We start from the raw sequence: 54,902 nt of genomic DNA, 5'->3' as shown, positions 1-54,902 counted from the left end.
CTCTCCGGACGCAGCCGTCGCGAGCGCGCGGCCAAGCTCCCCGTGATCGCGGCGGGCTTCGTCCTGGGATCCCTGCTCGGAATCCTCACCGGCGATTCCCTCACCGCGAGTCTGCTCGCGATCGGCGCTGTCGCGATCGCGTTCTCCTTCCTGAGCCTCGCCTTCGATGTCGGACCTCCCGGAGCGATCTTCCCCGTCCTGACGACGGGGTCGATGGGGCAGCTCACGGCGCCCGCCTCGTCCGGTGGGGCCGCGATGGACCCCGGCGTCGTCCTGGCGACGATCGTCGTCGGGATCCTCGCGGGCTATGCCGCGGTCGTCGCTCCGCTGCTCGTCCCCGCGGTGCGGCGACGCGATGCCCTCGCCCCGGCGGATCATGGCTGGACGTTCACCTTCACGCCGGAGTCGGCGCGCATCCTCGCACGGCTCACGGTCGGGATCCTGCTCGCCCTGCTCGTCAGCGCCGCGCTCGGTCTGCACCACGCGGCCTGGGTGCTGCTCGCGGTGCTCGGCATCCTTCAGAAGGATGCCGACGTGCACCGCGGCACGATCAGGATGGCGCAGCGCGTGCTCGGCACCGCCCTGGGCGGCGCACTCGCGCTGCTCTTCCTCCTCTGGACACCGGAGAGACTCGCGCTGCTCACGATCGTCGGCGTGCTCGTGTTCGGCTTCGTGGCGCTGGTGCGACGCAATCTGCTCTTCGCGTTGATGCTGGTGACGCCCATGGCGCTCCTGCTCGTCACGGGTGGAGACCGTGACCGCCTGCTGGAATCGGTGCTCGCGCGCGTCGGCGACACGGCGATCGGAGCGGTGGTCGCCGTGCTCGTCCTCGGTGCTGTGCTCCTGAGCCGCCGCGCGGGTCGGCGCCTTCCCGCCTCCCCGACGCACACGAAGGGGGCGGTGTGACCTTTCGGTCGCACCGCCCCCTTCGTCCGGTGCTCAGCGCAGCGGGGTGATCCCCTGCGCCCCGCGCGGGAACGTCGCGAGGATCGCCGGGTCGATGTTGAGATGCGCCGAGACGAGCTGCGGCGGAACGTGCGAGAGCCAGTTCGCGAGCGAGATCTCCTCGTACCTGTCGGTGCGGAACACCTCGAGGAACTGCAGCACGTCGTCACCGGTGTTCTCGATGTAGTGACCGAAGTTCTTGCGCACGACGCCCACATCGCCCGCGCGGAAGTCGGTCGTGTTGGCGTGCGGCCCCGTGTTGAACACGGTCATACGGGCGGAACCGCGCAGGTAGTACTGCCATTCGTCGGCGTTCGGGTGCCAGTGCAGTTCACGCATCGAACCGGGCTCGACCGTCACGAGCGCCGCGGCGACCGTTGTCGAGTACTTGTAGTTGGTGGAGTCCGCGATCTGGATCGATCCACCCGAGTTCTCGTAGAGCGGCTTCGACCGCGAGAGGCGGAAGATCACCGGCTCCATGCCCCACTCGACGCCCGCGGCGGCCTGATCGACCTCGAGGGCCGGCGGCTCGTCACCGGGGAAGATCCAGAGGTTGTGCAGCGGGATGTCGGAGAACACCTCCTGCGCCACGCCGAAGTTCTTGGCGAGCACCTCGGGAGGCGTGTGCGCGAACCAGTCGGTGAGCAGCAGCGTGTTCGACTCGGACTGGTCGCCGTCGTCGAACGCGAGCACGAACTCCGCGCCGTCCGGGCCCAGTCCCTGCAGGGAGTGCGGGGTGCCGGCCGGGAAGAACCACAGGTCGCCCTCCTCCACGTCCTCGACGGCGGGAAGACCCGAACGGCTCAGCGTCGTGACGCGCGCCTTGCCCCGAGTCATCACGGCCCACTCCGCGGTCTGGTGCCAGTGCAGCTCGCGGATGCCGCCGGGCTCCAGGTACATGTTCACCCCGGCGATCTCGTCAGAGATGTGGAAGTCCTGCTTGGTGAGCTCCCGCGCCCACCCGCCTCGCTGCACGCGTCGCGGGGAGATGTTGAACGACGACCAGAAGAACGGCTGCGTGCTGATGTCGGTCGCCGGAGCGTGCATCTGATTGGGGAACTGCGACTCGATGACCTCGTTCTGCGGCCCGCCCATGGTGTTGCTCTGCGGACGGTCGGCGATGTTCACCTCGCCCTCCTGCGGCAGGTCGGGGTTCCCGAGTGTCGGGACCTCGTGCCCCAGCTCGGCGTTCTCGGACGTGTCCATGCGGTGCTCCTTCGTGATGGTTCCGGACGATACCGAGGAGTCTGCTCCTTCGTCCATCGCCGGTACACACCCCCGTGACGAATCGGTTCTCGACTCTCGTCGGACGAGGTCCATCCCGCGCGGCGCTTGCATGGGGGCATCCCTGGAGGTCTTCATGTCGTCATCGATCGTTCGCACGCCCCGCCCCTATCCCCTGCTCGAGAGCGCGCCCGCCGCTGCCGCGCTCGCCCTGGTCTCGGGCCTGCTCAATGCCTGGACGTTCGGGCAGATCGGCACCTTCGCGACCGTGCAGTCCGGCAATCTGCTCTCGATCGGCTACTTCATGGCCGACGGAGACCCGTCGAGGGTGCTTGCGGCTGCGGCATCCGTCCTGTCGTTCGCCCTCGGTTCGTTCCTCTGCACGCTCGTCGTGCTGTGGCGGGCGCGAACCGGGCGCGGGTACTCGGTCGAGGTGCTGCTCTGCGAGGTGATCGCGCTCGCCGCGCTCGCCCTCGCGAGCGTCACGGGGGCGGTGGGGCCGGAGTGGATCGCCGGCGCGATCAGCTTCCTCGCCGGCGTGCAGGGCAATGCCTTCCACCGCGAGACCGGCATGCTCTACGGCAACATCGCCGTCACCTCGGTGGTTCAGATGGCCGCGAGTCTTCTCGCTCGAGCCGCGGGGAGGACGATCGCCTCCGACGGCGAGCCCCACCTGCGTCCGGCGGCGGCCTACACCTCGGTGCTCGTGGCGTTCGCGGCCGGCGGCGGCATCGGATTCGCCCTCGATCGGGCGTGGTCCTGCGCGTCGATCATCGGTGCCGCAGCGGTCCTCGGCATCCTCCTCCTCGTCGCCCGCTCCGCGCACGGTGCGGTCGATCCCTCTCAGAACGCGCCGACCCCGTGACATCCCTCCTCGACACCTGTCTGGTCGAGTCCGGACGCGCGCCCTAACCGGCGGCGACCGGCGGAAGGGAGAGTGGAGCCATGACAGACACCCCTGAGACCGAATGCCGCGAACGGATCCTCACCGCCTGGACCACGGCACCCGACTTCACGCTGCGCGTCACCGCCGATCAGTCGCTGCGGCTCGGTGAGCTCCGCGGTGCGCCGGTGGTCCTCGCCTTCTACCCCGCCGACTGGAGTCCGGTGTGCGGGGACGAACTCTCCGTCATCAACGCCGCGCTGCCGATGCTCCACGAGCGCCGCGCGCAGGTCGTCGCCGTGTCGGTCGACAACGTGTGGTCGCACGAGGCGTTCTCCTCCGCGCACGGGCTGCACTTCCCGCTCCTCAGCGACTTCGAACCGAAGGGCGCGGTCTCCCGCCTCTACGGCGCCTACGACGACAGCACCGGGGAGAGCCGTCGAGCCCTCTTCGTGATCGACGCGGCGGGTGTGATCGCCTGGAGCTATCTCTCCCCCGTCGCCCTCAACCCCGGCGTCGACGGCGTGCTGGACGCGCTCGACGCTCTCACCCCCGATGAAAGGAGAGGATGATGTCCTCGCTCCGCATTCCCGTCTCGACCGACGACCACAGCACCGGACCGGACGACGCCTCCGTCGTGCTCGTCGAATACGGCGACTACCAGTGCCCCTACTGCGGCGAGGCGTACCCGGTCGTCAAGAAGCTCCTCGCCGAACTGGGCGACCGCGTGCGCTTCGTGTTCCGCAACTTCCCGCTCGCCGAGATGCATCCCGAAGCGGTCGATGCGGCATTCGTGGCGGAATTCGCCGCGTCGCACGGCGCCTTCTGGGAGGTGCACGACATGCTTTACGAGAACCAGTCCCGACTCGGATCGCCGCTCTACGCCGAGATCTGCGCGAAGCTCGCCCTCCCCGTCGCCGATCTGCGCGCGGCGGTACAGGAGCAGCGTTACCTGTCGCGCATCCGCACGGACGAGGAGGGCGGCATCCGCAGCGGCGTGAACGGCACGCCCACGTTCTTCCTGAACGGGGAGCGGCTCGACGGCGGCACGGCCGAGCTGCCGGACGCCCTGCGCACGGCGGTGCAGCGCGCATCGGTCCAGCGCGCGTCCTGAGCGTCGAGACACCATCTCCGCCTCGAGACGTCACGGCACACGTGATGTCTCGAGGCGTTCGTGGTGTCTCGACGCGCGCGGTGCACACCGCGCAGTGCGCTCAGCGCGCGATGCGTCGCATCCGCAGCGCCGCCACCACCGTGACGACCGCCACGAGCACGACGAAGACCAGCAGCACGACGAGTTGCGGCACCACCGTGAGGGCGGCGCCGATCGCCAGCACCGGGACGGCGAGTCCGCAGTAGGCGACCAGGAAGATCGCGGCGAGCGTCTCGCCCCGGCGACCCGGCTCGGCGATCTCGGATGCCGTGGCCAGGGCGCACTTGAACAGCGCCCCCACGCCCGCACCGGCGACGACGCCACCGACCAGGAACAGGACGAACGACGGCAGCACGGCGCCGAGCGCGATCGCCGCGAGACCGATCCCGCAGGCGAGTGCGGCGAAGAGCAGTTGCGAGCGCCGTGACACCCGGGCGAGGAGCACCTGGGCGGCGGCCGCGGAGCCGAAGACGAGGAAGACCGTGACACCGGCGACGAGATGACGGGTCTCGCCGAAGGTGCCGACGAGCAGTGTCGGGGCGAGCGAGGTGAACAGGCCGAAGAGGGCGAACCCGGCGAAGGCCGCGAACCCCGCCGCCACGAATGCTCCGCGCGACGACGCGGGGACCGCGATCCGCTGCGGCCGGTACTGCCGGTGCTGCGGCGCGACCGTCTCGGGCACGAGCGCCACGGCGATGGCCAGACAGATCAGCACGATCGCGAACACGGTGTGCGGCAGATGCAGCGGATCGGGGAGGTAGTCCGCGAACACCCCTCCGATGAGCGGTCCGAGCGCGAGTCCCCCGAGGTTGGCCCCGCCGGCCACCGACGCCGCGACGATCGCGTTCTCGTCGGGTCGGGCTCGAGCGCGCAGCTCGCCGAGGTGCGCGGTGGCGGTCGCCGTGAGGATGCCGATGCTCACGCCGTTCACCACGCGGGCGACGAGGAGACCGGCGACGTCGGTGAAGATCATGAAGAGCACGGCGGAGAGCGCCGAGACGAGGATGGCGATCACCAGCATCCGCCGGCGCCCCATCCAGTCGCTCACGTGACCGAGCAGGAACAGGCTCGCGACCACTCCGACCGCGTAGGCGGCGAAGACGACCGTGACCACCGATACGGGGAATCCGTCGAGCTGCTGGTACAGGGGATACAGCGGCGTCGGCACGGTCGAGTACGCCATCACCAGCAGGAAGGCGACGGCGACGACCCAGAACCCGGTCGTTCGGCCGGCAGGAGCTTCGATATCGGTCACAGCGCTCATTCTGTCAGCGCACGGCGTCGGCGGCGTCGACGATCAGCCGGGCGACATCGCCGGGGTGGGTGTGCAGCACGAGATGCGGACCGGGCAGTTCCACGAGCTCGCGCACGCCCGCCCGGTCGAGTCCGAAGCGCACCGCCTCGGGGTTGATGAGGCGGTCGGCGGTCGCCACGACGCCCCACGACGGTCGGTCGAGCCAGGCGGCGACCGTCGCGGGTTCCGCCAGCACCTCCGCGTCGAGCGGGCGCTGGGTGACGGCGAGCACGGCGGCCTCGTCTGCCGGGATGCCGAGGGCCGTGAGGAAGGGGAACTCCTCGATCCTCACCGAGATCTCCGCGGCATCCGCTTCTCCGGGCACGGGATAGGCCGCCTCGTCGAAGTACGGCATCGCCTCCGGGTCCGGGAAGCGGCGGTGCACGTCCTGCGCGCTCTCCCCCACCTCGAGCACGTACCCCTCGATGAAGACGAGGCCGCGGACGTTCGCCGCGTCGCCGGCGACACCCGCGACCGTGGCACCGTACGAGTGCCCGACGAGCAGCACCGGGCCATCGATCCGTTCGACGAAGGAGCGCACGTACGCGGCATCCGCAGCGAGGCTCCGGTTCGAGATCGCCGGCACCCGTACCTCGAGGCCCTCGCCGAGGAGCCGCATCGCGACCGGCGACCAGCTCGCCCCGTCCGAGAACGCTCCGTGCACCAGCACGACCGTGGGCTTGATGGCCATCTCACACTCCCTTGCGCCGGATCTCCGGCTCTCTTCCCCGACGCTACGGCAGAGGAGGCTCGGCCCTTTCCGACCGCTTGTCGTCAGTGCATTGGACGACTGTCGAGTGCGCCGTGCTCGACCTCGCGGAGGAACGCACCGACGACCGCGTTGAACGCCTCGGGGTTCTCGAGGAACGGGAAGTGCGAGGAGGCGATGTCGCGCGGGAAGACGTGCACGCGAGCGCCGGGGATGCGTTCCGCCAGCCACCGCTGCGACTCCGGGGGCACATGGCTGCCGTCGCATCCGATCACGAGGGTGGGGACGCGGATGCCGCGCACCACGTCGCGCCAATCCTGGGTGCCGTGATCGATGAGCAGGGGCACCGCGGCATGCGGCGGCGTGCGGGCGACCTCGCTCATGACGAAGGACCAGAGCTCCTCGTCCACCGGGCCGGAGAACATGCCGCGCACGAACGCCCGCACCGCGCTCTCGGCCTCCGGACCGGCGACGGCATCGGCCAGGGCCACGAGGCCGTCGACGGGCAGGATGCTCCCCGCCCGCACACGCTCCTCCTCGCTCATCCAGGACTGCGCGATGACCGCGGCGGGCTGGTCGACGACGACGAGGGAGCGCACGCGCGCGTCACCGAAGAGTTCGAGGTACGACCAGGCGACGGATGCACCCATCGACCACCCGAGCAGATCGACACGATCCACGGCGAGCGCCTCCAGCACATCCCGCAGGTCGGCGGCGAAGCGGGCGATGCGGTAGCCGTGGGTCGGCGCCTCCGAGCCTCCGTGCCCGCGCATGTCGAAGCTGATCACGCGGCGCGCGCCGAAGCCGGTGAGCTGGTGGCGGAACATCTCCTGCGATTGCGACCAGCCGTGCAGGAGCAGCAGGGGGACGCCGTCTCCCCCGGTGTCGTGGGCGCGGAGCACGACACCGTCGCTCGTGGTCACCTCGATGCGGCGAGCGCTCATCGGATGTGACCCGCGTTCTCCCAGTAGGCGGCGAGCTTGAGCCCGAGGTGCAGGGCGCTGCGCTGCATGCCGTCGTCGAGGGCGTCACGCACCACCTGGGGCATGTTCTCGAGCCGGTAGTACAGCGTCGTGCGGTGGATGTGGAGCACCTCGCACACCTGTCGCACGTGCCCGGCGTTGTCGAGGAGCGCCTCGACGGTCTGCCGGCGCAGCGGGTCGGCGTCGTGCACAAGGGCGAAAGCGGCGGGCGAGTACCAGGAGAGTCGGCGGGGGTCGGTGAGCACGTCGGAGATCAACAGCCAGGGACCGACGTCATCGGCGTGCAGGCTCCTGCCGAGTTCGGGGAGGAGCTCTGCGACGGTGGCGGTGGCGATGGCCCGCTCGGCGACGGGATGCAGATCGTTGTCGGCGTCGGAGAGCCCGGCCGCGCCGATGGCGCGCAGGAGCACCCCTGCGCGCTCTGCTTCGGCGACGACGGCGGCGTCGAGGCGCTCGGTCTCGCCGCGGCGGCCGAGGAACAGCAACGCAGCGCCGATCTCGCCGATCAGTACGAGCGCGGACCGAGTGGCACTCTCGACGGCGCGGCCGAGTGCGGCGCGCTGGACGACGCCCGTGTCGTGGCCGATCGCGACGGCCCGCACGAGGGTGTCGGCGTCGCGGGTGACGCCGTGCGCGCGCACCGCCATGCTCAGAGCATCGCGACGGGCGATGGGGTCGGCGGCCAGTAGCGAGCGCATCACTCCGTCCCGAGCCGTGAGTGCGGTGCTCTCGCTCTGGGCGGCGAGGACGGTGCGTACGACGTCGACGGCCGCGTCCAGGGCGCGGAACTGCTCCTCGCGCAGCGGAGGCAGCCCACCGGTGATGAGCCACAGGATTCCCAGGAGGGTGTCGTCCGACCAGATCGGGACCGCGAGGCGCTCATGGGCGCCGAACTCCGCGAGGTCCACGGTCCGCGGCCTCCGGGACTGCGTCAGGCGCAGGCTCTCGACGTACGCCCGTTCCCGCGGCGGGGTGACCCGACGCAGGAGTGCCCGTGCGCGGAGCTCGTCGATCTCGTCGCCCTGCGCGCTGGCGACGATGGGGCGGAATGCGGGGTCGTTGATGACGATCGAGCGGTCGAGTGTCTCGGCGAGCTCGTCGACCAGGTCCTGCAGGTTCATGCCCACCACGCGTCCGGGTACGGTGAGGAGGTCGCCTCCGGATGCCGCGGGGTGATGGTCATGCTGCTCCTCCCGGCCCGCGTCGTCGGGCCTCGCGCCCGACGCTACGGGAGCGAGGGCGAGCGCTGGGAGGCCCGCGTCGTCCCACCCGCCGCTCATGGTCATCGCGCCGCCTCCACCGCATCGGCGCCGATGCCGCCGGGCAGTTGATCGGCCAGTCGGGCGAACACGGCGGCGGTGACGGCGCCCGGCGGTGCCGAGAGCACCGTGAGCTGGTACCCGGGCATGCTGCGCACCGCGAAGTTCTGGGCGTCCACCGGGATCTCCCCCGCTCCCTCTACGAGGATGTGGAACGTCGCATCCTCGGGGCCCGACACGTCGTGCCGCGCCCAGATGCGCACGAAGTCGGGATCCGACGACAGCTCGGCCACGATCTCCCGCAACCGAGGAGAGTGCGGTACGGCGTCGCGTCTCAGCGTGGCGACGGCTGCGCGGCTCATCGCCTCCCACTCCACGAGCGTCTCCTTCATGCGGGGCACGAACAGATGACGCAGCTGATTTCCGCCTGCAGAGAGACCGCCGTGCCCGAATACGGTCGCGAGAGGGTTGGCGGCGACGATGTCGCGGTGCGGATCGGTGACGTACGCCGGCGTGTGCGTCCAGGCGGACAGCGCGCGCACGATGCGGTCGGCCGAGTCCCGGGGAACGTGAGCGGGGGTGTGCAGCCGTCCCGAGACGAGGCGGAAGGCGTAGGCGGTCGCCTCGTGGTCGAGCCGGAGCGCCCGGCAGAGAGACAGGAGCACCTGGTCGGAGGGGCGGGCCCCGCGGCCCTGCTCCAAGCGCAGGTAGTACTCCCTGCTGATCCCGGCCAGGGCGGCGACCTCGTCGCGACGGAGGCCCGCGACCCGCCGTCCGGGGGTGGGAACGATCCCCACGTCCTCGGGCTGGGTGACGGCGCGGCGGGCGCGGAGGTACTCTCCGAGAGAGGTCGATGCATCGTCCACAGGGCGGGCTCCGGTCGTCGAGGGGATGGGGCGTCTGCGACGCTACCCGCGTGCGAGGGAGCGCACATCACCCGCCCCGGGGGCGCACATCCCCTCCCCGCTGTCGCGTGGCCGTTCGTCATCTGTCGGATGCGCCGCACGCCGCGTTCCGCGAGACTGGCGCTGTCACAGTCCACATGGGAAGGATCGGCGCGTATGACGGATCAGGACCCCCGGGGTGCGGTGCAGGCGGTCGCATCGCCCCTCACGGCGAATGCCGTCTTCCTCGTCGTCGACGTCGCCCCCGGCGCAGCCGATCGGGTGCGCGACGTCCTCGCCGATCTCGCCGGATCGATCAAGTCCCTCGCCTTCCCCTACTCCGATTCCGCGCTCACCTGCACGGTCGGGATCGGGAGTGCGATCTGGGACGAGCTCACGGCGCTCCCCCGTCCGGCTCAGTTGCGCCCGTTCACCCCCGTGGTCGGCGCGCACCACACCGCCCCGTCGACCCCCGGAGACCTGCTCTTCCACATCCGGGCCGAGCGTGCCGACGTCTGCTTCGAGTTCGAACGCCGTCTGCTGGAGTCGCTCGGCGACGCCGTCCGCGTCGTCGACGAGACCGTGGGGTTCCGCTCCTTCGACCGGCGCGATCTCCTGGGATTCGTCGACGGGACGGCGAATCCGATCGGTGCCGAACTCGACGCAGCGGTGCTGGTCGGAGACGAGGACCCCGCGCACCGCGGTGGCTCGTACATCGTCACGCAGAAGTACCTTCACCCCCTCGCCGCCTGGCGTGCCCTCCCGACCGAGACGCAGGAGGCGATCATCGGGCGCACGAAGCTCGAGAACGTCGAGCTCGACGATGCACCGTCGGGTCAGCAGTCGCACAAGTCCCTGGCGACCATCGTCGACGAACAGGGCGTCGAGCACGACATCCAGCGCGACAACATGCCGTTCGGCCGCCCGGGCCATGATGAGTTCGGCACGTACTTCCTCGGATGCTCCCGCGATCTGAGCGTCATCCAGCGGATGCTCGAGCGCATGTTCCTCGGCGATCCGCCCGGACTGCACGACCGCCTCCTCGATTTCTCCACCGCCGTCACCGGCTCCGTGTTCTTCGCCCCGCGACCGGAGGTTCTCGCCGCTCTCGGGGACGGCTGACCGCCACTCGGAGAGCGACCCCGCGTCCGTTCGACGGCGTGATCAGCTTCGCCGTGCGCATCCGTCATAATCGGATCATGCACGATACATCCGATGGCGGAGCCGTCGGATCCGACCGCGCTCTCCTCGCCGGCTCCCCCGCGGCGCACGCGGCTCCTCTCCGCGGTCGCGACGACGCTCTGACGGACATCCTCGACGTGCTCACCTCCGTGCGCGACGGCGCCGGCGGTCCGGTTCTGGTGCGCGGCATGCCGGGCATCGGTAAGACGCGATTGCTCGCCGAAGTGCTCGCCCGCGCTTCGGTGTCCGACTGGCGCACGCTGGTCATCGCCCCGGACGTCGACGAATCGACCGTGCCTCTCGCGGCCCTCCTCGAGGCCTCGCTGCGCGGATCCTCCCCGCTGCTGACACCCGCCGATCTGCAGCCGGTGCTCTCCGGCGGCGAGCACCGGTACTGGGTCACCCGTCTGCTCCTCGACCGTCTCGAGCAGGCCGCGGCCGAGCATCCCCTCCTGATCGTCATCGACGACCTGCAGTGGCTCGACACCGCCTCCGTGACCACGCTCATCGCGCTCGTGCGCGGACTCGCCGACCAGCCCGTCGCGTGGCTCGTCGCCGCACGCGACGGCGTCCTCCCTTCCGCGCATGCTCGTGCGGCAGCGCACATCGCCGCGGAGGGTCTCGTCATCGAGCTCGCTCCGCTCGACTCCTCGGCATCGGCGGAGATCGCCGCCGACATCGCCGGTGGTACCCCCGGTCCTGTGCTGCGTGCGGCACTCGACCAGACGGCCAACGTTCCCCTCCTCGTCGTCGAACTCGTGCGCGGGCTCCGCGAGGAGCACCTCCTGGCCCGACACGCGGGGTCCGTCGACGCGGTGGATGCCGCCGTGCCGGCGAGGTTCGGTGCGGCCGCGCGCGAACGACTCTCCTCGATCTCACCGGCCGCCCGGCGATTCGCGCAGGTGGCGAGTCTGTTCGGACGCAGGTTCCGCCTGCGCGACGTGCTCCGCGTGCTGGACCTCTCGGCGGCGGCCGCCGCGCCATCGGTCGACGAGCTTCTCGCGGAGTCGATCCTCGTCGGGGACGGCGCGGCTCTCGCCTTCACCCACGACACCCTGCGGGAAGCGGCCGATGCGTCGATCGCGTCACCCATTCGCCCCGCGCTGCTCCGAGAGGTCGTGCGGGTGCGCCTGTCGTCGGGCGAGCCGGCATCGGCTGTCGCGCCCGCTCTGATCGAGGCGGCGGAGCCCGGCGACGAGGACTCTTTCGTCCTGGTCGCCGAGGCCGCTCGGGACATCTCGGCGACCGACTCCGCGTTCGCCGCCGATCTGGCGGCCGCGGCGATCCGCCTCGCGCTGCACGTCCCGCGACTGGTCGTTCGCGCCGCCGAACTCCTCCCGCTCGTGTGGACCGACGGCCGCCACGACGAGGCCCAGGCGGTCACGACCGCACTGGCGCCCTATCTCTCCGCCGATCTGCGCGCCCGCGCTCTGCTGGCCGTCGCCCGACGCCAGACCGAGTTCTCGTTCGATCGAGCGATCGCGACCTGCGACGAGGCACTCGGCATCCGCGGGATCGCACGCAGCACTCGGGCCGAACTCCTCGCCGTTCGCGCGCTCAACTGCGCGAACCGCGCCGACTTCGCCGGTCTGGAAGAGACGCTCGCCCTCGCGCGGGAGGTCGCCGATCCCGAGACCGATCATCTCGCCCTGGCGACCATCGACGCGACCGATTCGGTCTACCAGTTCAACAGCGGCCACCACGATCGGGCGGTGGAGCTCATCGACGCCGCACTCCGCCGCGCCGAGGAAGCCGGACTCGTCACATCGCGCTGGCTCCCCGAAGGCCTCTGGCCCGCATTCCTGCACAACTCGATGGGCGATCCCGAGCTTGCCCTGCAGCTGGCCGACCTCGGGCTGTCCGAGGCACGCGCAGCGGGCAGCGCGGTGGCCGAGGCGTTCTGGATGATGGTGCGCACCCGTGTGCTCTACGACGGCGGACGGATCGACGAGGCCCGTGTGCTGGCCGAGGCCGTACTCGCGCTGTCCGCCGAGCTGGGGCTGGGAGACTTCGCCAACGCCACGGCCGGGGGCGTGCTCTTCCGCATCTCTCTCCACACCGGTGACGCGCAGATCCGCGCGCAGGCCAAGCCGATCGTCGAGGCACTCGCCACGAGCACCGCCGTGACGAAGGCCGGCCGCTGGCTCCTCGCCGTCGAAGCCATCGACGAGGGGCGACTCGACGATGCGGTCTCCGCCAGCGATCTCGCCCGGGCAGGGCTCGACGCACCCGTGCCTCCCATGACGACCCCGTCGGACTTCTCCGACGACATCGTGCTCGCCGACCTCGCCGTGCGCACGAACGACGCCGAGACCATCGCCGCCGTGCTGAAGCGCACGAGTCGTCGCTGCGAGCTCAACCCCGGCAGCGTCTTCTCCCGCGCCGTGCACGATGCCGTGGTCGGACGCACGGGCGCAGACCCCGCCGCACTCGACGCCGCAGCATCCGCCCTGCGCGAACTGTCGCGTCCGCTGGTGCTGGCCCGCGTGCTGGAGCTGCGTCCCCTCGTGGGCGGCGACGAACAGCAGGCACGACGAGCGCTCGACGAAGCGCTGGAGATCTACGAATCCCTCGGAGCCGTGCGTGACGCGAGTCGAGTGCTACGCGCACTACGCACGCGGGGTGTCCGCCGCCGGCCGGCCCGGCGCGGCGCGCCCGAACTGCTCTCGACCCGCGAACGCCAGGTCATCGAGCGCGTGGCGCTCGGGGCCACGACCCAGCAGATCGCCGACGCGCTGTTCATGTCGCCGCACACCGTGGTCTCGCACATCCGACACCTCTACGCGAAGACCGGCGTCAACTCCCGCAGCGCACTGCGCCTCTGGTACGCGAGCGCCAGTGAGGAACGCGAGACCGCCTGACGCCGAGGTGCCCGCTCAGGCGTGCACCTGATGCCAGGTGCAGATCCGCGAGCCGTCGAGGCGGAAGCTCCCGAACCCCAGCACCTCGCACTTCTCGCCCTCCGGGAGGCGCAGGTGCAGCACCTGCTCGGTGAGCACGGTGTCTCCTGCCACCGCGACGGTGACGAGCGCCGTCGACCATTCCGCGAAGCGCGACCTGATCTCCTCGATCATCGCCAGCATCTCCCGGCGACCCGTCACGCCCCGGTTGTGCGAAGGACGGTAGACGACGTCCTCGGTGAGGAACGGCAGCAGTTCGCCCACGCCGCCCTCGTTCAGCACCGCGACGAAATCGCGGACGATGAGCTCTCGCTCCATCTGCTGGATCCCGTCCAGCGCCTCGCGGCGGATATCTTCCACGGCGATACCTCCCATCCGGTGCCCCTCACGCTAGGGGCACCGGATGGGCCGGGCATCCGACGTGCGTCGAGAGTCCGAAGGACGGATGCCGGATCGGTGCGTCGCCGGCGTCGGTCACCCGGCGACGGCGGAAGACCGGCGCGCCATGAGATCGTAGGCATCGCGCACGGCATCCGCCGTGGTCTCGACCTCTTCGTAGTAGTGGGTGAACCCGCGCTCGTCGCGGACGACGAGCGAGACGCGGACCGTCCCGGTGCGAGCGGCGGCGGACGGCAGGGGGACGACTCCAGTGGGGGACATGGAACTCCTTCGTGATCGTGCGGGCCGGAGGAGTCCACACCGTCCGGCCCCACTAGGAAGACGCCGCGAACGCCGGTTCATTACGCCGACACGCGAGAATTCCTCGGCGATGGCCCGCTGAGGTCGTCGCCCCTCCTCGTCAGCGCGCGACGCCCTGGAGCGAGCCCTGCACCTGCGCGCTGGGGTCGAAGACGATGCACTGGATCAGGCGGTCGTCGTAGTCCTCCCAGCCGCCCGTGCTCGGCGTGAGGGCGCTGTACTCGAACACCGAATCCGCGTAGGCGATGCCGACGAAGCTCTCGAACTGCGCGAGGCAGTTCTCCTCGGCAGCGGCCGAGATCGCTTCGTCGCCCGGGAACTCGCCCTCGGGCATCTCGTGCTCGTAGTAGACCTCGTTGTCATGCGGGTCGGCGCAGGGCACGACGGGCAGCTCGCTGACCTGTTCTGCGACCGTGTCGTTGAAGCAGTCGCCGAGTTCGAGTGTGAAGACGCTGAGGTCACCGCCCTCCGTGATCTCCGCGCTGTCGGCATCGCGAACCGCGTTGCCCCCTCCGACCAGGTCGGTGATGACCGAACAGCCAGACAGCACGGCCACTGCCGCCACTGCCGCGATCGCTGCGGTTCCAAGACGTGATGCACGCTTCATGTGCGTTCCTCTCCGGGGCGCGCTCGGGAACGCGCGTTCTCTCCCCGGACTATCAACGTGCCGGCCCGCGAAATCTGACGATGACGGCAGAACTACACGCCTGGGACGCCTTCGTCAACGGCCTCTCCAGCCGGGGTCGCACACTCATAGCGTGGGGCCCTCACCGACGAGAGGAGCATCCGATGTCCAATCCCCCACCGATCCCTCCGATCCCGTCGCTCGGAGACGAGTCGGACGATGATCGCGACGGAGTCCCCACGCTCGAGGTCGACGGCGCGGAAGAGGTCGATCCCGATATCGACGGCACGCAGGTCGACAGCGCCGAGGCCGATCGGATCGCCGCAGAGGGCGAGTGAACGAGACGTCCGACGGGCGGGCGCGAACAATCGCATCCGCCCGTTACGGGATGCCGACTCAGTTGGCCAGCAACGGCGGGAGATGAGGAATCTGCACCGGGCGGGTGGCCCGGCTCGATCCGTGCATGCGCTCGACGTCGGCGAGCACCTCGAAGGCGTTCGAATAACGCATCGCGAGCGGCAGGTCGCGGACCCACACCACCTCGACCTCGGTCTCGGCGTATTCGTAGACGCACGCGACGATGTGACGCGGGTCGTTCGCAGGGAAGCGCTGGTCGTTGATCACCCATTCGGTCGGGGTGATCCGACGCAGCACGTAGCGCGGTTCTGGATCCTCTGTCATGTCGGCCCTCCAAGACTCTTTCCCCTTAAGAAAGAGTGTGCGCGCCGGTATACCGCCGGGGAAGACCCTTGACAGAATCCATGCAGGATGCCGCGCCCGGCTCTCGCGGGCGCGGCAGGGGGTCACTCCCCTGCGACGGGCTCCGGGAGGTCGATCGGCACGACGGGGCAGTCCTTCCACAGGCGCTCGAGCCCGTAGTACACGCGCTCCTCCTGATGGAAGACGTGCACGATCAGGTCGCCGAAGTCCATGAGGACCCAGCGCGACTCGGCGCGACCCTCGCGGCGGACACGCTTGTGCCCCTCCGCGATGAGACGGTCCTCGATCTCGTCGGCGATCGCGGCGACGTTGCGCTCGCTGTTTCCCGTGACGAGCAGGAAGATGTCGACGAGCGGAAGCGGCTCCGAGACGTTGAGCGCGACGAGGTCTTCACCGCCCTTCGAGACGGCGGCTGCGGCAGCGATCTGCAGCATGGCTTCAGCGGTTTCAGGTGATTGCATCAGAACACATTCGTGGTGAAGGCGACGACGAGGACCACGCCCAGTGCGAGGGCGAGACCACCCGCAACGATCGCAAGGATGAGCATGAGTTTGTTGCCCTTTTCGGGGGCGGGCGGTCGGATGACCTCGCCGGCGGGCTTGATGGTGCTGACCGCCGAGCTGGCGGCGATCGGCGTGGGAGAAGAAGCAGGCGGCAGTTCGCCGTCGATGAGGACGGCATCGACGTCCTTGCCGTCGGCGACGCCGTGGGCGTGACCCTGGGAGCCGATGCCGCGCGGGAGTTCGTAGGAACCGGTGACGAGGATTTCGCCGGTCGATGCGACCGGTCCCGAGAGCGATCCCTCGCCCGGCGAGGGCGTGAAGATCAGCGCGCTGGGAGACGTGTGCTGAGAGCCGCTCGAATCGCCGACCGTGAGCAACTCGTCGAACGACGGTGCGAACGGCTTCTGCGTCTTGTCGATCACGGACGCCCCGAACGCCGGGTTCACGGTGGGGCGCTCATCGGGAGCGATGACCTCGTCATCGTCTCCGACGTCGGCGAGCACGTCATCGGTGTCCGAGAGGGCGGGTTCCTGGTCGAGGCCCAGAACGGCATCGACGTCGTCGACGTCCTCCTGCGGCTCCTCGGCTGCCGCGTCGAGAGGCATCTCACCCACGGATGCGCTCGCGCCGGCGGCGCTCACGGGCGTGATCGCGACCTCCGCGTCGTCTTCATCGATGTCGTCGTCGGTCGAGACGGCCGGTGCGGCCGGTGCCGAGAACTCCGGCACGGCGGAGACGATCGGCGTCCGATCGGCCGGGGGCTGCTCCTGCGGCGCCGGCTCCTGTGCCACCGGTGCCGGCGGCTCCACCGGAGCGAGCGGCGTGGCGTCTTCGGGTTCGACGACGGGAACGGATGCCGTGCGCACGCGCTCCTGGTCACGCGCCTGGCGGCGGGTGAGTGGGGCGGCCGCGGATGCGGGAGCGGCTGCTTCTTCGGCGACGGGAGCGGGCTTCGCCGCAACGGGCTTCTGCGGGGCAGGCTTCTCGACGGCGGGCTTCTGCGCGGCAGGCTTCTCGACGGCGGGCTTCTCGACGACGGCGTCGGACTCCCGCGTCTGCGCGGGCGCGGCAGCCGCCTCCTCGTCGGTGATGACGGGCGTCGATCCGGTCAGTCGGATCTCACGCAACTGCTTGCGTGTCAGCGGACCCTGGCCGTGCTGATCCGATGTAGTCATGACTTGCTCCGATACAGATGATGCTTCGCGATGTACTGGACGACCCCGTCGGGAACGAGATACCAGACCGGCTGGTCGTCCCGGACCCGCTCTCGGCAGGCGGTCGACGAGATCGACAGGGCCGGCACCTCCAGCTGGCTGACGTTGTCGCTCGGGAGGCCGTCCGTGCTCAGGACGTGTCCTGGCCGGGAGACCGCGACGAAGTGGGCCAACTCCCACAACTCATCATGGTCCCTCCAACTGAGAATTTGCGCCACGGCATCCGCTCCCGAGATGAAGAAGAGCTCCGCATCCGGTCGGTCCCGTTTCAGATCCCGCAGGGTGTCGATCGTGTACGTCGGCCCTTCGCGATCGACGTCGACGCGGCTGACGGTGAACTGCGGGTTCGATGCCGTCGCGATCACGGTCATCAGGTACCGGTGCTCGCTCGGGGTGACGTCCGACTTCTGCCAGGGGCGCCCGGTCGGGACGAAGACCACTTCGTCGAGATCGAAGGAGTGCGCGACCTCACTGGCGGCGACGAGGTGACCGTGGTGGATCGGGTCGAACGTTCCACCCATCACACCGATGCGCGGAGCGCGCGAGGTCACGGTCTTCATAGTTCCTTAGTGGCCGTGCCCTGCCCCGTGGCCGTCCTTGCCGTGCTTCGCAGCCCAGGCCTCGGCCTTGGCCGAGTGACGGTTGGCGACGTTGCGGTACGACAGCGTCACGAGACCGAGGAAGGCGAAGATGATCGCGGCGATCACACCGAAGATCACGGTCTCGAGGGCAACGTTGCCGTGGTGCTCGGTTTCCGCAGCGGCCATCGCGACCTGTGCGATGAGGTTCATCGTTTCTCCGTTTCGTGACCTGAGTCAGTGCAGCGCCATCCAGTCTATCCCTCAGCCGCGCGTCTGCCCCGACCCACGCGCCAGCCATTTCGTGCTCGTGAGCTCGGCGAGACCCATCGGGCCCCGCGCATGCAGCTTCTGCGTCGAGATACCCACCTCGGCGCCGAAGCCGAACTCGCCGCCGTCGGTGAAGCGGGTCGAGGTGTTGACCATGACGACCGCGGAATCGACCTCGGCGAGGAAACGCTCGGCGTTGCGGGTGTCGGTCGTGATGATCGACTCGGTGTGACCGGTGCTGTAGCGACGGATGTGCGCGAGGGCCTCGTCGAGGTCGTCGACCACCTTGATCGCGATGTCCAGGCTGAGGTATTCGGTCGCCCAGTCCTCCTCCGTGGCCGGGATGACGTTCGACACGAGCCCGGCGACCATCTCGTCGCCGTGGATCGCCACGCCCTCGCTCTGCAGCGCACTGGCCACGAGGGGCACGAGACGCGGCGCCGCCTGACGATGCACGAGAACGGTCTCGACCGCGTTGCAGACGCTCGGCCTCTGCACCTTCGCATTGACCACGATGTCGCGGGCCCAGTCGTCCGGCGCCGACTCGTCGAGAACGATGTGCACGTTCCCGGCCCCCGTCTCGATGACCGGAACGGTCGATTCCGTGACGACGGTCTCGATGAGCCCTGCGCTCCCGCGCGGAACGAGCACGTCGATGTAGCCGCGTCCGTGCATGAGCGCCGTGGCTCCGTCCCGACCGAAGTCGTCGACGGTCTGGATCGCCTCGGCGGTGACGCCCGATCGCACCAGCGCCTCCCGCATGACCTCGACGAGAACGGTGTTCGACTCACGCGCGGCGCTGCCGCCCCGGAGAACGGCCGCGTTTCCCGAACGCAGTGCGAGAGCGGCGATGTCGACCGTGACGTTCGGCCGCGCTTCGTAGATCGCGCCGACCACGCCGAAGGGCACTCGGATCTGCTCGAGGGCGACACCGTTCGGCATCCGATGCCCGCCCACCACGCGACCCACCGGGTCCGGGAGCGCGGCGACCTGGCGAACAGCGGCGGCGAGAGCCGCGACGCGCTTGTCGTCGAGGCGCAGACGGTCGATCAGCGAGTCGCCGATCCCGTTCTCGTTTCCGCGCGCGATGTCGAGCTCGTTGGCGGCGATGATGCGCTCGGCGTCGCGCTCGAGTCCGAGGGCGATCTCCTCGAGAACGCGCTCCTTGTCGCCACTGGTCAGAGCGGCCGTCGCGCGCGACGCCTCCTTCGCGCGCTCGAGGCGCACCTGCGGGGTCTGATCGGTCATCCGCCCAGTCTAGGGCGCACCGATCCCGCTCAGACGGCGGGCTCGAACCAGGTGCCGACCTCGGCGCCCGAGAGCGCCCGATCCACCAGATCGGCACTCGTCACCAGCACGCCGATCCCCGACGCGGCCGCGAGCCGGGCGGCGGAGACCTTGGTGGCCGCTCCCCCGGTGCCGACGCTGTTCACGACCGTCGCCCCGAACTCGAGTCCGCTCAGATCGGCATCCGCGGCGATCACGTCGATCGGCTCGGCACCGGGATCGGAGGGCGGGCGCGTGTAGAGCGACTCGATGTCGCTGAGCAGCACGAGAGCGTCGGCTTCGATCAGCTGAGCGACGAGGGCTCCCAGGCGGTCGTTGTCGCCGAAACGGATCTCCTGGGTCGCCACCGTGTCGTTCTCGTTGACGATCGGGAGCACGCGCAGCCCGAGAAGGCGCTCCATCGCGCGACGGGCGTTGCTGCGCGAGGTGGGGTTCTCGAGATCACCGGTCGTCAGCAGCACCTGGCCCGCGACGATGTCGAACGGACGCAGCGCCTCCTGGTACCGGTAGACGAGGATGTTCTGACCGACGGCCGCGGCCGCCTGCTGGGTCGCGAGATCGGTGGGGCGGGCGTCGAGACGCAGGAACGGGATGCCGGACGCGATCGCACCGGACGAGACGAGGACGACCTCGGTGCCCCGCCCGTGCGCGGCCGCGAGGGCCTCGACGAGAACGGGGATGCGCCAGGACGCCTCACCGCTGATCGACGACGATCCGACCTTGACGACGATGCGCGCAGCCGTGGCGAGGTCTGCACGCGAGCGTGCGGTCACTCGCCCTCTTCGCGATAGGCGGCGAGGCGCTGGGCCTCGACCTCCGCGCGCGCCGCGGCCTTGGCATCCATTCGCTCGTAGTAGTTCTCACGACGCTCCGACGTCGTGCGTCGGGCGTTCGGCGCGAGACGCGGGTCGGTCCCTCGCGGGGCCGTCATGAGTTCGGCGGCCGAGGTCATCGTCGGCTCCCAGTCGAAGACGATGCTGTCGCCCTCGCCGATGACGACGGTCGATCCCTGCACCGCGCCGAGGCGGAAGAGCTCGTCCTCGACGCCCAGCTTCTCGAGCCGGTCCGCGAGATAGCCGACGGCCTCCTCGTTCTGGAAGTCGGTCTGCTGCACCCACCGCACGGGCTTCTCGCCGATGATGCGGTAGACGTTGCCGTAGGTGCCGCCCTCGACCCGGATCGTGAACTCCTTCTTGGAGCCGCGCGGACGGATGACGACGCGCTCACGGGGCACCTCGACGGCGGCCTGCTCGGCGCGCACCTTCTCGACGAGCTCACCGAGAGCGAAGGTCAGCGGACGCAGACCCTCGTGCGAGACGGTGGAGATCTCGAAGACGCGGAATCCGCGCTCCTCGAGATCGGGGCGGACGAGCTCGGCGAGATCACGCGCCTCGGGCACGTCGATCTTGTTCAGGGCGACGAACTGCGGGCGCTCCAGCAGAGGGGTCTGCCCCTCGGGCACCTCGTAGGCGGCCAGTTCGGCGAGGATGACGTCGAGATCGGAGAGCGGGTCGCGCCCCGGCTCAAGCGTGGCGCAATCGAGCACGTGCAGCAGCGCGGAGCAGCGCTCGACGTGGCGCAGGAACTCCAGTCCGAGACCGCGCCCCTCGCTGGCGCCCTCGATCAACCCGGGCACATCGGCGACGGTGTAGCGCGCGTCGCCGGCCTGCACGACACCGAGATTCGGGTGCAGCGTCGTGAACGGGTAGTCGGCGATCTTCGGCCGTGCGGCCGAGATCGCGCCGATCAGGCTCGACTTGCCGGCCGAGGGGTATCCCACGAGCGCCACGTCGGCGACGGTCTTGAGCTCGAGGACGACATCGCCCTCGTACCCCGGCGTACCCAGCAGCGCGAAGCCCGGAGCCTTGCGCTTGGGCGACGAGAGAGCAGCGTTGCCCAGGCCGCCCAGGCCGCCCTTCGCCACCACGAAACGCTCGCCCGGGATGATCATGTCGATCAGCACGTCGCCGTCGGTGTTCTTCACGACGGTTCCGACGGGCACCGGGAGCTCGAGATCCTCCCCCATGAACCCGGCACGGTGATCGCCCATGCCGAACCCGCCGTTGGGCGACGAGCGGTGCGGAGAGTGGTGGTACGAGAGCAGCGTGCCGGTCTGCGGGTCGGCGACGAGCACGATGTCGCCGCCGTTTCCGCCGTTGCCGCCGTCCGGGCCACCGAGAGGCTTGAACTTCTCGCGGTGCACCGAGACACAGCCGTTGCCGCCCTTACCCGCGCGCAGGTGCAGCGTCACGGTATCGACGAACGTGACCATGTGTCGGTCTCCTCAGGTGGTAGCTGTTGCCCATCGGAATCGGTGGGCAGATACACGGACGGGGCGAGCCGAAGCCCGCCCCGAACCGGATGTCTGTTGCTGTGCGGCGATTACTCGCCTGCAGCGACGATGTTGACGACCTTGCGGCCGCCCTTCGCGCCGAACTGCACCGCACCGGCGGACAGCGCGAACAACGTGTCGTCGCCGCCACGGCCGACGTTCACGCCGGGGTGGAAGTGGGTGCCGCGCTGACGGACGATGATCTCGCCGGCGCTGACCTGCTGGCCGCCGAAGCGCTTGACGCCGAGGCGCTGAGCGTTGGAATCACGACCGTTACGGGTGGAGCTTGCGCCCTTTTTGTGTGCCATGTCCTGGTCTCCTCGGTCTTACTTGATGCCGGTGATCTTGACGCGCGTGAGCTCCTGACGGTGGCCCTGGCGCTTCTTGTAGCCGGTCTTGTTCTTGTACTTCTGGATGATGATCTTCGGGCCGCGGAGGTTGCCGATGACCTCGGCGGTGACCTTGACCTTGGCCAGCTTGTCGGCGTCGGTGGTCACCGTAGCGCCGTCGACGAGCAGCACAGCGGCAAGCTCGATCTTCTCGCCCTGGGCAGCCTGCACACGGTCGAGCTGAACGATCGTGCCGACCTCGACCTTCTCCTGCCGCCCACCGGCGCGCACTACTGCGTAAACCACTTCATACCTGTTTCGTTGGGGAGCTCGCGGCTCCGAGAATCTCACGGGAAGACTGTTGCTTGCATGCGCCGCGGGGCGACGGGTGCGAATGCAAGACTCTCCGCTTCGACCGACGAGGACGACGCGGCATACGCACCAAGGGACTACTTTACCGGATGCCGGAGCCACTCGCAAAGTGAGCCGAGGGGTGTGTCCGGTCATAGGCTTGCGGGATGACCGTTCTCGTCGACGACCCGCTCTGGCCCGCGCACGGACGCCTGTGGGCGCACCTCGTCAGCGACGAGAGCCTCGACGAGCTGCACGCGTTCGCGCTGAGCCACGATCTCCCCCCGCGCGCCTTCGATCTGGACCACTACGACGTGCCGGAGGAGAGCATCCCCCGGCTCGTCGCCGGCGGCGCCCAGCACGTCGGCGGCAAGGAGCTCGTCCGACGGCTGATCGCCTCAGGCCTCAGGATCCCCGCTCGCGACCGGCGCTGACGCCTCGCCGTTCACCGATACCGGGGTGCCGGTGAGCGCCGCGGTGCTGACACGACGGCGTCCACGACCCTGTCCCGGTGCCTTCGGCTCCGGGAGTGCGTCGAGCACCGAGTCGAGCAGCTGCTCGGCCTGGCTGCGCGGCGCGGGCTTGCGATCCGCCCCACGCTTCTTGCGGGGCTTCTTCGCGCGCTCCGGCGCCTCGACCGGCGCCTCGTCGACGACGACCGCGTCGCCGTCACCCTCGGCGGGAGCCTTCGTGGATGCCGCGATCTGCGCCAGGGCCGACTTCGCACCCTCGGGGATGCTGTGCGTCACGTTCGCAGCGGGCGGGGCGCTCTGACTCTGTCCGCCACCGTTGCCACCGCGCTGACGGCGGCCGCTCTGGTTGTTGCCGTTGCCCCCGTTGCCGTTCCCACCGTTTCCGTTGGAGCGGTGCTTGACGACGGGGTCGTGGTGCACGATCACACCGCGGCCGGCGCAGACCTCGCACGCCTCGCTGAAGGTCTCGAGGAGGCCGAGGCCGAGCTTCTTGCGGGTCATCTGCACGAGACCGAGCGAGGTGACCTCGGCGACCTGGTGCTTGGTGCGGTCGCGGCTGAGGCACTCGATGAGACGGCGCAGCACGAGGTCGCGGTTGGACTCGAGCACCATGTCGATGAAGTCGACCACGATGATGCCGCCGATGTCGCGCAGGCGCAGCTGGCGGACGATCTCCTCGGCGGCCTCGAGGTTGTTCTTGGTGACCGTCTCCTCGAGGTTGCCGCCGGAGCCGACGAACTTCCCGGTGTTGACGTCGACGACGGTCATGGCCTCGGTGCGGTCGATCACGAGCGAACCGCCCGACGGCAGCCAGACCTTGCGGTCGAGCGCCTTCTCGATCTGCTCCGTGATCCGGAACGCGTCGAAGGGGTCGGCGGCGTCTTCGTACGACTCGACGCGCTCGAGGAGGTCGGGGGCGACGCTCTCGAGGTAGGAGCGGATCGTGCGCTGCGACTCCTCGCCCTGGATGAGCATCTTCGTGAAGTCCTCGTTGAAGACGTCGCGGACGATCTTGACCAGAAGGTCGGGTTCGGCGTGCAGCAGCGCGGGAGCCTGCTGGCTCTCGACCTGCTTCTGGATGTGCTCCCACTGCGAGGTCAGACGCTGCACGTCGCGCGTGAGCTGGTCCTCCGTCGCACCCTCGGCGGCCGTGCGCACGATGACGCCGGACGACTCCGGCAGCACCTCCTTGAGGATGCGCTTGAGACGCGCGCGCTCGTTGTCGGGCAGCTTGCGGCTGATGCCGTTCATCGAACCGCCGGGGACGTACACGAGGTAGCGGCCGGGGAGCGAGATCTGGCTGGTCAGGCGCGCGCCCTTGTGGCCGACCGGGTCCTTGGTGACCTGCACGAGCACGCGGTCGCCCGGCTTGAGGGCGAGCTCGATACGACGGGGCTGGTTGCCGGTCTCGACGCCGTCCCAGTCGACCTCGCCGGAGTAGAGCACGGCGTTGCGGCCACGGCCGATGTCGACGAAGGCGGCCTCCATGCTCGGGAGCACGTTCTGCACACGACCGAGGTAGACGTTGCCGATGAGGGAGGCGTCCTGGTTGCGCGCGACGTAGTGCTCGACGAGGACCCCGTCCTCGAGGACGCCGATCTGCGTGCGGCCGTTCTTCGATCGGACGACCATCTTGCGGTCGACGGATTCGCGGCGGGCGAGGAACTCGGCCTCGGTGACGACCGGACGACGGCGACCGGCGTCGCGTCCGTCACGGCGGCGCTGCTTCTTGGCCTCGAGACGCGTGGAGCCCTTGATCGCCTTCGGCTCGGTGATGTACTCGACGACGCGCTGGCGCTGACGGGGAGCATCGCGCTGGTCGTCGCCCTCGGATCCGCCACGACGGCGGCGTCCGCGACGACCGCCGTCGGCATCGTCGAGCTCGCGCTCGGGAGCCGGGCCACGACCGGGGCGTGCCGGCAGCGGCACGATCTCGGGGGCGTAGAAGTGCAGCTGGGTGGAGACCTGCGACACGAACACCTCGGGGAGCAGACCCAGCGACACGGCGGTGACCGCGGCGTGCTCCTCGGGAGCGGCAGGTGCCTCGGGAGCGGCAGGCTCCTCGACCGAAGACTCCTCGGCGACGGGCTTCTCCTCAGCCGAGGGCTCCTCGACCGTGGACTCTTCCTCGGCCGCGGGCTCTTCCGCGGCCACGACGGTCTCCTCGACCTGCGCGACCTCTGCGGGAGCATCCGACTCGGCCGGGGCCTCGTCTTCCGGAGTCTCGCCCTCGGGAGTCGGGGACTCCGTCAGCTCCTCCGCGGCGTCAGCCGGGAAGTCGAGGGTAGGGGTGTTGTTGTCATTGTTCTCATCGGCCATCTCTGGCTTGCTCCCTGCGCGGATCACCGGAGTGTTCCGCGAAACTCATGCGGCACCCGCGGGTGCCGCGAACTCACTCGATCTGCGGCCGGCTCGTAGCTCTGGTCGCGTGGGGCATGGGCCCCGAAGTCTGCGTCGACACGTGTCACGGCTGGGCCGCTCATCGCGTCACAGGCCATTATCGCACCAAGTTCCGCAGAATGCGGCATCCGTGCACGTCCGGAGATTTTCTCCGGCCCCGTTCTCGCCCGATCCATAGCCGTCGCTGAGATAATCCTCAGATGAGCGAGCAGCGCACCCGCCCCGTCATCTTCGCCGTCTGGCTGATCATCGCGAGCGTGATCGGCTGGTTCGCCGCCTTCCAGCTCACGGTCGAGAAGTTCGTGCTCCTCGCCGACCCGGACGCCGCACTGTCGTGCGATCTGAGCGCCTTCATCCAGTGCGGCAAGAACCTCGAGTCCTGGCAGGGATCGGTGTTCGGCTTCCCGAACCCGATCCTCGGCCTCACCGGGTGGATGGCACCGCTCGTCGTCGGTGTCGCGATCCTCGCCGGCGCCCGCTTCCCGCGCTGGTTCTGGGCCCTCTTCGGCGTCGGCATCACCTTCGCCTTCGGCTTCGTCTGCTGGCTCATCTCGCAGAGCATCTACGACCTCATCGTCCTGTGCCCGTGGTGCATGGTCACGTGGGCCGTGACGATCCCGACGTTCTTCGCCACCATGCTGCATCTCACCCGCAACGGCACCTTCACCCGCCACGAAGGGGCGCAGCAGCGGGCCGACAAGCTCATGGCGTGGGTGCCGCTGGCCACGGTCATCGCCTACGCGATCATCGTGCTGATGGCGCAGACCAAGGGCATCGACTTCCTCGGCGAGATGGTGCGCATCATCACCGGCGGCTGACTCCGCGCAGGAGAAAGGCCCGTCCGCTTCCGCAGCGGACGGGCCTTTCTCATGGAGTGCGACTCAGTCGAACCAGATGCCGAGCTCGCGTGCGGCGCTCTCGGGGCTGTCCGAGCCGTGCACGAGGTTCTGCTGGACCTTGAGGCCCCAGTCTCGGCCGAAGTCGCCGCGGATCGTGCCGGGGGCTGCGGTCGTCGGGTCGGTCGTGCCGGCGAGGGAACGGAACCCCTCGATCACGCGGTTGCCGGCGAGGCGGATCGCGACCGACGGCCCGGACAGCATGAACTCGAGGAGCGGCTCGTAGAACGGCTTTCCCTCGTGCTCGGCGTAGTGCGCGGCGAGCAGGTCGCGGTCGGGCTCGACGAGGCGGATGTCGACGAGCGCGTAGCCCTTCGCCTCGATGCGGGCGAGGATCGCGCCGGTGAGGCCGCGAGCGACGCCGTCGGGCTTGACGAGGACGAGGGTTTCTTCGGTGGCCATGTCATTCACTCTCTGTCTGAGTCTCGGTCGAGGGCTCGGTCGGGCGTTGTGCATCCACCCGCGCCCCCTTGATGGTCGCATACGCCCACATGCCGCCGAAAATCAGGACGACGAACAGGATGGACGGAACCAGGATCGCGGACAGGGCGATGATGACCTGCACGATCCACCCTGCGGTGATGGCCCAGGGCCGGGTGATCATCCCGGCGATGGCGATGCAGACCAGCGCCATCACGATGCCGCCCACGATCCCCCACCACTGCGGGATGGCCGGCGGGAGCGAGCGCAGGCCGAAGATCGTGAGTCCGACGAGGAACACGACGATCGACTCGAAGCCGAGCACGACCGGCGCGAGCTTCTGCACGAGGGTACGAGGTGGCCGTGGCGGCCGTGGAGCGCGTCCGCCGGCGGCGCTGGAGGTCATGCGCGCCACCCGGACTTCCAGTCCTCTTCCTCGGCGAGGGCGATCGCCTCGCCCGCGAGCACGACCGATCCGGCGATGACGACCGCTCGGCGGTCGTTGGACGCGGCCCACTCCCGCGCGGCATCGGCCGCATCGGCGAGGGTCGGATGCACGGTGGCGCGCTGTCCCGTCTGTTCGACGAGGTCGGCGATCACATCGGCGTCCGACGCGCGATCGGATTCGGGGGCCGTGGCGAAGACATGCGCCGCCGCAGGAGCGAGCTGCGCGACGATGCCCGCGGCATCCTTGTCGGCCAGGACCCCGAGCACCACACCCCACTCGTCGAAGTCGAAGCTGTCGTCCAGCGCCTGCACGAGCGCTTTCGCGCCGTGCGGGTTGTGGGCGGCGTCGACGACGACGGTCGGGGCGACACCCAGCAGCTGCAGGCGGCCGGGCGACGTGGCGCCCTGCAGACCCTCCGACATGATGTCGTCGGCGATCCGCTGCGACGCTCCACCGATGAGCGACTCGACCGCCGCGACGGCCAGGGCCGCGTTGTGGCCCTGGTGGGCGCCGTAGATCGGCAGGTACTCCTCGACGTAATCGCCGGCCAGGCCGCGTATCGTGAGCAGCTGCCCGCCGACCGCCAGCTTCTGCTCGGCGAGGCCGAAGTCGTCGCCCTCGAAGGCGATCGTCGCTCCCCGCTCGGCGGCGACTCGGCGCAGCACCTCGGCTGCCTCGGCCGGCTGCTGCGCCGAGACGACGGCTGCGCCGTCCTTGATGATGCCGGCCTTGACCTCGGCGATCTTCGCGATCGTGTCGCCGAGGCGGTCCGCGTGATCGATGTCGATGGGCGAGAACACGGCGACGTCGCCGTCGGCCGTGTTGGTCGAATCCCATTCGCCGCCCATGCCCACTTCGAGCACGAGCACGTCGACCGGAGCATCCGCCACGGCGACGAAGGCGAGCACCGTCAGCAGCTCGAAGAACGTCAGCGGCGCGTCGCCCGCGGCCTCGAGCTCGGCGTCGACGATCTCGACGAACGGGGCGATCTCGTCCCAGGCGTCGGCCACGGCGGCGTCGTCGATCGGCTCGCCGTCGATCATGATGCGCTCGGTGAAACGCTCCAGATGCGGGCTCGTGAAGAGTCCCGTGCGCAGACCGTGCGCGCGCAGCAGGCTCTCGATCATCCGCGCGGTCGACGTCTTACCGTTCGTCCCGGTGATGTGCACGACGCGGTAGGTGCGCTGCGGGTCGTCGAGGAAGGCGAGGATGCGCGCGGTGCGCTCCTTGCGCGGCTGCACCCAGCGCTCCCCCGCGCGCCCCAGAAGGGTCTCGTAGACGGCATCCGCCCGTTCGCGAGCACTCATGCGGCACCGCCGATCCGGGAGACGGCGATCGTGAAGGCCGCACGGTTCGCGTACGTGCCCTTCGCGATGTCGGCGATGAACTCGGCCCCTGCGACGGGGCGGTCCTCCCGGTGCAGCGAGTGCTCGACGGCCAGCGTCTCCCCCGCCACATCCGCGATCTCGAACGCGGAGGCGACGGCATCCGCGTCCTCCTCGCTCGCGAACCGCAGGTCCAGGCGGATGCGGTCGCTCACGTCGAAGCCGGCGTTCTTGCGCGTCTCCTGCACGGCGCGGATCACGTCGCGCGCCAACCCCTCGGCCTCGAGCTCCGGGGTCGTCTGCGTGTCGAGCAGCACGAAGCCTCCGGTGGGCACGATCGCGAGGGCCTCGCCCTCGGGGCGACCCGTCGTCTCGAGCACCAGCTCGTACTCGGCCGGTTCCAGGGCGATGCCTCCGGCCGTGACCACACCGTCGACCTCCGACCAGTCGCCGGAGCGCGCGGCCTGGATGGCCTTCTGCACCTCTTTGCCGAGGCGCGGTCCGGCCGCTCGCGCGTTCACGCTGAGGCGGTGGTCGATGCCGTAGTCGTGGGCGGTGGTGTCGGCGAGTGCCACCAGCTCCACCGACTTCACGTTCAGCTCCTCGCGCAGGATGTCCTCGAACTGCCCCAGCGTCGAGGCGAGCGGCGACACGACGGTGAGGCGCGCGAGCGGAAGACGCACGCGCAGCTTCTCCTTCTTGCGCAGCGCGTTGCCGACGCTCGAGAGTTCGCGGACGGCATCCATCGCGTCGCGGATCTCGTCGGCGGCGGGGAACGCCGCGGCATCCGGCCAGTCCTGCAGGTGAACGCTGCGCCCGCCCGTGAGTCCCTGCCAGACGCGCTCGCTGATCAGCGGCACGAGGGGCGCGGCGACGCGGGTGAGCGTCTCGAGCACGGTGTAGAGGGTGTCGAAGGCCTCGCGGCTCTTCGGGTCCTCGCTCACACCCACCCAGAAGCGGTCGCGCGAGCGGCGGATGTACCAGTTCGTCAGCACCTCGGCGAAGTCGCGCAGGCGACCGGCTGCGGTGGTCGAGTCGAGTCCTTCGAGGTCGGCGCGCACCTCGCGCACGAGGTCACCGAGGCGCGCGAGGATGTACCGGTCGAGCACGTCGGTCGAATCGGTGCGCCACGACGCCTCGTACCCGTCACCCGACGCATTCGCGTAGGTGGCGAAGAAGTACCACGAGTTCCACAGCGGCAGCAGGAACTCCCGCACGCCCGAGCGGATGCCCTCCTCCGTCACCGCGAGGTTGCCACCGCGCAGCACCGAGCTCGACATGAGGAACCAGCGCATCGCGTCGGAACCGTCTCGATCGAGCACCTCGGAGACGTCCGGGTAGTTGCGCAGCGACTTCGACATCTTGTAGCCGTCGCTGCCGAGCACGATGCCGTGGCAGCTGACGCCGGTGAAGGCCGGGCGGTCGAAGAGCGCGGTCGACAGCACGTGCATCACGTAGAACCACCCGCGGGTCTGCCCGATGTACTCGACGATGAAGTCGGCGGGTGCGTGCGTGTCGAACCACTCCTGGTTCTCGAACGGGTAGTGCACCTGGGCGTACGGCATCGAGCCCGAGTCGAACCACACGTCGAACACGTCCTCGATGCGCCGCATCGTGCTCTTGCCGGTGGGGTCGTCGGGGTTCGGACGCGTCAGGTCGTCGATGTACGGGCGGTGCAGGTCGATCTCACCCTCGGGATTGCGCGGCAGCGTACCGAAGTCGCGCTCGAGGTCCTCGAGCGAACCGTAGGCATCGACGCGCGGGTACTCGGGGTCGTCGCTCTTCCAGATCGGGATCGGCGATCCCCAGTAGCGGTTACGGCTGATCGACCAGTCGCGCGCGCCCTCGAGCCACTTGCCGAACTGTCCCTGCTTGACGTTCTCGGGCACCCAGGTGATCTGCTCGTTGTTCGCGAGCATGTCGTCCTTGATGTCCGTCACGCGGATGAACCAGCTCGACACGGCCTTGTAGATCAGGGGGTTCCGGCAGCGCCAGCAGTGCGGGTACGAGTGCTCGTAGCTCTGCAGACGCACGAGGCGGCCGTTCTCGCGCACCAGACGCACGAGCGGGGTGTTCGCGTCCATCCAGAGCTCACCGGCGACGTCGGTCACGCTCGGCAGGAAGCGCCCGCCATCGTCGAGCGACAGGATCGTGGGGATGCCGGCGGCACCCGCGACCCGCTGGTCGTCCTCACCGTAGGCCGGGGCCTGGTGGACGATGCCGGTGCCGTCGCTCGTCGTCACGTAGTCGTCGACCAGGATGCGCCAGGAGTTCTCGGTGCCCCAGACCTCGGCATCCGCGTAGTAGTCGAAGAGCCGGTCGTACGTGACGTCCTGCAGCTCGGATCCGCGGACGGATGCCTCGACCGCGGCGAGCGCCTCCTCGGCGCTCTCGTAGCCGAGATCCTTCGCGTAGCCGCCGAGCAGTTCGCGGGCGAGAAGGTAGCGGTGGGCGGAGGCCTCGACCGCGGCATCCGCGGATCCTGCGACCTGGTGCACGTCGGCCGCGCCGTTCGGGCCGGCCGGCACGACGACGTACTCGATGTCGGGACCCACGGCGAGCGCGAGGTTGGTCGGGAGGGTCCACGGCGTGGTCGTCCACGCGAGGGCGCGCACGGCGGTGAGGCCGAGTGCTTCCGCCTTCGCGCCCGTGAGCGGGAAGGTGACGGTGACGGACGGGTCCTGACGCATCTGGTACACGTCGTCGTCCATACGCAGCTCGTGGGCGCTGAGCGGCGTCTCGTCACGCCAGCAGTACGGGAGCACGCGATAGCCCTCGTAGGCGAGGCCCTTGTCGTACAGGGTCTTGAACGCCCAGAGCACGCTCTCCATGTACCCGAGGTCGAGCGTCTTGTACCCACGGTCGAAGTCGACCCAGCGGGCCTGGCGGGTGACGTAGTCCTGCCACTCGCGCGTGTAGGCGAGCACCGAGCTCTTCGCCTTGTCGTTGAAGACGTCGATGCCCATCGACTCGATCTCGCTCTTCTCGGTGATGCCGAGCTGCTTCATCGCCTCGAGCTCGGCGGGGAGCCCGTGGGTGTCCCACCCGAACACGCGGTCGACCTTGTGACCGGTCATCGTCTGGAAGCGCGGGAACACGTCCTTGGCGTAGCCGGTGAGCAGGTGGCCGTAGTGCGGCAGGCCGTTGGCGAACGGAGGGCCGTCGTAGAACACCCACTCGGGCGAGCCCTCGCGCTGCTCGATCGAGGCGCGGAAGGTGTCGTCCGTCTTCCAGAACTCGAGCACCTCCTCCTCGATCCGGGGGAAGCGGGGGCTGGGCGCGACAGAGGCGTCGGCGGCGGGGCCGAAGGAGGAACGCGGGTAGGTCATCGTGTCTCGCAGTGGTCGTCGTGGCGGATGCTCCTGCGAGGACGACCCTGCCGGGCCGCGGTACCACCTCGCGTGCGTTCCCGCCCCTCTCGGTGCGTTCACGCCACTCTCACTGCGGCTGTGACGGGCCTGCCCCGCTCGGTTCTACTGAGCCCGTCGCCGGGCCGTTCTTCCGAGAGCTCCCCGGTGATGCCGGATCGATGCTCGTCCTTCCAGTGTACGCGCCCCGGCGGGCCTGCGGGATCCCGTGAGTGTCGGCGCTCCGCCCTACGCTCGAGGAATGGCCCGCTCCCCCGAGACCCCCGTCGCACCTCGCGTCTCGCCTCCCGACCTCCCCGATCACCTCGACGCCGCCGTCGCCGCGCGCAACGCCGACCTCATCGCCGCACGTATCGAGCTCGCAGGCGACGCCGACCTCGCCTACGCCTCGCTCGAGCAGTGCGTCGTGACCGCGGATGCCGACACGATCGACCTCACGGGGGCCACCGTGCTCGACGTCGACGTCACCGGCATCCGCGCCGCGTCGGTCAAGCTCCGCGGCGCCGGCATCCGCCGCCTGCGGGTGACCGGCGGCCGCATCGGCACGCTCGATCTCAGCACCACCCGGGTGTCCGAGCTCGAACTCCGCGATCTCCGCATCGACTACCTCAACCTGGGAGCGGCCCGCGTCGAAGACATCGACGTGATCGGATGCCGCATCCGCGCTCTCGACATGCCCCAGGCGGAGCTCACCCGGGTGCGCTTCACCGATTCGGCGAGCGACGAGGTCGACACCCGCGGCATGCGGGCGACCGATGTCGATCTGCGCGGACTCGACGCTCTCGCCTTCCTCGACGCGAACAGCCTGCGCGGCACGACGCTCACGGCTTTCCAGGTGCAGCAGCTCGCCCCCGTGTTCGCCGCGGGGCTCGGCATCCACGTCACCGACTGAGCGACCCGATCAGGGTCGGCGCACGCCGCTCGCCGCGAGCAGCTCCCGGGTGAACGGATGCTGCGGAGCCGCGAACACCTCGGCGACCGCCCCCTGCTCCACGATCCGGCCGCCCTGCATCACCAGGACGTCGTCGGCGACCGCTGCCACGACGTCGAGGTCGTGGGAGACGAAGACCATCGTCAACCGCCTTTCGCGCTGCAGCCGGTGGAGCAGACGCAGCACGCGCTCCCGCACCGAGGGATCGAGCGCCGAGACCGGCTCGTCGAGCACGAGCACGTCGGGATTCGCCGCGAGCGCGCGGGCGATCGCCGCGCGCTGCCTCTGCCCGCCGGAGAGTTCCGACGGGCGACGCCGGGCCAAGGACGGATCGAGATCGACTTCACCGAGAAGGGCCGAGACGCGCTCCCGACGTTCGGCACGCGGTACGCCGCCCGCCGCGAGCGCCTCGTGCAGGGAGCGGCCGACGCTCCAGCGCGGATCGAAGGCGCCGAGCGGATTCTGGTGAACGAACTGCACCCGGTGCGCCCCGTTCCAGCGGATGCTCCCGGTATCCGGCGCCTGCACCCCCAACAGCACCCGTGCGAGCGTGGTCTTGCCCGATCCGGATTCCCCGACGATCCCGAGTGTCGTTCCCTGACGCACGTCGAACGAGGCATCGACGAGGGCGGGAACCCCCGCGAACGCCACCGAGATCCGCTCGACCGAGGCGACCGTTTCACCGCCGCCATCTCTCGCCTCACGGGGCTCGTGCAGGGTCGCGGCGATGAGTTGCCGCGTGTACGGATGCTGCGGCTCCTCGAGCACCTCGGCGACGGCGCCCTCCTCCACGATCTCTCCGTCGCGCATCACCAGCACCCGGTCCGCGAGCAGGCGCACGGCGGCGAAGTCGTGGCTGATGAAGAGAACGGCGGTACCGGCATCCGCGATCTCCCGCAGCAGACCGAGGATCTTCGCCTGCACGGTGGCGTCGAGCGCCGTGGTCGGCTCATCGGCGACGAGTGCGGCGGGCCCGGCTGCGAGCGCCGAGGCGATGAGCGCCCGCTGGCGCAGACCGCCCGAGAGTTCGTGCGGATACTGGCGCACGCGACGCTCGGGGTCCGGCATCCAGACCCGGCGCAGCAGCGCGAGCACCCGATCCCGCAGGGCGCCGCCCGCCCGCGCGTGCAGGCGCAGAGGCTCCGCGATCTCCGATCCGATGCGCTGCAGCGGGTCGAGGGCCACGAGGGCGTCCTGCGCCACCAGGGCGACGCGCGCGCCGCGCACACTTCGCCATCCGCGCTCGTCGAGGCCGCGCACGTCCGTGCCGCCGACGCGCATCGCGTCGACGGTGACGGCGGCTCGGCGGGGAGCGAGTCCGAGAAGCGCCCGGGCGGTGAGGGACTTCCCCGCTCCGGACTCGCCCACGATCGCGACGCACTCGCCGGGTGCCACGGTGAGCGACACCCCGTCCACGACCGCGGCACCGTCGATCGTGATGCGCAGGCACTCCACCTCGATGACCGGCACGCTGTTCTCGCTCATCGCCCGTTCCCCTCCGCGCGAGCCCGCAGCACGCGACCGACGATCGTCGCCGCGACCACCGTGACGGTGATGGCGATACCGGGGAACACCGAGATCCACCAGGCCTGGCCGAGCACGTTCCGACCGCCCGCGAGCATGAGGCCCCACTCCGGTGTCGGCTCCGCCGGCCCGAGTCCGAGGAAGCTGAGTCCGGAGGCGGCGAGGATGCTCGACCCGATGCCGATCGTCGCCAGCACGCTCAGCGATCCGAGCACGCCGGGGAGGACATGCCGCCAGAACGCCACCAGGCGCGGCACGCCGAGGATGCGGGCGGCCTCCACGTGCTCGGCGACGCGGAGGGTGCGCGTCTGCACGCGGGCGAGTCTGATGTACACGGGCACCGCGGCGAGCGTCACGGCGATCGCGACGTTCACCGGCCCCGGCCCGAGGACGGCGATCACGACGAGCGCGACCAGGAACTCGGGAAATGCCATGAGCACGTCGTTCACCCGCATCAGCGACACGTCGACCCAACGGGGTGCGAGACCGGCGACCGCTCCGATGGCGAGCCCGGCCACCAGCGCGATCGCCGTGGCGAGCAGCCCGATACCGACCGAACGCGCGGCGCCGAACACGACCCGGGAGTACACGTCGCGGCCGCTCTGGTCCGTGCCGAAGAGGTGGTCGGCACTCGGCGGGAGCAATGCTCCCCGCACATCGGTGAGCACGGGGTCGTGCGTCGCGAGGACTCCGGGAAAGGCTGCGGCGAACGCGATGAGGCACAGCACCCCGACGGCCGCCCACAGCAGCACCCGCTGCGCGCGGCTCATCGGCTCGCCCCACGGTCGACCGTGCGCACGCGCGGGTCGATGAGCGGATGCACCAGCTCCACGATGACGTTCACGATCACGAACACGAGCGCACTGAGCAGGATGATGCCCGAGATCACGGGGAGGTCGCGGTCGCTGATCGCGGCGAGCGTCACCCGTCCGAGTCCCGGCCGCGCGAAGACGGTCTCGACCAGCACCGCCCCGCCGAGCACCGATCCGGTGAGGTAGGCGGTCAGCGTCACGGCTCCCGCTGCCCCATGGCGCAGACCGTGCCGCAGCGTGAACCACCCCGCACTCGCACCCCGAGCGCGCACGGTCTCGGCGAACGGCATCCGCTCGGCCTGCACGAGGCCGTCGCGCAGCACCTGCCCGAGCAGTGCCGCGACGGGCAGGGCGAGCGTGATCGCCGGAAGCACGATGGTGGCGGGGTTGCTCGCGCCCGACACGGGGAACCAACCGAGCCCGAACGCGAACACGCTCAACAGCACCAGCCCGATCCAGAACACCGGTGACGAGAGCACGACCAGCTCGACACCCGTCGCGACCGCACGCGCTGTCTCCCCGCGCACGAGCAGCGCGACGGAGAGGGCGATCACGACGGCGATGAGCAATGCGAGCGCCGAGAGCTGCAGGGTCGCCCCGAGCTGCCGACCGATGACCTCCGCCACCGGCATCCGCAACTGATACGACTCCCCCAGGTCCCCGCGCACCAGCCGGCCGAGATAGTCGACGTACTGCTCGAACGGTGGACGGTTCAGACCGAGGTCTTCTCGGATGCCGTCCTTCACCGCTTCGCTGACCTGCGCCTGGGGGCCGAGCATCACCGACACCGGATCGCCGGGGATCACGCGGAAGGCCAGGAACGCCACCGTCGCGGCGCCCCACAGCACGACCACCACGGATGCGACGAGACCGGCGATCTTCGCGAGCGCAGCCTTCACCGCTCTCCTCTCACCGCCGTGCGTCGACCCGGGTCAGCCGACCGTCACATCGTAGAACAGCGGCCGACCGTAGAGGTCGTACGAGAGTCCGTCGATGCGCTCGCCGACCGCGGTGATCGCCGACGGGCTGTAGAGCGGCACGATCGCCGTGTAGGTGGCGTTCCATTCCTGCAGCTGCGTGTAGATCGCATTGCGCTGGTTCTGGTCGCTGGTGGCCACGGCCTGCTCGAGCAGCCCGTCGACCTCGGGATCGGTCACTTGCGAGGCGTTCTGGAATCCGTCGGTGTGCAGGTGCGCGCGCAGGAAGTCGGGGTCGACGCCCGAGAAGCCCCAGTCGGTGAGGTCGAACGTCTTCGGTCCGTACTGCTCGTTGTAGGCGCCCGGCTCGAGCACCTCGCGCTCGATCTCGAAGCCGATCTTCTTCAGGTCGGACTGGATCGCGTTCGCGAGGGCCGCGCGGTCGTCGGGCACCGGCGTCCAGGCGATCCAGCGTGCGGAGAGACGCGCGCCGTCCTTCATGCGGATGCCGTCGGTGTCGCGCTCGGTCCAGCCGGCTTCGTCGAGGAGGCGGTTCGCCTCGTCGGGGTCGAAAGCCCAGGTGCCCTCGATGGCGGCGTCGTAACCCGGCGTCGTCGAGCTCAACACGCTCCAGGCGCGGGGGAACTGGCCGAAGAAGATCTCCTCGACCGCGGGGTCGATGTCGATGCCGCGGGCGAACGCCTGGCGCACCTTCTCGTCGGCGAACACGCCGTACTTCTCGTTGAGGTAGAGCGAGTACGGGAGGCCCGGGTACTCGACGGAGTCGACGCTCACACCGTCGCCGAGGTCTCCGGCGAGGTTCGGCGGGATGTTGCTCGCGAGGTCGGCCTCGCCGCTGGTCACGACGCCCGCACGGACGGATGCCTCGGGCTGGATCTCGACGCGCAGCGTCTCGAACTTCGGGGCCCCCTCCCCGTGCGGACCCCAGGCGTAGTCGTCGTTGCGCGTGTACACGAGCTCTTGGTCGGGCGTGTACTCGGTGAGCTCGAACGGCCCGGTGCCGACCGTGATCCCGGGGCCACCGGCCTTGAGCTGATCGGCGGAGTCGGCGAGGACGGCCGGCGAGTAGAACCCGAGCTGGGGCGTGCTGGCCGCTTGCAGGAAGGGAGCGTAGGGCTGGGTGAAGCTCACCGTCACCGTGTGGTCGTCGACGACCTCGGTACCCGCGTAGAAGTCGGCGCCGAGCATGCTCGCCGCCTGCGCGGATGCGGTCTCCGGGTCGACGATGCGGTCGAAGTTCGCCTTGACCGCCGCCGCGTCGAAGGGCTCGCCGTCGGTGAAGGTGACGTCGTCGCGCAGCGTGAAGGTGTACTCCGTGCTGTCGTCCGACACGGTCCAGTCGGTCGCGAGCCACGGGGAGAACGTGCCGTCCTCCTCCTGGAAGACGAGCGAGTCGAGCACCGCGCGCTGCACCGTGCCCGACACGTCGAGCTGGCTGACCTGCGGGTCCATGTGACCGGCGGAGAGGTTCGCACCCTCGATCGACCACACCACCTCGCCGTCACCGTCCTGCCCACCGGGGGTGGCGCAGGCGCTGAGCGCCAGGGTGGTCACGGCGACGATCGCTGCGGCGGGGAGAAGACGGCGCACGGATGCTGCGGGCATGACGATTCCTCAGAACGAAAAATGGGGGTGAGATCAGTCTAGGACCGATTCTTGGACTGGGTCGATTTGCGGCGGCATCCGCTCGCGCGCGCCCTCGCTAGACTGGTGGGCACACCCACACTCAGGCACGCTCACACAGTGCCGCATACATCGCTCGAGGAGACCCTTCATGCCTGCTTCCGAAATCGCGCAGAACCAGATTCCCGACAAGCCCGCACTCGAAGGTCTCGAAGCGAAGTGGGACGCCGCCTGGGCGGAGCAGGGCACCTACCTGTTCGATCGCCTGCGCGCCGCGCAGTCCGGCCGCGACGGCGTGTACTCGATCGACACCCCGCCGCCGACGGCATCCGGCAGCCTGCACATCGGTCACGTGTTCTCGTACACGCACACCGACGTCAAGGCGCGCTTCGAGCGCATGCGCGGCAAGACGGTGTTCTACCCGATGGGCTGGGACGACAACGGCCTCCCGACCGAACGCCGCGTGCAGAACTACTACGGAGTGCGCTGCGACCCGTCGCTGCCGTACACCCCCGACTTCACTCCCCCGTTCGAGGGCGGCGACAACAAGTCGAGCCGCGCCGCCGACCAGCTGCCGATCAGCCGCCGCAACTTCATCGAGCTGTGCGAACGCCTCACCCTCGAGGACGAGAAGCAGTTCGAGGCGCTGTTCCGCCAGCTCGGCCTGAGCGTGGACTGGACGCAGACGTACCGCACGATCTCGGACGACACGATCCGCCAGAGCCAGCTCGCCTTCCTGCGCAACATCGAGCGCGGTGAGGCGTATCAGGCCCTCGCGCCGACGCTCTGGGACATCGACTTCCGATCCGCGATCGCGCAGGCCGAGCTCGAGGACCGCGAGCAGCAGGCGGCCTATCACACGATCGAATTCCCCTTCGCGGACGGATCGGGGTCGATCGCCATCGACACCACCCGCCCGGAACTGCTCCCCGCATGCATCGCGATCGTGACGCACCCCGAGGGACCGCACAAGCACCTGATCGGCACGAAGGTGCGCACGCCCTTCTTCGGCGCCGAGATCGAGATCCACGGTCATCACCTCGCTCAGCCCGACAAGGGCACGGGGGCCGCGATGGTCTGCACCTTCGGCGACGTGACCGACATCATCTGGTGGCGCGAACTGCGCACCGCCGCCGGCGAGTCGCTGCCGAACATGACGACGATCGGCCTGGACGGTCGCTTCCTGCCGGAGGCGCCGTCGACCGTCGCCGACGCCGACGCCCGCACCTGGTACGCCGAGGAGGTCGCCGGCAAGACGGTGTTCAGCGCCCGCAAGGCGATCGTCGAGAAGCTGCAGGAGACCGGCGACATGACCGCGGTCGGCAAGCCCTTCAGCCACGCGGTGAAGTTCTTCGAGAAGGGCGACCGCCCGCTCGAGATCGTGTCGACGCGCCAGTGGTACATCCGCAACGGCGCCCGCGACGGCGACCTGCGCGAGCAGCTGCTCTCGCACGGCACCGAGCTGAACTGGTACCCGGACTTCATGCGCGTGCGCTACGAGAACTGGGTCGGCGGGCTCACGGGCGACTGGCTCGTTTCGCGTCAGCGCTTCTTCGGCGTGCCGATCCCGCTCTGGTACGGACTCGACGAGAACGGCGAACGCGACTACGAGCGCGTGATCGTGCCGGATGCCGCGTCGCTTCCGATCGACCCGACCACCGACGTGCCCGACGGTTACACCGAGGACCAGCGCGGCGTCGCGGGGGGCTTCGACGCCGAGGCCGACATCTTCGACACCTGGGCGACCTCGTCGCTCACCCCGCAGCTCGCCGGAGGGTGGCAGCGCGACGAGGAGCTGTGGAACCTCACGGCCCCGTTCGACCTGCGCCCGCAGGGCCAGGACATCATCCGCACCTGGCTCTTCTCGACCATGCTGCGATCCGTGCTCGAAGACGGCCGCTCGCCGTGGCGCAATGCCGCGATCAGCGGTTTCATCGTCGACCCCGACCGCAAGAAGATGTCGAAGTCCAAGGGCAATGTGGTCACGCCCGCCGACATCCTCGAGACGCACGGATCGGATGCCGTGCGCTACTGGTCCGCATCGAGCCGCCTCGGCGCCGATGCCGCCTTCGACCCGCAGAGCCCGACGCAGGTCAAGATCGGTCGTCGCCTCGCGATCAAGGTGCTGAACGCGGCGAAGTTCGTGCTGTCGTTCCCGGTGCCCGAGGGCGCCCAGGTCACGCACGCGCTCGACGCTTCGATGCTCAGCGCGCTCGACGGAGTGATCGCCGAGGCCACCGCCGCGTTCGAGAACTACGACCAGGCCCGCGCGCTCGAGATCACCGAGGCGTTCTTCTGGACGTTCTGCGACGACTACCTCGAGCTGGTGAAGGAACGTGCCTACAACCAGAACGACGTGGGGCAGGCATCCGCTGCCCTCGCGCTGCGCCTCGCCCTGTCGACCCTGCTGCGGCTGCTCGCGCCCGTGCTGTCGTTCGCGACCGAAGAGGCGTGGTCGTGGTTCGAGGAGGGCTCGGTGCACACCGCAGCCTGGCCCGAGGCTCTCGGCATCGAGGGCGACACCGCCGTATTGTCGGCCGCGAGCGAGGCGCTGATCGGTATCCGCCGTGCGAAGACCGAGGCCAAGGCGTCGCAGAAGACTCCGGTGTCACGTGCGGTGATCGCCGCGCCTGCCGCGAAGCTCGTCGCTCTCGAAGCCGCCGCCGACGACCTGCGGGCCGTGGGCCGGATCGCCGAGCTGGAGTTCGTGGAGGCGGATGCCTTCGCCGTCACCGCCATCGAGCTCGCACCGACCGAGGCCTCCTGATGCAGCTGGGCACGCGCTGGGCGACCGGTTCCGAGGCTCCCGCATCGGTTCCCGCGGCTCTCCGTCCCGCGATCGCCGAGGTCGAGTCGCGCGGAGCCACCGGTCACTGGACACTCACCTGGCTCGAGGGGCGTGCGATCGCCGAGCTCGACGCCGGCTGGGAGGTCATGCAGTCGGCAACGGGGGAGGTCATCGCCCGCCCGTTCGAGGACTGACGCCCTGCAGTCATCGTGAGAGGCCCCTCCGCCCACCGGCGGAGGGGCCTCTTGCGGTTTCCGCGGGAAGCCCCGACGATGTGGGCATGACCGCCTTTCCTGACAGTCCGTTCGGCGCGATGGAGCGCCTCACCCTCGATCCCGCTCCTCTGGCGGTGATCCGGCACGAGGGCATCCGCATCGCAGACCTGCGCGACGCCTTCGACACCGGCTACGGCGCGATCGCCGCCTTCTTCCACGACGGCACGCTCGTGCCGGCGGGGCCCGCCGTGGCGATCTACCACGGGGACCCCATGGGCGTTTTCGACCTGGAACTCGGCTTCCCCGTCACGACAGCGCCGACGGATCCACTGATCACCGCGAGCGGCGCGTCGGTGCAGGCGTCCACCCTTCCATCCGGCGACGCCGCCGCGACGACGCACATCGGATCGTACGACGGTCTCGGGCGGGCGTGGATGGGCCTCGCCGAGAGAGCCGGCGCGGAGGGCCTGCACCACCGGGGGATCTGGATCGAGGTCTACGTCTCCGACCCGACCGAGGATCCCGAAGAGCTGCGCACCGACCTCATCCTGCCGGTCGCCTGAGGTCCCGTCGTCCGGAGGAACTCCTCCGCCTTGTACCAGGTGAGCTGGTGATAGCTCTGATGCAGGTGCTCGGCGAGGTCCTCGAACGGAACCACATGGACTCTGATGTCCTCGTTCTCGTCGAGCGACTGCTCGGACGTCGGTTGACAGCCGAGCGCCACGAAATGATGGACGCGGTTCGTGTGGTTGCCGAAGTTCGCCCACGTCGCACCGAGCGCGGTCATCGACGCCGCCTCGTATCCGGTCTCTTCTCGGAGTTCGCGGGCGGCTGCGACGGCCACGTCTTCGCCCTCGGCTACGCCACCGCCGATCGTGCCCCACGCGACGATGCCGGCCCCGTGACGATATTCCTCGACGATGACGGCGTCGCCGACGGTGTCGATGGCGAGCACGGACACCCAATCGCCGTATTCGAGAACGTAGTACGGCGCGATCGTCCGCCCTCGGGCATCGACGCAGTCATCGGCACGCACCGAGATCCGCCGATCGGAGACGATGGTTTCGGACCGGCGGGTCTCCCAGGGTTCGGGCGACGACGCCCGCTCCGACGTCACGCGCTCTTGCGCTTGCGCTCCATCACGATGGTGGGAGGCGCGCCTTCATCGACGGCGGCGCGGGTCACGATCACCTTGGCGACGTCTTCGGCCGAGGGGATCTCGAACATAATCGGACCGAGCACGTCTTCGAGGATCGCGCGCAGGCCCCGAGCGCCGGTCTTGCGCTCGACGGCGAGGTCGGCGATCGAGCGGAGCGCGTCGTCTTCGAACTCGAGCTGCACGCCGTCGAGCTCGAACATGCGCTGGTACTGCTTCACGAGCGCGTTGCGCGGGCCGGTGAGGATGTCGATCAGGGCATCCTGGTCGAGCGGAGACACCGAGGCGATCACGGGCAGACGGCCGATGAACTCGGGGATCAGACCGAACTTGTGCAGGTCGTCGGGCAGCACCTCACTGAAGAGATCGAGGTCCTTGCCCTTGTCGTGCAGCGGGGCGCCGAAGCCGATGCCGTGCTTGCCGACGCGTGCCGAGACGATGTCTTCGAGACCCGCGAATGCTCCGGCGACGATGAACAGGACGTTCGTGGTGTCGATCTGCAGGAACTCCTGGTGCGGATGCTTGCGTCCGCCCTGAGGCGGCACCGAGGCGACCGTGCCCTCGAGGATCTTGAGCAGCGCCTGCTGCACGCCCTCGCCCGAGACGTCGCGGGTGATCGACGGGTTCTCGGCCTTGCGGGCCACCTTGTCGATCTCGTCGATGTAGATGATGCCCTGCTCGGCGCGCTTGACGTCGTAGTCCGCCGCCTGGATGAGCTTGAGGAGGATGTTCTCGACGTCTTCACCGACGTAGCCGGCCTCGGTCAACGCGGTCGCATCGGCGACGGCGAACGGCACGTTGAGCCGCTTGGCGAGCGTCTGGGCGAGATAGGTCTTGCCGCACCCGGTCGGCCCGATGAGCATGATGTTGCTCTTCGCGATCTCGACCTCGTCGGCCTTCTGCTCCGCCGGCTGCAGCGTGCTGTGCGCGCGGGTGCGCTTGTAGTGGTTGTAGACGGCGACGGCGAGCGCCTTCTTGGCGGGCTCCTGACCGACGACGTACTCCTCGAGGAACGAGAAGATCTCGCGGGGCTTGGGCAGATCGAAGTCCGTCACTCCCTCGGCGGAGGACTCGGCCATCCGCTCCTCGATGATCTCGTTGCACAGCTCGACGCACTCGTCGCAGATGTACACACCGGGGCCAGCGATGAGCTGCTGCACCTGCTTCTGGCTCTTTCCGCAGAACGAGCACTTGAACAGGTCAGCGCTTTCACCGATACGGGCCATGCGCGTCCTCCTATGGGGGATCCAGAGATCGTGCTTCGAGCCTAACCTCTGCATCGGACACCGGGACGCATTGGGACGGGGGCCGTGTCAGAGAGCCTCGGTTCGGAGCGCTCGACACGACGAAGGGCCGGCCCGCAGCATCCTGCGAACCGGCCCTTCGTCGAGCGATCGGATCAGGTCGGATCAGATCATGCTCTTGGTGTGCCACACGGTCTTGACTTCGGTGAACGCCGCGATGCGCTCGGGCGAGGCGACGACCTCACCCGGTGCGATCACGCGCTTGAGCGTCTCGGCGGCCGCGATCTGCAGGTCGACCCACTCCAGCGCACCGGCACCCGCGAGGTCGAGCGCGTTCACGTCCTGGTGCGAGGCGAGCCACGGTGCGATCTCGGCCGGCGAGCCGGTGAGCACGTTCACCACGCCCCCGGGCACGTCGCTGGTCGCGAGCACCTCGGCGAGGCTGATGGCAGAGAGCGGATGCCGTTCACTCGCGATCACGACGACCGTGTTGCCCGCGACGAGCGCCGGTGCCACGACCGAGACGAGACCGAGCAGTGCCGAGTCCTGCGGTGCGACGATCGCGACGACACCCGTCGGCTCGGGAACGGTGATGTTGAAGTACGGACCCGCCACGGGGTTGGCGTTGCCGGCGACCTGCGCGTACTTGTCGCACCATCCCGCGTACCAGACCCAGAGGTCGATCGCCTCGTCGACCTGCGAGGCTGCGGCCGATGCCGACAGCCCTTCCTGGGCGACGATCTCGTCGATGAACTGCGCGCGACGGCCCTCGAGCACCTCGGCGACGCGGTAGAGCACCTGGCCGCGGTTGTACGCGGTGGCGCCCGACCAGCCCTTCACCGCGGAACGCGCCGCGACGACGGCATCCCTGGCGTCCTTGCGCGAACCCTGCGCCGCGTTCGCGAGGAAGGCTCCCTTGGGCGAGACGACCTCATAGGTGCGTCCCGACTCGCTGCGCGGGAAGGCGCCGCCGATCGCCAGCTTGTACGTCTTCGGCACGGTCAGTCGCTTGCTCATGCTGCCGATCCCTTCAGGTAGGCGGTGAGACCCTGGCGGCCGCCCTCGCGGCCGTAACCGGACTCCTTGTATCCGCCGAACGGGCTCGACGGGTCGAAACGGTTGAACGTGTTCGCCCACACCACGCCCGCGCGCAGGCGGTCGGCGACGGCGAGGATGCGCGATCCCTTGTCCGACCAGATGCCCGCGGAGAGGCCGTAGGGGGTGTTGTTGGCCTTGGCGATCGCCTCGGCCGGCGTGCGGAAGGTCAGCACCGAGAGCACCGGGCCGAACACCTCGTCACGCGCGATGCGGTGCGAGGCCTCGACGCCGGTGAAGATCGTCGGGGCGAACCAGAAGCCCTTCTCCGGGATCGCGCAGTCCGCGGTCCAGCGCTCGGCGCCCTCCGCCTCGCCGATGTCGCTGAGCTCACGGATGCGCGCCAGCTGGGCTGCGGAGTTGATGGCGCCGATGTCGGTGTTCTTGTCGAGCGGGTCGCCCAGACGCAGCGTCGACAGGCGCGTCTTGAGCCGGTCGATGACCTCGTCGTGGATCGACTCCTGCACGAGCAGGCGGCTTCCGGCGCAGCACACGTGCCCCTGGTTGAAGAAGATGCCGTTGACGATCCCCTCGACCGCCTGGTCGATCGGCGCGTCGTCGAACACGATGTTCGCGGCCTTGCCGCCGAGCTCGAGCGTGAGCTTCTTGTTCGTGCCGGCCACCGCCTTCGCGATGTCGCGGCCGACGCCGGTCGAACCGGTGAAGGCGACCTTGTCGACGTCGGGGTGACGCACGAGGGCCGCGCCCGTGGACCCGGCACCGGTGATGATGTTGACGACACCGGCGGGCAGGTCCGCCTGCTGCAGGATCTCCGCGAAGATCAGCGCGGTGAGCGGCGTCGTCTCGGCGGGCTTCAGCACGACCGTGTTCCCGGCTGCAAGGGCAGGGGCGAGCTTCCACGCGAGCATCAGCAGCGGGAAGTTCCACGGGATGACCTGTCCGGCCACACCGAGCGCACGCGGGTTCGCGCCGAGGCCGGCGTGATCGAGCTTGTCGGCCCATCCGGCGTAGTAGAAGAACCAGGCGGCGACGAGGGGCACGTCGACGTCGCGGCTCTCCTTGATCGGCTTGCCGTTGTCGAGGCTCTCGGCCACGGCGAGCTCGCGGGCGCGCTCCTGCACGAGACGGGCGATGCGGAAGAGGTACTTGCCGCGGTCGCGACCACTCATCCGCGACCACGTCTTCTCGTAGGCACGGCGTGCAGCGGCGACGGCGCGGTCGACGTCGTCATCGCTCGCGGTCGCGATCTCGGCGATGCGCTTCTCGGTCGCGGGCGAGATGGTGGTGAAGCTGTTGCCTGATCCCTCGACGAACTCACCGTCGATGAAGAGGCCGTAGCTGTCCTTGAGGTTCAGCAGCGCCGTGGATTCCGGCGCGGGGGCGTATTCCAGAAATGACATTTTGCGTATCCCAGTCAGTCGATCGTGACGTAGTCGGGGCCGGAGTAGTGGCCGGTGGTGAGCTTCTGACGCTGCAGCAGCACGTCGTTGAGGAGGCTCGAGGCGCCGAAGCGGAACAGGTGCGGCTGGAGCCACTCCTCCCCCACGGTCTCGGCGACGGTGACGAGATACTTGATCGCGTCCTTCGAGGAGCGGATGCCGCCGGCCGGCTTCACACCGATCTTCTCGCCGGTCGCGCGGTGCCAATCGCGCACCGTCTCGAGCATGAGCAGCGTCGTCGGGAGAGTCGCCGCCGGCTGCACCTTTCCGGTCGAGGTCTTGATGAAGTCGCCTCCGGCGAGGATGCCGAGCCACGACGCCCGCTTGATGTTGTCGTAGGTGTTCAGCTCACCGGTCTCGAGGATGACCTTGAGCGAGGCGTAGCTGCCGTCCTCGCGGCGGCAGGCTTCCTTCACGCGCGCGATCTGGTCGAACACGAGCCCGTAGCGCCCGGAGAGGAATGCGCCCCGGTCGATGACCATGTCGATCTCGTCGGCTCCGGCGGCGACGGCCTCGGCCGTGTCGGCGAGCTTGATCTCGAGCGACGAACGGCCGCTCGGGAACGCCGTCGCGACGGCGGCGACCGAGATCAGCCCCTCGTCGGGATCGCCGTGCAGGGCACCGAGTGCGGTCACCGCATCTCCGACCATGTCGCCGTAGACGCACACCGCTGCGACCTTCGGGGTCGTGGGGTCCGCAGCATCCGGGTTCTTGGCCTTGGCGACCAGTGAACGCACCTTGCCGGGGGTGTCGGCCCCCTCGAGAGTGGTGAGGTCGATCAGCTTGATGATGGTGTCGAGAGCCCAGGCCTTCGACGTCGTCTTGATCGATCGCGTGCCCAGGCCCGCGGCGCGCTGCTCGAGGCCGACGGCGTCGACGCCGGGGAGGCCGTGCAGGAAGCGGCGGAGCGTCGCGTCGTCGGGATCTCCGCCGAGCACGTCCACCGCCGTTCTGCGGGTCAGTTCATTGGTCGTCATCGTTCCTCCAACAATGCTCGTGCTGTGGTCTCATCTGTCACCAGTACCCCGCACAGGCCGCTGGTGACGACGGTGCGGGCGATGTCATGCTTCGCGGGGCCGGCGGTGACGAAGATCGCCTTCTTCGCTCCGCGCAGGCGGTCGAGGCTCACGCCGACCGTACGGGCGTCGAGCTGCGCGTCGACGATGTTTCCTTCGGCGTCGACGTAGCGGCCGAGCACGTCTCCGACGGCTCCGCGTCGGGCGAGCTCATCGACGTCCTCGGCGCTGAGGTAGCCGTTCTCGACGTGCGCCGAGGAGGCGTCGCACGGACCGGCCGTGAACAGGAAGGCCTGCGCGTCGGCGGCCTCCTCCAGGATGCCGGCGACGGTGCGATCGGACTCGATCGCCTGCTTGGTCTCGACGCGCTCGAGGATCGCGGGGCTCGGCAGCAGCGACACCTGCCCGTTCGCGCGCTGCGCGATCGTCACGGCGAGCCCTGCGGCCCCGCCCGAGCGGCGGTTCAGGCTCACTCCCCCGTTGAGCTGGACGACGGTGACGCCGTTCGCCCACCCGTCGGGAAGAGCTTCGGCCACCGCGCGGAGAGTGCGCCCCCAGCTCACTCCGAGTGTGCGGGGCACGGGACGGAGCGCGGTGAGGAAGTCTGCCGCTGCTTGGGCGACGCGTTCCAGCGTGCCGTCATCGCCCTCGGGGGCGGGCACCACGACCGCGTCGCTCAATCCGAAGCGCTCGACGAGTTCCCGCTCGAGGCCGAGACGCCGGGCGCGCGGGTGGATGATCTCGATGCGGACGATGCCGCGCTCGCGCGCCTGGGTCAGCAGACGGCCGACCTTCCAGCGCGAGATCTTGAGGAGTCCGCCGATCTCGTCTTGCGTCTTGTCCTCGTCGTAGTACAGCTCGGCGACCCGGACCATGAGCAGTTCGTCTTCCACGGCATCCTCCTTCCGTGATCCAGCGTACGACGCTTCCCGCGTTGGTGCACACTCATGCTCATATGAGCAGTGAGAGGCATCCGTCCGCACATCTGCCGGGTACGACGAAGGGGCGTCGGTCAGATGACCGACACCCCTTCGAAGAGAGTGACTCAGGCGCGCTTGCGCGAGGTGAGCACCTGATCGACGATCCCGTACTCCCGAGCCTGCTCGGCCGAGAGGATGTTGTCGCGATCGATGTCGCGGTTGATCTGCTCGACCGGCTTGCCGGTGTGCTTCGCCATGGTCTCCTCGAGCCAGGTGCGCATGCGGAGGATCTCCGCCGCCTGGATCTCGATGTCGGACGCCTGCCCCTGGCCCGCCTCGCCCATCGCGGGCTGGTGGATCAGAACCCGAGCGTTCGGAAGCGCGAGACGCTTGCCCGGCGCGCCGGCGGCGAGCAGCACGGATGCCGCGGAAGCCGCCTGGCCGAGGACGACGGTCTGGATCTGCGGCGCGACGTACTGCATCGTGTCGTAGATCGCCGTCATCGCGGTGAACGAGCCACCGGGCGAGTTGATGTACATCGTGATGTCGCGTTCGGAGTCCTGGCTCTCGAGCACGAGGAGCTGCGCCATCACGTCATCGGCGGATGCGTCGTCGACCTGCACGCCGAGGAAGATCACGCGATCTTCGAACAGCTTGTTGTACGGGTCCTGGCGCTTGAAGCCGTAGGCCGTGCGCTCCTCGAACTGCGGGAGCACGTAGCGGCTGGAGGGCAGGTTGCCTGCGGATTGGAAAGTGGGCGTGTACATGGTGTCCTTTCGAATCCGGATTACGCGGCGTCGTCGGCCGTGCCGCCGCCACCGGTGACGTCGCTGGCGTGCTCGCGGATGTGATCGACGAAGCCGTACTCGAGCGCCTCCTCGGCCGTGAACCAGCGGTCGCGGTCGCCATCGGCGTTGATCTGCTCGACGGACTTGCCCGTCTGGCCGGCGGTGATCTCGGCGAGGCGCTTCTTCATCGAGAGGATGAGCTGCGCCTGGGTCTGGATGTCGCTCGAGGTTCCGCCGAAGCCGCCGTGCGGCTGGTGCAGCAGCACGCGTGCGTTCGGGGTGATGTAGCGCTTGCCCTTGGTGCCGCTGGTGAGCAGCAGCTGTCCCATGGAAGCGGCCATGCCGATGCCGACGGTGACGATGTCGTTCGGCACGAACTGCATCGTGTCGTAGATCGCCATTCCCGCGGTGATCGAGCCACCGGGCGAGTTGATGTAGAGGTAGATGTCCTTTTCCGAGTCCTCTGCGGCGAGAAGAAGGATCTTCGCGCAGATCTCGTTGGCGTTCTGGTCACGCACCTCTGAGCCCAGCCAGATGATGCGATCCTTCAGCAGCCTGTCGAAGACGCTCGTCGCGACAAGGGGTTCTGCAGCCATTTCAGCTCCTGTTTCCGTGTTCGTGCTTCGAATCTACCGGCGACCGCGCAGCCTCCAGGCCGTTGTTCGCCGTCGGCATATCAGCGTGGCGGATCGACCAGTTCGCGGGCGTATCCGGTGACCGAGCGCGTGTACCGCGGCAGGTGCGGCGCGAGCGCCTCCAGCGCGATGGCGGCGCCGCGCACGGGATCGCCGCTCGACACCAGTGCGAGGGCGTAGAAGGCCGACGCCGCATCGCCGAACGCGCCGCCTCGCTCCCGCTCCGCCCGGAGCATGTCCAGCGCCTCGTCGGTGTGCCCGAGGTTCCGCAGCGTGCTCGCGAGCTGGATGATGGCCTGGGGCCGATGCTCCTCGTCGAGACCTTCGGCGAGAGCACGTCGGTAGAGCACCTCGGCCTCCGCCTCGATACCGGCGGAGTCACGGGCCCCCGCCCGCTCGAACAGAGCACGGGCATCGTCGTCGCTCCGCTCCGCCGCGAGGGCGTCGATACGCGTGATTCGCTCCGCATCGGTCAGGGCGTCGTCCGCCCACACGGCATCGATCCGCGTGTCCCAGTCGTCCATCGGTTACTCCTTCGCTGATGAGAAAGGGGCGGATGCCGCAGCATCCGCCCCTTTCATCGTGATCGTGAGATCACTCGGCCTTGTCGGCCGCCTTCTTGGCCGGAGCCTTCTTGGCGGCGGGCTTCTTCGCAGCCGGCTTCTCGTCGGCGTCGGCGTCGGCCGCCTTCTTGGCGGGAGCCTTCTTCGCCGGAGCCTTCTTCGCCGGAGCCTTCTTCTCGGCGGGAGCCTCCTCGGCTTCCGCTGCCTCTGCCTCGTCATCGGTCACGATGAAGTCCGACAGATCGACCGGCTTGCCGTTGGTGTCGACGACCTTGACCTTGCCCAGGGCGACGGCCAGCGCCTTGTTGCGCGCGACCTCTCCGACGAGGGCGGGGAGCTGGTTCGACGACTGCAGAGCCTCGACGAACTCCTGCGGGGCCATGCCGTACTGCGCAGCGGACTGCACGAGGTACTGGCTGAGCTCCTCCTGCGAGACCTGCACGTCGGCCTGCTCGGCGATCGTGTCGAGCAGCACCTGCGTGCGGAACTGCTTCTCGCTCGCCTCGGTGACCTCGGCACGGTGGACGTCGTCCTCGAGGCGGTTCTCGCCCTCGAGGTGGTTGTGCACCTCATCCTCGATGAGCTGCGGCGGAACCGGGATCTCGATCTGCTCGAGCAGCGTCTCGACGAGCTTGTCGCGCGCGGCCGACCCCTGGGTGAAGACGCCCTGCTGCGACACGCGCTCGGCGAGGCTGGCACGCAGCTCGGCGATCGTGTCGAACTCGCTCGCGATCTGCGCGAAGTCGTCGTCGGCCTCGGGGAGCTCGCGCTCCTTGACGGCCTTGACCGTCACGGCGACCTCTGCCTCGGAACCGGCGTGGTCGCCGCCCACGAGAGCCGAACGGAAGGTGGTGTCCTCACCGGCGGTGAGCGACTCGATCGCGTCGTCGATGCCCTCGAGCAGCTCGCCCGAGCCGACCTCGTAGGACACGCCCTCGGCGCGGTCGATCTCGGCGCCGTCGATGGTGGCGACCAGGTCGAGCTCGACGAAGTCGCCCTTCGCTGCGGGGCGGTCCACCGGGACCAACGTGCCGAAGCGCGCGCGCATGTTCTCGAGCTCGGCATCGAGAGCGGCGTCATCCGCCTCGACAGCGTCGACCGTGAGGGTGATGCCCTCGTAGGAGGGGAGCTCGATCTCGGGGCGCACGTCGACCTCGACGTCGACGAGCAGGTCGCCGGAGAAGTCCTTCTCGCTCGGCCACTGGGTGATGTCGGCCGACGGACGACCGACGATGCGCAGCTTGTGCTCGGCGCTCGCCTCGCGGAAGAACTTGTCGAGACCCTCGTTGACCGCGTGCTCGATGACGGCACCGCGGCCGACGCGCTGGTCGATGATGGGAGCAGGGACCTTGCCCTTGCGGAAGCCGGGGATCTGGACGTCCTGAGCGATGTGCTCGTAGGCGTGAGCGATGCTCGGCTTGAGGTCGTCCGGGGTGACCGTGATGGTGAGCTTGACCCGGGTCGGGGTCAGCTTCTCGACGGTGCTGTTCGCCATGCTTGTGTGTCTCCTTGTGATTTCCGCGGTGCACCGCGGCCGTGAGCCTTGGGGGCCGTGTCGGGGCGACAGGAGTTGAACCTGCGACCTCCCGCTCCCAAAGCGGGCGCTCTACCAAACTGAGCTACGCCCCGGGGAATCCGCACGCAGATTCAGCCCCACCGAGTCTAACGGACAGGAGCATGCCTCAGAGTCCGGTATAGTCGATGAGTCGGCAACCGAGCTTCCGGGCTCGTTTTCCGGGGCTGTAGCTTAGTGGTAAAGCCTTAGTCTTCCAAACTAATGATGCGGGTTCGATTCCCGTCAGCCCCTCCACATCACGAAGGCCCTCGTCGCGAGACGAGGGCCTTCGTCGTCCGCGGCATCTCCTAGACTCGAGGGCATATCCACGTGGTGCCACGACGAGGGGGATGCCGGTGAGCGACGGGAATCGACCTCCGAACGGGCTTGTCCCCCTGAACGGCCACCACCATCTCCCGTTCCGGTTCTCCGGCGGAACCGAGGCGGTCCTCCGTCGCCGCCGCTCCGCACCGAAGGCCCTCGTCTTCGGAATCGTCGGAGCAGCCCTCGCCGTCGGGGCGTTCACGACGGTTCACATCGGCGCCAATCTCCGCTTCGATGATGCGGCCGATTCGTACCAGGCGATCCGCACCGACACGATCTCTGCGCGCACGGCGCTCGACTCCGGTGTCGACGGGCTGACCGCGACCACCACCTCCGCCGATCAGCTGATCGCTGCCGACACCGGCGTGTTGATGGACGGCATCCCGCTCGACGATCTCACCACGGCGATCGCCGACGCGAAGGACGAGACCGCGACCGCCCAGGAGCTGACGGCGCAGGACCCGCCGCGCCTCGGTGAGAAGCCGGGGTGGTTCTGGGAGCTGTTCGGCACCGCGGATCTTCTCGATTCGCAGGCCGACGACGCCGACGCGCTCCTGACCGACCTCGACGCGCAGCTCCCCGTGGTGGAACAGGCCGACGCCGCGATGGTCGACGCCGCCAGCACGATCGTCACCGGTGCCGCCGCCGCCGTTCCCGCTTTCGAAGCCGCGCACCTCTCCGCGAAGAACCTCGACATCATCTCGATGCGCACGGCCGCCGAGGACATCGCTCCACTCACGACGCTCGACGAGGATGCCGTGGCTCGCTTCACCGCACTCCAGGCGTCCGCCGCCCAGGTCGTCGTCTCTCAGGATGCGGAGATGGCGGAGAAGGCCGGCCCGCTGCTCGGCGCCCGGCTCGAGATCGAGGCGTTCGCTCGTTCGCTCGCCCCGGGCGTGCTGCTCGAGTTCGACTGGGCCCCGATCGTGAACGGTGCGGGCGACAACGGGAGCATGGGCGGCTACACGACCTGGTGGTGGGACGAGCCCGACCGCTCCGTGATCCTGCTGTCGAACTCGGTCGCCGAGCAGTGGCCTGCCGATCGGAGCAAGGCGCTCGTCGCGCATGAGGTCGGCCACGCGATCAGCGTGAAGTGCGAGGACATGTACGACTCCTCCACCCAGGACAGCATCGAGAAGTGGGCGACCGCCTGGGCGATCAGCATGGGATTCTCCGATGATGCGAACGGCGTCTGGGCCTACGGATACCCTCCGGAGAGCTACATCGCCGCGGCCGCCGGTTGCCGCTGACGCTGCGGCGCGGGGCGAGAGACGACGAAGCCCCCGCGATTCGATCGCGGGGGCTTCGTGATGTCTGTCTGCGGAACTACTGCCCGCGACGCTCGCGCAGCTGAGTGAGCGCATCGTCGAGGAGCTGGACGGCCTCCTCGTCGGTGCGACGCTCCTTCACGTAGGCGAGGTGCGTCTTGTACGGCTCCGTCTTCGCCAGCGCAGGCGGGTTCTCACGATCGCGACCGGCCGGCAGACCGGACTGCGGGTGATCGATCGTGTCGGGAATCTCCTCTTCGGGCAGACCAGCCGCGAAGTAGCGAACCGTCTCGTTGCCGAGGCCGTCCCAGTACGAGACCGCGATGCGGTCGGCGTGGTAACCGTGGTCCTGCTCGCCCATGGGGCCGGAGCCGACGCGGGTGCCACGAATGGCGTTGCCACCGGTAGCCATCAGATCACCTCGAACTTCGTGATGAGTCCCAGCGCGACGATCGCCACGAACCAGGCCAATGCCAGAACGACCGTGAAGCGGTTCAGGTTGCGCTCGGCGAGACCGGACGAGCCGACAGCCGAGGACATCCCTCCACCGAACATGTCGGAGAGGCCGCCACCGCGACCCTTGTGAAGAAGGATGAGAAGGGTCAGCAGAACGCTGGTGATGCCCAGCACGACCTGCAGGACGAACTCGAGAATTGCCACGAGGAAGAGCCTTTCGCTGGGGCAGGAGTGCCCCCGTAACGGTCAAGTATACGGTGCAGCGGGGCCGAAGCCCCACTGCACTCACACTCCGACGTGCTTCTCGAAGCGGATGATCGCAGCGAACTCGTCCACGACGAGGCTCGCGCCGCCGACCAGTGCACCATCGACGTCGGGCTCGCGCATGAAGCTCGCGATGTTCGCGGACTTCACCGAACCGCCGTAGAGGATGCGCGTGCGGGCGGCCGCATCGTCGCCGAGGACCTTCGCGATGACACCGCGCAGCGCGGCGCAGACATCCTGCGCCTGCTGCGGCGTCGCGGCCTGTCCGGAGCCGATGGCCCAGACGGGCTCATATGCCACGACGATGTCGGCGGATGCCGGCACGTTCTGCAGCGCGACCTCGAGCTGACCGGCCGGAACGGCGCTGGCCCCGAACTTCTCGAGGTCCTCCGCGGTCTCGCCGACGCAGATCACCGGCACGAGACCGTGCTTGAGCGTCGCCTGCACCTTGGCCGCGACGACCTCGTCGGTCTCAGCGTGGTACTCACGACGCTCCGAGTGGCCGAGGATGACGTACTTCGCATCCAGCTTGGCGAGGAACGCACCGGAGATCTCACCGGTGTACGCACCCGAGTCGTGCGCCGAGACGTCCTGCGCGCCCAGGGCGAACGGGATCTTGTCGGCGTCGATCAGCGTCTGCACGCTGCGGATGTCGGTAAAGGGCGGGAACACCGCGACCTCCACGGAGCCATCCTCGTGCTTGGCATCCTTCAGCGTCCAGTGCAGCTTCTGCACGAACGCGACCGCCTGCAGGTGGTCGAGGTTCATCTTCCAGTTTCCCGCGATCAGCGGGGTACGGGCGTTCAGGCCCATCCGAGCACCTCCAGGCCGGGTAGTTTCTTTCCCTCGAGGAACTCGAGGCTGGCGCCGCCGCCGGTCGAGATGTGGCCGAAGCGGTCATCGGCGAATCCGAGCTGCCGCACGGCCGCGGCGGAGTCTCCCCCACCGACCACGCTGAGTCCGTCCACCTCGGTCAATGCCTGCGCGACGGTCTTCGTACCGTTCGCGAAAGCGGGGAACTCGAACACGCCCATCGGGCCGTTCCAGAACACCGTCTTCGATCCCCGGATGACCTCCGCGAACCGTGCAGCGGTCTCGGGACCGATGTCGAGGCCGATGCCCGACGAACCGAACGCCGTCGACTCGATCGCATCGGCGGCCGTGATCTCGTGCGCCGCGTCTGCGGAGAACGAGGCAGCCACGACCACGTCGGTCGGGAGCACGAGCTCCACGCCGCGCTTCTCGGCCTCCGCGATGTAGCCGCGCACGGTGTCGAGCTGATCTTCTTCCAGAAGACTCGAGGCCACGTCGTGGCCCTGCGCCTTGAGGAAGGTGAACAGCATGCCGCCACCGACGAGGATCCGATCGACGCGCGGCAGCAGGTGCGAGATGACGCCCAGCTTGTCGCTGACCTTCGACCCGCCGAGCACGACCGCGTACGGGCGCTCGGGGTTCTCCGTGAGGCGATCGAGCACGTCGAGCTCGGTCGCGATCAGCAGACCGGCGGCCGAGGGCAGGATCTCTGCGAGGTCGTAGACGCTCGCCTGCTTGCGGTGCACGACACCGAAGCCGTCGGAGACGAGGACGTCGCCCAGCTCCGCCAGCTCGGCCGCGAACGCAGCACGGGTCGCGTCGTCCTTCGAGGTCTCCCCCGGGTTGAAACGCAGGTTCTCGATCACGACGACGTCGCCGTTCTCGAGCGACTCCACGGCATCCTTCGCGGACTCGCCGAC

At 69.1% G+C, this 54,902-nt stretch carries 56 protein-coding genes and 2 tRNA genes (2 of these 58 only partly in view); 15 read left to right on the top strand and 43 right to left on the bottom strand.

What is annotated here, in order from left to right:
- Positions 1-906, top strand: the 3' portion of a protein-coding gene (locus tag ACI2JZ_RS00825; protein WP_404596231.1) for an FUSC family protein. The gene continues 177 nt to the left of window position 1, outside the view; 906 of the gene's 1,083 nt are visible here — the last part of the coding sequence; its start codon lies beyond the left edge, outside the window; its stop codon occupies positions 904-906.
- 33 nt (positions 907-939) lie between these two features.
- Here ACI2JZ_RS00825 and ACI2JZ_RS00820 read toward each other — a convergent pair whose 3' ends face one another.
- Positions 940-2,151, bottom strand: a complete 1,212-nt coding sequence (locus ACI2JZ_RS00820) for a cupin domain-containing protein (RefSeq protein ID WP_404596230.1) — start codon at positions 2,149-2,151, stop codon at positions 940-942.
- A gap of 154 nt (positions 2,152-2,305) precedes the next feature.
- On the opposite strand from ACI2JZ_RS00820, the gene ACI2JZ_RS00815 reads away from it, so the two are divergent.
- From ACI2JZ_RS00815 to ACI2JZ_RS00805, 3 genes are all read left to right on the top strand, one after another.
- Positions 2,306-3,034 carry a YoaK family protein gene (locus tag ACI2JZ_RS00815; protein ID WP_404596229.1) on the top strand — a complete coding sequence of 243 codons (729 nt, stop codon included), beginning with the start codon at positions 2,306-2,308 and terminating at the stop codon, positions 3,032-3,034.
- 80 nt (positions 3,035-3,114) lie between these two features.
- Complete coding sequence (locus tag ACI2JZ_RS00810) at positions 3,115-3,624, top strand: redoxin domain-containing protein (protein WP_404596228.1); 510 nt, start codon at positions 3,115-3,117, stop codon at positions 3,622-3,624.
- Positions 3,624-4,166, top strand: a complete 543-nt coding sequence (locus tag ACI2JZ_RS00805; RefSeq protein WP_404596227.1) for a DsbA family protein — start codon at positions 3,624-3,626, stop codon at positions 4,164-4,166. The genes ACI2JZ_RS00810 and ACI2JZ_RS00805 overlap by 1 nt, the downstream gene beginning before the upstream one ends.
- 100 nt (positions 4,167-4,266) lie before the next feature.
- Here ACI2JZ_RS00805 and ACI2JZ_RS00800 read toward each other — a convergent pair whose 3' ends face one another.
- From ACI2JZ_RS00800 to ACI2JZ_RS00780, 5 genes are all read right to left on the bottom strand, one after another.
- The gene (locus ACI2JZ_RS00800; RefSeq protein ID WP_404596226.1) at positions 4,267-5,469 is read right to left on the bottom strand and encodes an MFS transporter; all 1,203 of its coding nucleotides are present in this window, start codon (positions 5,467-5,469) and stop codon (positions 4,267-4,269) included.
- Positions 5,470-5,473: 4 nt separating this feature from the next.
- Positions 5,474-6,190: an alpha/beta fold hydrolase gene (locus ACI2JZ_RS00795; RefSeq protein ID WP_404596225.1), complete on the bottom strand. Its 717-nt coding sequence runs from the start codon at positions 6,188-6,190 to the stop codon at positions 5,474-5,476.
- Between the two features lie 83 nt (positions 6,191-6,273).
- On the bottom strand, positions 6,274-7,152 hold the full coding sequence (locus tag ACI2JZ_RS00790) for an alpha/beta hydrolase (protein WP_336640156.1): 879 nt from the start codon (positions 7,150-7,152) through the stop codon (positions 6,274-6,276).
- Entirely contained in the window at positions 7,149-8,477 is a 1,329-nt protein-coding gene (locus ACI2JZ_RS00785) for a helix-turn-helix domain-containing protein (protein ID WP_404596224.1), read from the bottom strand. The genes ACI2JZ_RS00790 and ACI2JZ_RS00785 overlap by 4 nt, the downstream gene beginning before the upstream one ends.
- Positions 8,474-9,316, bottom strand: coding sequence for a helix-turn-helix domain-containing protein (locus ACI2JZ_RS00780; RefSeq protein WP_404596223.1), 843 nt, complete (start codon positions 9,314-9,316; stop codon positions 8,474-8,476). The genes ACI2JZ_RS00785 and ACI2JZ_RS00780 overlap by 4 nt, the downstream gene beginning before the upstream one ends.
- A 195-nt stretch (positions 9,317-9,511) precedes the next feature.
- Between ACI2JZ_RS00780 and ACI2JZ_RS00775 the strand changes: the two genes are divergently transcribed.
- Entirely contained in the window at positions 9,512-10,456 is a 945-nt protein-coding gene (locus tag ACI2JZ_RS00775; protein ID WP_336640153.1) for a Dyp-type peroxidase, read from the top strand.
- A gap of 77 nt (positions 10,457-10,533) precedes the next feature.
- Positions 10,534-13,377 (top strand): AAA family ATPase, encoded by a 2,844-nt coding sequence (locus ACI2JZ_RS00770; protein WP_404596222.1) that lies wholly within the window; start codon positions 10,534-10,536, stop codon positions 13,375-13,377.
- 15 nt (positions 13,378-13,392) lie between these two features.
- Here the strand turns inward: ACI2JZ_RS00770 and ACI2JZ_RS00765 are convergent, their stop codons facing one another.
- The 3 genes from ACI2JZ_RS00765 to ACI2JZ_RS00755 all read right to left on the bottom strand — a co-directional run bounded on the left by ACI2JZ_RS00765 (position 13,393) and on the right by ACI2JZ_RS00755 (position 14,722).
- A complete protein-coding gene (locus ACI2JZ_RS00765; RefSeq protein ID WP_404596221.1) occupies positions 13,393-13,791 on the bottom strand; it encodes a nuclear transport factor 2 family protein in 399 nt (132 codons plus the stop codon).
- A gap of 99 nt (positions 13,792-13,890) precedes the next feature.
- On the bottom strand, positions 13,891-14,076 hold the full coding sequence (locus ACI2JZ_RS00760) for a hypothetical protein (protein WP_404596220.1): 186 nt from the start codon (positions 14,074-14,076) through the stop codon (positions 13,891-13,893).
- 139 nt (positions 14,077-14,215) lie between these two features.
- Positions 14,216-14,722 carry a septum formation family protein gene (locus tag ACI2JZ_RS00755; RefSeq protein WP_404596219.1) on the bottom strand — a complete coding sequence of 169 codons (507 nt, stop codon included), beginning with the start codon at positions 14,720-14,722 and terminating at the stop codon, positions 14,216-14,218.
- Positions 14,723-14,904: 182 nt separating this feature from the next.
- Between ACI2JZ_RS00755 and ACI2JZ_RS00750 the strand changes: the two genes are divergently transcribed.
- Positions 14,905-15,078, top strand: coding sequence for a hypothetical protein (locus tag ACI2JZ_RS00750; RefSeq protein ID WP_247622169.1), 174 nt, complete (start codon positions 14,905-14,907; stop codon positions 15,076-15,078).
- Positions 15,079-15,136: 58 nt separating this feature from the next.
- Here ACI2JZ_RS00750 and ACI2JZ_RS00745 read toward each other — a convergent pair whose 3' ends face one another.
- From ACI2JZ_RS00745 to rplU, 10 genes are all read right to left on the bottom strand, one after another.
- Positions 15,137-15,421: a hypothetical protein gene (locus ACI2JZ_RS00745; protein ID WP_247622168.1), complete on the bottom strand. Its 285-nt coding sequence runs from the start codon at positions 15,419-15,421 to the stop codon at positions 15,137-15,139.
- 122 nt (positions 15,422-15,543) lie between these two features.
- The gene (gene rsfS, locus ACI2JZ_RS00740; RefSeq protein ID WP_336640150.1) at positions 15,544-15,921 is read right to left on the bottom strand and encodes a ribosome silencing factor; all 378 of its coding nucleotides are present in this window, start codon (positions 15,919-15,921) and stop codon (positions 15,544-15,546) included.
- Positions 15,921-17,138: a hypothetical protein gene (locus ACI2JZ_RS00735; RefSeq protein WP_404596218.1), complete on the bottom strand. Its 1,218-nt coding sequence runs from the start codon at positions 17,136-17,138 to the stop codon at positions 15,921-15,923. The genes rsfS and ACI2JZ_RS00735 overlap by 1 nt, the downstream gene beginning before the upstream one ends.
- Entirely contained in the window at positions 17,135-17,737 is a 603-nt protein-coding gene (gene nadD, locus ACI2JZ_RS00730) for a nicotinate-nucleotide adenylyltransferase (RefSeq protein WP_247622165.1), read from the bottom strand. The genes ACI2JZ_RS00735 and nadD overlap by 4 nt, the downstream gene beginning before the upstream one ends.
- Before the next feature lie 6 nt (positions 17,738-17,743).
- Positions 17,744-17,968, bottom strand: coding sequence for a hypothetical protein (locus tag ACI2JZ_RS00725; RefSeq protein ID WP_247632000.1), 225 nt, complete (start codon positions 17,966-17,968; stop codon positions 17,744-17,746).
- A gap of 51 nt (positions 17,969-18,019) precedes the next feature.
- Positions 18,020-19,273, bottom strand: coding sequence for a glutamate-5-semialdehyde dehydrogenase (locus tag ACI2JZ_RS00720; protein ID WP_404596217.1), 1,254 nt, complete (start codon positions 19,271-19,273; stop codon positions 18,020-18,022).
- 29 nt (positions 19,274-19,302) lie between these two features.
- Positions 19,303-20,085, bottom strand: a complete 783-nt coding sequence (proB, locus tag ACI2JZ_RS00715; RefSeq protein WP_247631998.1) for a glutamate 5-kinase — start codon at positions 20,083-20,085, stop codon at positions 19,303-19,305.
- Entirely contained in the window at positions 20,082-21,584 is a 1,503-nt protein-coding gene (gene obgE / locus ACI2JZ_RS00710; RefSeq protein WP_404596215.1) for a GTPase ObgE, read from the bottom strand. The genes proB and obgE overlap by 4 nt, the downstream gene beginning before the upstream one ends.
- Before the next feature lie 110 nt (positions 21,585-21,694).
- A complete protein-coding gene (rpmA, locus tag ACI2JZ_RS00705; RefSeq protein WP_404596214.1) occupies positions 21,695-21,952 on the bottom strand; it encodes a 50S ribosomal protein L27 in 258 nt (85 codons plus the stop codon).
- A gap of 18 nt (positions 21,953-21,970) precedes the next feature.
- Positions 21,971-22,279 carry a 50S ribosomal protein L21 gene (rplU, locus tag ACI2JZ_RS00700; RefSeq protein WP_247622159.1) on the bottom strand — a complete coding sequence of 103 codons (309 nt, stop codon included), beginning with the start codon at positions 22,277-22,279 and terminating at the stop codon, positions 21,971-21,973.
- A gap of 212 nt (positions 22,280-22,491) precedes the next feature.
- Between rplU and ACI2JZ_RS00695 the strand changes: the two genes are divergently transcribed.
- Complete coding sequence (locus ACI2JZ_RS00695) at positions 22,492-22,758, top strand: DUF4031 domain-containing protein (protein ID WP_247622158.1); 267 nt, start codon at positions 22,492-22,494, stop codon at positions 22,756-22,758.
- Here the strand turns inward: ACI2JZ_RS00695 and ACI2JZ_RS00690 are convergent.
- Positions 22,723-25,116 carry an Rne/Rng family ribonuclease gene (locus tag ACI2JZ_RS00690; RefSeq protein WP_404596213.1) on the bottom strand — a complete coding sequence of 798 codons (2,394 nt, stop codon included), beginning with the start codon at positions 25,114-25,116 and terminating at the stop codon, positions 22,723-22,725. The two genes, ACI2JZ_RS00695 and ACI2JZ_RS00690, sit on opposite strands and share 36 nt — an antisense overlap.
- A 281-nt stretch (positions 25,117-25,397) precedes the next feature.
- Here ACI2JZ_RS00690 and ACI2JZ_RS00685 point away from each other — a divergent pair, with 281 nt between their 5' ends.
- Positions 25,398-26,015, top strand: a complete 618-nt coding sequence (locus tag ACI2JZ_RS00685; protein WP_247631995.1) for a vitamin K epoxide reductase family protein — start codon at positions 25,398-25,400, stop codon at positions 26,013-26,015.
- 63 nt (positions 26,016-26,078) lie between these two features.
- Here ACI2JZ_RS00685 and ndk read toward each other — a convergent pair whose 3' ends face one another.
- From ndk to ileS, 4 genes are read right to left on the bottom strand one after another with little or no spacing between them, the layout of a single operon-like run.
- Positions 26,079-26,495, bottom strand: coding sequence for a nucleoside-diphosphate kinase (gene ndk, locus ACI2JZ_RS00680; protein ID WP_067120383.1), 417 nt, complete (start codon positions 26,493-26,495; stop codon positions 26,079-26,081).
- A gap of 1 nt (position 26,496) precedes the next feature.
- Positions 26,497-26,919 (bottom strand): DUF4233 domain-containing protein, encoded by a 423-nt coding sequence (locus ACI2JZ_RS00675; protein ID WP_247622155.1) that lies wholly within the window; start codon positions 26,917-26,919, stop codon positions 26,497-26,499.
- Complete coding sequence (locus tag ACI2JZ_RS00670; RefSeq protein ID WP_404596212.1) at positions 26,916-28,268, bottom strand: bifunctional folylpolyglutamate synthase/dihydrofolate synthase; 1,353 nt, start codon at positions 28,266-28,268, stop codon at positions 26,916-26,918. Before ACI2JZ_RS00670 ends, ACI2JZ_RS00675 begins: the two co-directional genes overlap by 4 nt.
- Positions 28,265-31,615, bottom strand: coding sequence for an isoleucine--tRNA ligase (ileS, locus tag ACI2JZ_RS00665; RefSeq protein ID WP_404596211.1), 3,351 nt, complete (start codon positions 31,613-31,615; stop codon positions 28,265-28,267). The genes ACI2JZ_RS00670 and ileS overlap by 4 nt, the downstream gene beginning before the upstream one ends.
- A gap of 280 nt (positions 31,616-31,895) precedes the next feature.
- Between ileS and ACI2JZ_RS00660 the strand changes: the two genes are divergently transcribed.
- Positions 31,896-32,546, top strand: coding sequence for a pentapeptide repeat-containing protein (locus ACI2JZ_RS00660; RefSeq protein WP_404596210.1), 651 nt, complete (start codon positions 31,896-31,898; stop codon positions 32,544-32,546).
- Positions 32,547-32,555: 9 nt separating this feature from the next.
- On the opposite strand, the gene ACI2JZ_RS00655 is transcribed toward ACI2JZ_RS00660, so the two are convergent.
- From ACI2JZ_RS00655 to ACI2JZ_RS00640, 4 genes are read right to left on the bottom strand one after another with little or no spacing between them, the layout of a single operon-like run.
- Entirely contained in the window at positions 32,556-34,070 is a 1,515-nt protein-coding gene (locus tag ACI2JZ_RS00655; protein ID WP_404596209.1) for an ATP-binding cassette domain-containing protein, read from the bottom strand.
- Positions 34,067-34,879 (bottom strand): ABC transporter permease, encoded by an 813-nt coding sequence (locus ACI2JZ_RS00650; protein WP_404596208.1) that lies wholly within the window; start codon positions 34,877-34,879, stop codon positions 34,067-34,069. The genes ACI2JZ_RS00655 and ACI2JZ_RS00650 overlap by 4 nt, the downstream gene beginning before the upstream one ends.
- Complete coding sequence (locus ACI2JZ_RS00645; protein ID WP_404596207.1) at positions 34,876-35,820, bottom strand: ABC transporter permease; 945 nt, start codon at positions 35,818-35,820, stop codon at positions 34,876-34,878. Before ACI2JZ_RS00645 ends, ACI2JZ_RS00650 begins: the two co-directional genes overlap by 4 nt.
- Before the next feature lie 33 nt (positions 35,821-35,853).
- Complete coding sequence (locus ACI2JZ_RS00640) at positions 35,854-37,464, bottom strand: ABC transporter substrate-binding protein (protein ID WP_404596206.1); 1,611 nt, start codon at positions 37,462-37,464, stop codon at positions 35,854-35,856.
- Positions 37,465-37,633: 169 nt separating this feature from the next.
- On the opposite strand from ACI2JZ_RS00640, the gene valS reads away from it, so the two are divergent.
- From valS to ACI2JZ_RS00625, 3 genes are all read left to right on the top strand, one after another.
- Complete coding sequence (gene valS / locus ACI2JZ_RS00635) at positions 37,634-40,249, top strand: valine--tRNA ligase (RefSeq protein ID WP_404596205.1); 2,616 nt, start codon at positions 37,634-37,636, stop codon at positions 40,247-40,249.
- Positions 40,249-40,464 carry a hypothetical protein gene (locus ACI2JZ_RS00630; protein WP_404596204.1) on the top strand — a complete coding sequence of 72 codons (216 nt, stop codon included), beginning with the start codon at positions 40,249-40,251 and terminating at the stop codon, positions 40,462-40,464. The genes valS and ACI2JZ_RS00630 overlap by 1 nt, the downstream gene beginning before the upstream one ends.
- 86 nt (positions 40,465-40,550) lie before the next feature.
- A complete protein-coding gene (locus ACI2JZ_RS00625) occupies positions 40,551-41,048 on the top strand; it encodes a GyrI-like domain-containing protein (protein WP_404596203.1) in 498 nt (165 codons plus the stop codon).
- Here the strand turns inward: ACI2JZ_RS00625 and ACI2JZ_RS00620 are convergent.
- From ACI2JZ_RS00620 to ACI2JZ_RS00570, 11 genes are all read right to left on the bottom strand, one after another.
- Entirely contained in the window at positions 40,982-41,602 is a 621-nt protein-coding gene (locus ACI2JZ_RS00620) for an NUDIX hydrolase (protein ID WP_404596202.1), read from the bottom strand. The genes ACI2JZ_RS00625 and ACI2JZ_RS00620 overlap by 67 nt on opposite strands.
- Positions 41,599-42,867: an ATP-dependent Clp protease ATP-binding subunit ClpX gene (clpX, locus tag ACI2JZ_RS00615; protein WP_247622143.1), complete on the bottom strand. Its 1,269-nt coding sequence runs from the start codon at positions 42,865-42,867 to the stop codon at positions 41,599-41,601. Before clpX ends, ACI2JZ_RS00620 begins: the two co-directional genes overlap by 4 nt.
- 183 nt (positions 42,868-43,050) lie before the next feature.
- Positions 43,051-43,902 (bottom strand): aldehyde dehydrogenase, encoded by an 852-nt coding sequence (locus tag ACI2JZ_RS00610; RefSeq protein WP_247631986.1) that lies wholly within the window; start codon positions 43,900-43,902, stop codon positions 43,051-43,053.
- Positions 43,899-45,341 carry an aldehyde dehydrogenase family protein gene (locus tag ACI2JZ_RS00605; protein ID WP_404596201.1) on the bottom strand — a complete coding sequence of 481 codons (1,443 nt, stop codon included), beginning with the start codon at positions 45,339-45,341 and terminating at the stop codon, positions 43,899-43,901. The genes ACI2JZ_RS00610 and ACI2JZ_RS00605 overlap by 4 nt, the downstream gene beginning before the upstream one ends.
- 14 nt (positions 45,342-45,355) lie before the next feature.
- The gene (gene deoC, locus ACI2JZ_RS00600) at positions 45,356-46,357 is read right to left on the bottom strand and encodes a deoxyribose-phosphate aldolase (RefSeq protein WP_247631984.1); all 1,002 of its coding nucleotides are present in this window, start codon (positions 46,355-46,357) and stop codon (positions 45,356-45,358) included.
- The gene (locus ACI2JZ_RS00595) at positions 46,354-47,289 is read right to left on the bottom strand and encodes a sugar-binding transcriptional regulator (protein WP_247956387.1); all 936 of its coding nucleotides are present in this window, start codon (positions 47,287-47,289) and stop codon (positions 46,354-46,356) included. The genes deoC and ACI2JZ_RS00595 overlap by 4 nt, the downstream gene beginning before the upstream one ends.
- Before the next feature lie 152 nt (positions 47,290-47,441).
- Positions 47,442-48,083 carry an ATP-dependent Clp protease proteolytic subunit gene (locus ACI2JZ_RS00590; RefSeq protein WP_247622138.1) on the bottom strand — a complete coding sequence of 214 codons (642 nt, stop codon included), beginning with the start codon at positions 48,081-48,083 and terminating at the stop codon, positions 47,442-47,444.
- Between the two features lie 20 nt (positions 48,084-48,103).
- Positions 48,104-48,700, bottom strand: coding sequence for an ATP-dependent Clp protease proteolytic subunit (locus tag ACI2JZ_RS00585; protein ID WP_247622137.1), 597 nt, complete (start codon positions 48,698-48,700; stop codon positions 48,104-48,106).
- Between the two features lie 80 nt (positions 48,701-48,780).
- Positions 48,781-49,263 carry a tetratricopeptide repeat protein gene (locus ACI2JZ_RS00580; protein WP_404596200.1) on the bottom strand — a complete coding sequence of 161 codons (483 nt, stop codon included), beginning with the start codon at positions 49,261-49,263 and terminating at the stop codon, positions 48,781-48,783.
- A gap of 70 nt (positions 49,264-49,333) precedes the next feature.
- Positions 49,334-50,797 (bottom strand): trigger factor, encoded by a 1,464-nt coding sequence (tig, locus tag ACI2JZ_RS00575; RefSeq protein WP_247622135.1) that lies wholly within the window; start codon positions 50,795-50,797, stop codon positions 49,334-49,336.
- A 60-nt stretch (positions 50,798-50,857) separates the two neighbouring features.
- Positions 50,858-50,931 (bottom strand) — tRNA-Pro (locus ACI2JZ_RS00570).
- Positions 50,932-51,038: 107 nt separating this feature from the next.
- Here ACI2JZ_RS00570 and ACI2JZ_RS00565 point away from each other — a divergent pair.
- Together ACI2JZ_RS00565 and ACI2JZ_RS00560 are read left to right on the top strand one after the other, a co-directional pair.
- A tRNA-Gly gene (locus ACI2JZ_RS00565) sits at positions 51,039-51,112 on the top strand.
- 101 nt (positions 51,113-51,213) lie between these two features.
- The gene (locus ACI2JZ_RS00560) at positions 51,214-52,431 is read left to right on the top strand and encodes a hypothetical protein (RefSeq protein ID WP_404596199.1); all 1,218 of its coding nucleotides are present in this window, start codon (positions 51,214-51,216) and stop codon (positions 52,429-52,431) included.
- A 76-nt stretch (positions 52,432-52,507) separates the two neighbouring features.
- Here ACI2JZ_RS00560 and ACI2JZ_RS00555 read toward each other — a convergent pair whose 3' ends face one another.
- The 4 genes from ACI2JZ_RS00555 to ACI2JZ_RS00540 all read right to left on the bottom strand — a co-directional run.
- Positions 52,508-52,861 (bottom strand): RNA polymerase-binding protein RbpA, encoded by a 354-nt coding sequence (locus tag ACI2JZ_RS00555; protein WP_247622133.1) that lies wholly within the window; start codon positions 52,859-52,861, stop codon positions 52,508-52,510.
- Positions 52,861-53,109 (bottom strand): preprotein translocase subunit SecG, encoded by a 249-nt coding sequence (gene secG / locus ACI2JZ_RS00550; protein WP_247622132.1) that lies wholly within the window; start codon positions 53,107-53,109, stop codon positions 52,861-52,863. Before secG ends, ACI2JZ_RS00555 begins: the two co-directional genes overlap by 1 nt.
- Positions 53,110-53,190: 81 nt before the next feature.
- Positions 53,191-53,982, bottom strand: coding sequence for a triose-phosphate isomerase (tpiA, locus tag ACI2JZ_RS00545; protein WP_247622131.1), 792 nt, complete (start codon positions 53,980-53,982; stop codon positions 53,191-53,193).
- On the bottom strand, positions 53,973-54,902 hold the 3' portion of the coding sequence (locus ACI2JZ_RS00540) for a phosphoglycerate kinase (protein WP_247622130.1). It continues 285 nt past the right edge of the window; 930 of the gene's 1,215 nt are visible here — the last part of the coding sequence; the start codon falls outside the window, past its right edge — the gene reads right to left on this strand; its stop codon occupies positions 53,973-53,975. The genes tpiA and ACI2JZ_RS00540 overlap by 10 nt, the downstream gene beginning before the upstream one ends.

The sequence above is a fragment of the Microbacterium sp. NPDC087868 genome (genome assembly GCF_044900755.1).
Taxonomy (GTDB): domain Bacteria; phylum Actinomycetota; class Actinomycetes; order Actinomycetales; family Microbacteriaceae; genus Microbacterium; species Microbacterium galbinum.
This window is presented reverse-complemented; position numbering and strand designations above follow the sequence as displayed.

Bases quoted from the DNA above. Each gene is read 5' to 3' on its own strand.
- ACI2JZ_RS00820 (WP_404596230.1), bottom strand. From the start codon at position 2,151: ATGGACACGTCCGAGAACGCCGAGCTGGGGCACGAGGTCCCGACACTC.
- ACI2JZ_RS00815 (WP_404596229.1), top strand. From the start codon at position 2,306: ATGTCGTCATCGATCGTTCGCACGCCCCGCCCCTATCCCCTGCTCGAG.
- ACI2JZ_RS00810 (WP_404596228.1), top strand. From the start codon at position 3,115: ATGACAGACACCCCTGAGACCGAATGCCGCGAACGGATCCTCACCGCC.
- ACI2JZ_RS00805 (WP_404596227.1), top strand. From the start codon at position 3,624: ATGTCCTCGCTCCGCATTCCCGTCTCGACCGACGACCACAGCACCGGA.
- ACI2JZ_RS00800 (WP_404596226.1), bottom strand. From the start codon at position 5,469: ATGAGCGCTGTGACCGATATCGAAGCTCCTGCCGGCCGAACGACCGGG.
- ACI2JZ_RS00795 (WP_404596225.1), bottom strand. From the start codon at position 6,190: ATGGCCATCAAGCCCACGGTCGTGCTGGTGCACGGAGCGTTCTCGGAC.
- ACI2JZ_RS00790 (WP_336640156.1), bottom strand. From the start codon at position 7,152: ATGAGCGCTCGCCGCATCGAGGTGACCACGAGCGACGGTGTCGTGCTC.
- ACI2JZ_RS00785 (WP_404596224.1), bottom strand. From the start codon at position 8,477: ATGACCATGAGCGGCGGGTGGGACGACGCGGGCCTCCCAGCGCTCGCC.
- ACI2JZ_RS00775 (WP_336640153.1), top strand. From the start codon at position 9,512: ATGACGGATCAGGACCCCCGGGGTGCGGTGCAGGCGGTCGCATCGCCC.
- ACI2JZ_RS00770 (WP_404596222.1), top strand. From the start codon at position 10,534: ATGCACGATACATCCGATGGCGGAGCCGTCGGATCCGACCGCGCTCTC.
- ACI2JZ_RS00765 (WP_404596221.1), bottom strand. From the start codon at position 13,791: ATGGGAGGTATCGCCGTGGAAGATATCCGCCGCGAGGCGCTGGACGGG.
- ACI2JZ_RS00760 (WP_404596220.1), bottom strand. From the start codon at position 14,076: ATGTCCCCCACTGGAGTCGTCCCCCTGCCGTCCGCCGCCGCTCGCACC.
- ACI2JZ_RS00755 (WP_404596219.1), bottom strand. From the start codon at position 14,722: ATGAAGCGTGCATCACGTCTTGGAACCGCAGCGATCGCGGCAGTGGCG.
- ACI2JZ_RS00750 (WP_247622169.1), top strand. From the start codon at position 14,905: ATGTCCAATCCCCCACCGATCCCTCCGATCCCGTCGCTCGGAGACGAG.
- ACI2JZ_RS00745 (WP_247622168.1), bottom strand. From the start codon at position 15,421: ATGACAGAGGATCCAGAACCGCGCTACGTGCTGCGTCGGATCACCCCG.
- rsfS (WP_336640150.1), bottom strand. From the start codon at position 15,921: ATGCAATCACCTGAAACCGCTGAAGCCATGCTGCAGATCGCTGCCGCA.
- ACI2JZ_RS00735 (WP_404596218.1), bottom strand. From the start codon at position 17,138: ATGACTACATCGGATCAGCACGGCCAGGGTCCGCTGACACGCAAGCAG.
- nadD (WP_247622165.1), bottom strand. From the start codon at position 17,737: ATGAAGACCGTGACCTCGCGCGCTCCGCGCATCGGTGTGATGGGTGGA.
- ACI2JZ_RS00725 (WP_247632000.1), bottom strand. From the start codon at position 17,968: ATGAACCTCATCGCACAGGTCGCGATGGCCGCTGCGGAAACCGAGCAC.
- ACI2JZ_RS00720 (WP_404596217.1), bottom strand. From the start codon at position 19,273: ATGACCGATCAGACCCCGCAGGTGCGCCTCGAGCGCGCGAAGGAGGCG.
- obgE (WP_404596215.1), bottom strand. From the start codon at position 21,584: ATGGTCACGTTCGTCGATACCGTGACGCTGCACCTGCGCGCGGGTAAG.
- rpmA (WP_404596214.1), bottom strand. From the start codon at position 21,952: ATGGCACACAAAAAGGGCGCAAGCTCCACCCGTAACGGTCGTGATTCC.
- ACI2JZ_RS00695 (WP_247622158.1), top strand. From the start codon at position 22,492: ATGACCGTTCTCGTCGACGACCCGCTCTGGCCCGCGCACGGACGCCTG.
- ACI2JZ_RS00690 (WP_404596213.1), bottom strand. From the start codon at position 25,116: ATGGCCGATGAGAACAATGACAACAACACCCCTACCCTCGACTTCCCG.
- ACI2JZ_RS00685 (WP_247631995.1), top strand. From the start codon at position 25,398: ATGAGCGAGCAGCGCACCCGCCCCGTCATCTTCGCCGTCTGGCTGATC.
- ndk (WP_067120383.1), bottom strand. From the start codon at position 26,495: ATGGCCACCGAAGAAACCCTCGTCCTCGTCAAGCCCGACGGCGTCGCT.
- ACI2JZ_RS00675 (WP_247622155.1), bottom strand. From the start codon at position 26,919: ATGACCTCCAGCGCCGCCGGCGGACGCGCTCCACGGCCGCCACGGCCA.
- ACI2JZ_RS00670 (WP_404596212.1), bottom strand. From the start codon at position 28,268: ATGAGTGCTCGCGAACGGGCGGATGCCGTCTACGAGACCCTTCTGGGG.
- ileS (WP_404596211.1), bottom strand. From the start codon at position 31,615: ATGACCTACCCGCGTTCCTCCTTCGGCCCCGCCGCCGACGCCTCTGTC.
- ACI2JZ_RS00660 (WP_404596210.1), top strand. From the start codon at position 31,896: ATGGCCCGCTCCCCCGAGACCCCCGTCGCACCTCGCGTCTCGCCTCCC.
- ACI2JZ_RS00655 (WP_404596209.1), bottom strand. From the start codon at position 34,070: ATGAGCGAGAACAGCGTGCCGGTCATCGAGGTGGAGTGCCTGCGCATC.
- ACI2JZ_RS00650 (WP_404596208.1), bottom strand. From the start codon at position 34,879: ATGAGCCGCGCGCAGCGGGTGCTGCTGTGGGCGGCCGTCGGGGTGCTG.
- ACI2JZ_RS00640 (WP_404596206.1), bottom strand. From the start codon at position 37,464: ATGCCCGCAGCATCCGTGCGCCGTCTTCTCCCCGCCGCAGCGATCGTC.
- valS (WP_404596205.1), top strand. From the start codon at position 37,634: ATGCCTGCTTCCGAAATCGCGCAGAACCAGATTCCCGACAAGCCCGCA.
- ACI2JZ_RS00630 (WP_404596204.1), top strand. From the start codon at position 40,249: ATGCAGCTGGGCACGCGCTGGGCGACCGGTTCCGAGGCTCCCGCATCG.
- ACI2JZ_RS00625 (WP_404596203.1), top strand. From the start codon at position 40,551: ATGACCGCCTTTCCTGACAGTCCGTTCGGCGCGATGGAGCGCCTCACC.
- clpX (WP_247622143.1), bottom strand. From the start codon at position 42,867: ATGGCCCGTATCGGTGAAAGCGCTGACCTGTTCAAGTGCTCGTTCTGC.
- ACI2JZ_RS00610 (WP_247631986.1), bottom strand. From the start codon at position 43,902: ATGAGCAAGCGACTGACCGTGCCGAAGACGTACAAGCTGGCGATCGGC.
- ACI2JZ_RS00605 (WP_404596201.1), bottom strand. From the start codon at position 45,341: ATGTCATTTCTGGAATACGCCCCCGCGCCGGAATCCACGGCGCTGCTG.
- deoC (WP_247631984.1), bottom strand. From the start codon at position 46,357: ATGACGACCAATGAACTGACCCGCAGAACGGCGGTGGACGTGCTCGGC.
- ACI2JZ_RS00590 (WP_247622138.1), bottom strand. From the start codon at position 48,083: ATGTACACGCCCACTTTCCAATCCGCAGGCAACCTGCCCTCCAGCCGC.
- ACI2JZ_RS00585 (WP_247622137.1), bottom strand. From the start codon at position 48,700: ATGGCTGCAGAACCCCTTGTCGCGACGAGCGTCTTCGACAGGCTGCTG.
- ACI2JZ_RS00580 (WP_404596200.1), bottom strand. From the start codon at position 49,263: ATGGACGACTGGGACACGCGGATCGATGCCGTGTGGGCGGACGACGCC.
- tig (WP_247622135.1), bottom strand. From the start codon at position 50,797: ATGGCGAACAGCACCGTCGAGAAGCTGACCCCGACCCGGGTCAAGCTC.
- ACI2JZ_RS00555 (WP_247622133.1), bottom strand. From the start codon at position 52,861: ATGGCTACCGGTGGCAACGCCATTCGTGGCACCCGCGTCGGCTCCGGC.
- tpiA (WP_247622131.1), bottom strand. From the start codon at position 53,982: ATGGGCCTGAACGCCCGTACCCCGCTGATCGCGGGAAACTGGAAGATG.